The sequence below is a fragment of the Neobacillus sp. PVCKKU3 genome (assembly GCF_058323225.1).
In genome coordinates, this window is the sequence record NZ_JBLVQN010000005.1 from 1 (window position 1) to 56,730 (window position 56,730).

58 protein-coding genes, 4 tRNA genes, 1 riboswitch and 1 other annotated feature (1 of these 64 only partly in view) are annotated in these 56,730 nt (G+C 41.3%); of the genes, 42 read left to right on the forward strand and 20 right to left on the reverse strand.

Annotated features, from left to right (window positions below):
• The 9 genes from ACNQGS_RS04675 to ACNQGS_RS04715 all read left to right on the forward strand — a co-directional run bounded on the left by ACNQGS_RS04675 (position 1) and on the right by ACNQGS_RS04715 (position 8,708).
• Positions 1-77, forward strand: a tRNA-Ile gene (locus ACNQGS_RS04675).
• Between the two features lie 9 nt (positions 78-86).
• Positions 87-161, forward strand: a tRNA-Asn gene (locus ACNQGS_RS04680).
• A 3-nt stretch (positions 162-164) separates the two neighbouring features.
• A tRNA-Ser gene (locus ACNQGS_RS04685) sits at positions 165-255 on the forward strand.
• Between the two features lie 3 nt (positions 256-258).
• A tRNA-Glu gene (locus ACNQGS_RS04690) sits at positions 259-330 on the forward strand.
• Positions 331-732: 402 nt separating this feature from the next.
• The gene (glgB, locus tag ACNQGS_RS04695; protein ID WP_491486340.1) at positions 733-2,682 is read left to right on the forward strand and encodes a 1,4-alpha-glucan branching protein GlgB; all 1,950 of its coding nucleotides are present in this window, start codon (positions 733-735) and stop codon (positions 2,680-2,682) included.
• Entirely contained in the window at positions 2,624-3,769 is a 1,146-nt protein-coding gene (locus ACNQGS_RS04700) for a glucose-1-phosphate adenylyltransferase (protein WP_491486341.1), read from the forward strand. The genes glgB and ACNQGS_RS04700 overlap by 59 nt, the downstream gene beginning before the upstream one ends.
• 73 nt (positions 3,770-3,842) lie before the next feature.
• Positions 3,843-4,874, forward strand: a complete 1,032-nt coding sequence (locus ACNQGS_RS04705) for a GlgC family sugar phosphate nucleotidyltransferase (RefSeq protein ID WP_491486342.1) — start codon at positions 3,843-3,845, stop codon at positions 4,872-4,874.
• Entirely contained in the window at positions 4,871-6,322 is a 1,452-nt protein-coding gene (glgA, locus tag ACNQGS_RS04710) for a glycogen synthase GlgA (RefSeq protein WP_491486343.1), read from the forward strand. Before ACNQGS_RS04705 ends, glgA begins: the two co-directional genes overlap by 4 nt.
• On the forward strand, positions 6,312-8,708 hold the full coding sequence (locus ACNQGS_RS04715) for a glycogen/starch/alpha-glucan phosphorylase (protein ID WP_491486344.1): 2,397 nt from the start codon (positions 6,312-6,314) through the stop codon (positions 8,706-8,708). The genes glgA and ACNQGS_RS04715 overlap by 11 nt, the downstream gene beginning before the upstream one ends.
• A 45-nt stretch (positions 8,709-8,753) precedes the next feature.
• On the opposite strand, the gene ACNQGS_RS04720 is transcribed toward ACNQGS_RS04715, so the two are convergent.
• Positions 8,754-9,692: a 1,4-dihydroxy-2-naphthoate polyprenyltransferase gene (locus tag ACNQGS_RS04720; RefSeq protein WP_491486345.1), complete on the reverse strand. Its 939-nt coding sequence runs from the start codon at positions 9,690-9,692 to the stop codon at positions 8,754-8,756.
• A 348-nt stretch (positions 9,693-10,040) separates the two neighbouring features.
• Here ACNQGS_RS04720 and ACNQGS_RS04725 point away from each other — a divergent pair, with 348 nt between their 5' ends.
• The 5 genes from ACNQGS_RS04725 to ACNQGS_RS04745 all read left to right on the forward strand — a co-directional run bounded on the left by ACNQGS_RS04725 (position 10,041) and on the right by ACNQGS_RS04745 (position 16,389).
• Positions 10,041-11,441, forward strand: coding sequence for an isochorismate synthase (locus ACNQGS_RS04725; protein WP_491486346.1), 1,401 nt, complete (start codon positions 10,041-10,043; stop codon positions 11,439-11,441).
• 1 nt (position 11,442) lies between these two features.
• Entirely contained in the window at positions 11,443-13,194 is a 1,752-nt protein-coding gene (gene menD, locus ACNQGS_RS04730; RefSeq protein WP_491486347.1) for a 2-succinyl-5-enolpyruvyl-6-hydroxy-3-cyclohexene-1-carboxylic-acid synthase, read from the forward strand.
• On the forward strand, positions 13,191-14,027 hold the full coding sequence (gene menH / locus ACNQGS_RS04735; protein ID WP_491486348.1) for a 2-succinyl-6-hydroxy-2,4-cyclohexadiene-1-carboxylate synthase: 837 nt from the start codon (positions 13,191-13,193) through the stop codon (positions 14,025-14,027). Before menD ends, menH begins: the two co-directional genes overlap by 4 nt.
• Entirely contained in the window at positions 14,017-14,835 is an 819-nt protein-coding gene (gene menB, locus ACNQGS_RS04740) for a 1,4-dihydroxy-2-naphthoyl-CoA synthase (protein WP_213144523.1), read from the forward strand. Before menH ends, menB begins: the two co-directional genes overlap by 11 nt.
• 63 nt (positions 14,836-14,898) lie before the next feature.
• On the forward strand, positions 14,899-16,389 hold the full coding sequence (locus ACNQGS_RS04745; RefSeq protein ID WP_491486349.1) for an o-succinylbenzoate--CoA ligase: 1,491 nt from the start codon (positions 14,899-14,901) through the stop codon (positions 16,387-16,389).
• 30 nt (positions 16,390-16,419) lie between these two features.
• Here ACNQGS_RS04745 and ACNQGS_RS04750 read toward each other — a convergent pair whose 3' ends face one another.
• Both ACNQGS_RS04750 and ACNQGS_RS04755 read right to left on the reverse strand, forming a co-directional pair.
• Positions 16,420-16,578 (reverse strand): DUF1540 domain-containing protein, encoded by a 159-nt coding sequence (locus ACNQGS_RS04750; protein WP_491486350.1) that lies wholly within the window; start codon positions 16,576-16,578, stop codon positions 16,420-16,422.
• A 121-nt stretch (positions 16,579-16,699) separates the two neighbouring features.
• Entirely contained in the window at positions 16,700-17,635 is a 936-nt protein-coding gene (locus ACNQGS_RS04755) for a metal ABC transporter solute-binding protein, Zn/Mn family (RefSeq protein WP_491486351.1), read from the reverse strand.
• Between the two features lie 196 nt (positions 17,636-17,831).
• Between ACNQGS_RS04755 and ACNQGS_RS04760 the strand changes: the two genes are divergently transcribed.
• Positions 17,832-18,404 carry a beta-class carbonic anhydrase gene (locus ACNQGS_RS04760; protein ID WP_491486352.1) on the forward strand — a complete coding sequence of 191 codons (573 nt, stop codon included), beginning with the start codon at positions 17,832-17,834 and terminating at the stop codon, positions 18,402-18,404.
• Here the strand turns inward: ACNQGS_RS04760 and yidD are convergent.
• Positions 18,401-18,640, reverse strand: coding sequence for a membrane protein insertion efficiency factor YidD (yidD, locus tag ACNQGS_RS04765; RefSeq protein ID WP_213119822.1), 240 nt, complete (start codon positions 18,638-18,640; stop codon positions 18,401-18,403). The two genes, ACNQGS_RS04760 and yidD, sit on opposite strands and share 4 nt — an antisense overlap.
• 140 nt (positions 18,641-18,780) lie before the next feature.
• On the opposite strand from yidD, the gene ACNQGS_RS04770 reads away from it, so the two are divergent.
• On the forward strand, positions 18,781-19,254 hold the full coding sequence (locus ACNQGS_RS04770; RefSeq protein WP_491486353.1) for an S-ribosylhomocysteine lyase: 474 nt from the start codon (positions 18,781-18,783) through the stop codon (positions 19,252-19,254).
• 37 nt (positions 19,255-19,291) lie between these two features.
• On the opposite strand, the gene ytzI is transcribed toward ACNQGS_RS04770, so the two are convergent.
• Both ytzI and ACNQGS_RS04780 read right to left on the reverse strand, forming a co-directional pair.
• Positions 19,292-19,459: a YtzI protein gene (gene ytzI, locus ACNQGS_RS04775; protein ID WP_423799368.1), complete on the reverse strand. Its 168-nt coding sequence runs from the start codon at positions 19,457-19,459 to the stop codon at positions 19,292-19,294.
• A gap of 107 nt (positions 19,460-19,566) precedes the next feature.
• Positions 19,567-19,824, reverse strand: a complete 258-nt coding sequence (locus ACNQGS_RS04780) for a DUF6154 family protein (protein WP_213119825.1) — start codon at positions 19,822-19,824, stop codon at positions 19,567-19,569.
• A 224-nt stretch (positions 19,825-20,048) separates the two neighbouring features.
• On the opposite strand from ACNQGS_RS04780, the gene ACNQGS_RS04785 reads away from it, so the two are divergent.
• Entirely contained in the window at positions 20,049-20,369 is a 321-nt protein-coding gene (locus ACNQGS_RS04785; RefSeq protein WP_491486354.1) for a hydrolase, read from the forward strand.
• An 81-nt stretch (positions 20,370-20,450) separates the two neighbouring features.
• Positions 20,451-20,930 carry an RNA deprotection pyrophosphohydrolase gene (ytkD, locus tag ACNQGS_RS04790; protein ID WP_491486355.1) on the forward strand — a complete coding sequence of 160 codons (480 nt, stop codon included), beginning with the start codon at positions 20,451-20,453 and terminating at the stop codon, positions 20,928-20,930.
• A 22-nt stretch (positions 20,931-20,952) separates the two neighbouring features.
• Here the strand turns inward: ytkD and ACNQGS_RS04795 are convergent, their stop codons facing one another.
• From ACNQGS_RS04795 to ACNQGS_RS04805, 3 genes are read right to left on the reverse strand one after another with little or no spacing between them, the layout of a single operon-like run.
• On the reverse strand, positions 20,953-21,759 hold the full coding sequence (locus ACNQGS_RS04795; RefSeq protein ID WP_378584374.1) for an ABC transporter permease: 807 nt from the start codon (positions 21,757-21,759) through the stop codon (positions 20,953-20,955).
• Positions 21,740-22,516, reverse strand: coding sequence for an ABC transporter ATP-binding protein (locus ACNQGS_RS04800; protein WP_491486356.1), 777 nt, complete (start codon positions 22,514-22,516; stop codon positions 21,740-21,742). The genes ACNQGS_RS04795 and ACNQGS_RS04800 overlap by 20 nt, the downstream gene beginning before the upstream one ends.
• A gap of 21 nt (positions 22,517-22,537) precedes the next feature.
• Positions 22,538-23,554 (reverse strand): ABC transporter substrate-binding protein, encoded by a 1,017-nt coding sequence (locus tag ACNQGS_RS04805; protein WP_491486357.1) that lies wholly within the window; start codon positions 23,552-23,554, stop codon positions 22,538-22,540.
• 105 nt (positions 23,555-23,659) lie between these two features.
• Between ACNQGS_RS04805 and ACNQGS_RS04810 the strand changes: the two genes are divergently transcribed.
• From ACNQGS_RS04810 to ACNQGS_RS04825, 4 genes are all read left to right on the forward strand, one after another.
• Positions 23,660-24,448 carry an alpha/beta hydrolase family protein gene (locus ACNQGS_RS04810; protein ID WP_491486358.1) on the forward strand — a complete coding sequence of 263 codons (789 nt, stop codon included), beginning with the start codon at positions 23,660-23,662 and terminating at the stop codon, positions 24,446-24,448.
• Between the two features lie 41 nt (positions 24,449-24,489).
• The gene (locus ACNQGS_RS04815; RefSeq protein WP_213144537.1) at positions 24,490-24,732 is read left to right on the forward strand and encodes a DUF2584 domain-containing protein; all 243 of its coding nucleotides are present in this window, start codon (positions 24,490-24,492) and stop codon (positions 24,730-24,732) included.
• 97 nt (positions 24,733-24,829) lie between these two features.
• Positions 24,830-25,354 carry an RNA polymerase sigma factor gene (locus tag ACNQGS_RS04820; protein WP_491486359.1) on the forward strand — a complete coding sequence of 175 codons (525 nt, stop codon included), beginning with the start codon at positions 24,830-24,832 and terminating at the stop codon, positions 25,352-25,354.
• Complete coding sequence (locus tag ACNQGS_RS04825; protein WP_491486360.1) at positions 25,335-26,285, forward strand: hypothetical protein; 951 nt, start codon at positions 25,335-25,337, stop codon at positions 26,283-26,285. The genes ACNQGS_RS04820 and ACNQGS_RS04825 overlap by 20 nt, the downstream gene beginning before the upstream one ends.
• 48 nt (positions 26,286-26,333) lie before the next feature.
• Here ACNQGS_RS04825 and pckA read toward each other — a convergent pair whose 3' ends face one another.
• Positions 26,334-27,920: a phosphoenolpyruvate carboxykinase (ATP) gene (gene pckA / locus ACNQGS_RS04830; protein WP_491486361.1), complete on the reverse strand. Its 1,587-nt coding sequence runs from the start codon at positions 27,918-27,920 to the stop codon at positions 26,334-26,336.
• 263 nt (positions 27,921-28,183) lie between these two features.
• A riboswitch (SAM riboswitch) is annotated at positions 28,184-28,317 on the forward strand.
• 264 nt (positions 28,318-28,581) lie between these two features.
• Here pckA and metK point away from each other — a divergent pair.
• Together metK and asnB are read left to right on the forward strand one after the other, a co-directional pair.
• Positions 28,582-29,784, forward strand: a complete 1,203-nt coding sequence (gene metK / locus ACNQGS_RS04835) for a methionine adenosyltransferase (RefSeq protein ID WP_491486362.1) — start codon at positions 28,582-28,584, stop codon at positions 29,782-29,784.
• Positions 29,785-30,016: 232 nt separating this feature from the next.
• Complete coding sequence (asnB, locus tag ACNQGS_RS04840) at positions 30,017-31,915, forward strand: asparagine synthase (glutamine-hydrolyzing) (protein WP_491486363.1); 1,899 nt, start codon at positions 30,017-30,019, stop codon at positions 31,913-31,915.
• Positions 31,916-31,939: 24 nt separating this feature from the next.
• Here asnB and ACNQGS_RS04845 read toward each other — a convergent pair whose 3' ends face one another.
• On the reverse strand, positions 31,940-32,464 hold the full coding sequence (locus ACNQGS_RS04845) for a gamma carbonic anhydrase (protein ID WP_491486364.1): 525 nt from the start codon (positions 32,462-32,464) through the stop codon (positions 31,940-31,942).
• 153 nt (positions 32,465-32,617) lie between these two features.
• On the opposite strand from ACNQGS_RS04845, the gene ACNQGS_RS04850 reads away from it, so the two are divergent.
• Both ACNQGS_RS04850 and ACNQGS_RS04855 read left to right on the forward strand, forming a co-directional pair.
• Positions 32,618-33,421: an alpha/beta hydrolase gene (locus ACNQGS_RS04850; protein WP_464491296.1), complete on the forward strand. Its 804-nt coding sequence runs from the start codon at positions 32,618-32,620 to the stop codon at positions 33,419-33,421.
• Positions 33,422-33,438: 17 nt separating this feature from the next.
• On the forward strand, positions 33,439-34,524 hold the full coding sequence (locus tag ACNQGS_RS04855) for a tetraprenyl-beta-curcumene synthase family protein (RefSeq protein ID WP_491486365.1): 1,086 nt from the start codon (positions 33,439-33,441) through the stop codon (positions 34,522-34,524).
• 32 nt (positions 34,525-34,556) lie between these two features.
• On the opposite strand, the gene mnmM is transcribed toward ACNQGS_RS04855, so the two are convergent.
• A complete protein-coding gene (gene mnmM / locus ACNQGS_RS04860) occupies positions 34,557-35,129 on the reverse strand; it encodes a tRNA 5-(aminomethyl)-2-thiouridylate-methyltransferase MnmM (RefSeq protein ID WP_491486366.1) in 573 nt (190 codons plus the stop codon).
• Complete coding sequence (mnmL, locus tag ACNQGS_RS04865; protein WP_491486367.1) at positions 35,126-36,088, reverse strand: tRNA modification radical SAM protein MnmL/YtqA; 963 nt, start codon at positions 36,086-36,088, stop codon at positions 35,126-35,128. The genes mnmM and mnmL overlap by 4 nt, the downstream gene beginning before the upstream one ends.
• Before the next feature lie 200 nt (positions 36,089-36,288).
• On the opposite strand from mnmL, the gene ACNQGS_RS04870 reads away from it, so the two are divergent.
• From ACNQGS_RS04870 to ACNQGS_RS04905, 8 genes are all read left to right on the forward strand, one after another.
• Positions 36,289-36,570: a YtzC family protein gene (locus tag ACNQGS_RS04870; protein WP_491486368.1), complete on the forward strand. Its 282-nt coding sequence runs from the start codon at positions 36,289-36,291 to the stop codon at positions 36,568-36,570.
• Positions 36,567-36,737, forward strand: a complete 171-nt coding sequence (locus tag ACNQGS_RS04875) for a glycogen biosynthesis protein GlgD (protein WP_491486369.1) — start codon at positions 36,567-36,569, stop codon at positions 36,735-36,737. Before ACNQGS_RS04870 ends, ACNQGS_RS04875 begins: the two co-directional genes overlap by 4 nt.
• A gap of 329 nt (positions 36,738-37,066) precedes the next feature.
• Positions 37,067-37,870, forward strand: coding sequence for a hypothetical protein (locus ACNQGS_RS04880; RefSeq protein WP_491486370.1), 804 nt, complete (start codon positions 37,067-37,069; stop codon positions 37,868-37,870).
• Between the two features lie 69 nt (positions 37,871-37,939).
• Positions 37,940-38,452, forward strand: a complete 513-nt coding sequence (locus ACNQGS_RS04885; protein ID WP_213144550.1) for a cytochrome c3 family protein — start codon at positions 37,940-37,942, stop codon at positions 38,450-38,452.
• Between the two features lie 3 nt (positions 38,453-38,455).
• On the forward strand, positions 38,456-39,907 hold the full coding sequence (locus ACNQGS_RS04890) for an ammonia-forming cytochrome c nitrite reductase subunit c552 (protein ID WP_491486371.1): 1,452 nt from the start codon (positions 38,456-38,458) through the stop codon (positions 39,905-39,907).
• Positions 39,908-40,344: 437 nt separating this feature from the next.
• Positions 40,345-41,532, forward strand: a complete 1,188-nt coding sequence (locus ACNQGS_RS04895; RefSeq protein ID WP_491486372.1) for an MDR family MFS transporter — start codon at positions 40,345-40,347, stop codon at positions 41,530-41,532.
• A 141-nt stretch (positions 41,533-41,673) separates the two neighbouring features.
• Positions 41,674-41,894 (forward strand) — a binding site (T-box leader).
• 41 nt (positions 41,895-41,935) lie between these two features.
• Entirely contained in the window at positions 41,936-44,353 is a 2,418-nt protein-coding gene (gene leuS / locus ACNQGS_RS04900; protein WP_491486373.1) for a leucine--tRNA ligase, read from the forward strand.
• A gap of 50 nt (positions 44,354-44,403) precedes the next feature.
• The gene (locus ACNQGS_RS04905) at positions 44,404-44,709 is read left to right on the forward strand and encodes a rhodanese-like domain-containing protein (RefSeq protein ID WP_491486374.1); all 306 of its coding nucleotides are present in this window, start codon (positions 44,404-44,406) and stop codon (positions 44,707-44,709) included.
• Between the two features lie 27 nt (positions 44,710-44,736).
• Here ACNQGS_RS04905 and ACNQGS_RS04910 read toward each other — a convergent pair whose 3' ends face one another.
• From ACNQGS_RS04910 to ACNQGS_RS04920, 3 genes are read right to left on the reverse strand one after another with little or no spacing between them, the layout of a single operon-like run.
• Positions 44,737-45,261: a ferric reductase-like transmembrane domain-containing protein gene (locus tag ACNQGS_RS04910; RefSeq protein ID WP_491486468.1), complete on the reverse strand. Its 525-nt coding sequence runs from the start codon at positions 45,259-45,261 to the stop codon at positions 44,737-44,739.
• A complete protein-coding gene (locus ACNQGS_RS04915; RefSeq protein WP_491486375.1) occupies positions 45,254-46,141 on the reverse strand; it encodes an FAD:protein FMN transferase in 888 nt (295 codons plus the stop codon). Before ACNQGS_RS04915 ends, ACNQGS_RS04910 begins: the two co-directional genes overlap by 8 nt.
• A complete protein-coding gene (locus ACNQGS_RS04920; protein WP_491486376.1) occupies positions 46,141-46,557 on the reverse strand; it encodes a hypothetical protein in 417 nt (138 codons plus the stop codon). The genes ACNQGS_RS04915 and ACNQGS_RS04920 overlap by 1 nt, the downstream gene beginning before the upstream one ends.
• 145 nt (positions 46,558-46,702) lie before the next feature.
• On the opposite strand from ACNQGS_RS04920, the gene ACNQGS_RS04925 reads away from it, so the two are divergent.
• Positions 46,703-46,888, forward strand: coding sequence for a sporulation protein Cse60 (locus ACNQGS_RS04925; RefSeq protein ID WP_213144558.1), 186 nt, complete (start codon positions 46,703-46,705; stop codon positions 46,886-46,888).
• Positions 46,889-46,897: 9 nt separating this feature from the next.
• Here ACNQGS_RS04925 and ACNQGS_RS04930 read toward each other — a convergent pair whose 3' ends face one another.
• Positions 46,898-48,172, reverse strand: coding sequence for a BaiN/RdsA family NAD(P)/FAD-dependent oxidoreductase (locus ACNQGS_RS04930; protein WP_491486377.1), 1,275 nt, complete (start codon positions 48,170-48,172; stop codon positions 46,898-46,900).
• A 194-nt stretch (positions 48,173-48,366) separates the two neighbouring features.
• Between ACNQGS_RS04930 and ACNQGS_RS04935 the strand changes: the two genes are divergently transcribed.
• The 5 genes from ACNQGS_RS04935 to ACNQGS_RS04955 all read left to right on the forward strand — a co-directional run bounded on the left by ACNQGS_RS04935 (position 48,367) and on the right by ACNQGS_RS04955 (position 52,620).
• The gene (locus ACNQGS_RS04935) at positions 48,367-49,998 is read left to right on the forward strand and encodes a putative polysaccharide biosynthesis protein (RefSeq protein WP_491486378.1); all 1,632 of its coding nucleotides are present in this window, start codon (positions 48,367-48,369) and stop codon (positions 49,996-49,998) included.
• A complete protein-coding gene (locus tag ACNQGS_RS04940; RefSeq protein ID WP_491486379.1) occupies positions 49,988-50,707 on the forward strand; it encodes a pseudouridine synthase in 720 nt (239 codons plus the stop codon). The genes ACNQGS_RS04935 and ACNQGS_RS04940 overlap by 11 nt, the downstream gene beginning before the upstream one ends.
• Before the next feature lie 110 nt (positions 50,708-50,817).
• Entirely contained in the window at positions 50,818-51,300 is a 483-nt protein-coding gene (locus tag ACNQGS_RS04945) for a sigma-70 family RNA polymerase sigma factor (RefSeq protein ID WP_491486380.1), read from the forward strand.
• Between the two features lie 4 nt (positions 51,301-51,304).
• Entirely contained in the window at positions 51,305-52,327 is a 1,023-nt protein-coding gene (locus tag ACNQGS_RS04950; protein WP_491486381.1) for an anti-sigma factor, read from the forward strand.
• Entirely contained in the window at positions 52,312-52,620 is a 309-nt protein-coding gene (locus ACNQGS_RS04955) for a hypothetical protein (protein ID WP_491486382.1), read from the forward strand. The genes ACNQGS_RS04950 and ACNQGS_RS04955 overlap by 16 nt, the downstream gene beginning before the upstream one ends.
• A 41-nt stretch (positions 52,621-52,661) precedes the next feature.
• On the opposite strand, the gene ACNQGS_RS04960 is transcribed toward ACNQGS_RS04955, so the two are convergent.
• Both ACNQGS_RS04960 and ACNQGS_RS04965 read right to left on the reverse strand, forming a co-directional pair.
• Positions 52,662-53,096 carry a Dps family protein gene (locus ACNQGS_RS04960; protein ID WP_491486383.1) on the reverse strand — a complete coding sequence of 145 codons (435 nt, stop codon included), beginning with the start codon at positions 53,094-53,096 and terminating at the stop codon, positions 52,662-52,664.
• Positions 53,097-53,188: 92 nt separating this feature from the next.
• A complete protein-coding gene (locus ACNQGS_RS04965; RefSeq protein WP_491486384.1) occupies positions 53,189-54,400 on the reverse strand; it encodes a TolB family protein in 1,212 nt (403 codons plus the stop codon).
• Between the two features lie 232 nt (positions 54,401-54,632).
• Between ACNQGS_RS04965 and speD the strand changes: the two genes are divergently transcribed.
• Complete coding sequence (speD, locus tag ACNQGS_RS04970; protein WP_491486385.1) at positions 54,633-55,439, forward strand: adenosylmethionine decarboxylase; 807 nt, start codon at positions 54,633-54,635, stop codon at positions 55,437-55,439.
• A 23-nt stretch (positions 55,440-55,462) separates the two neighbouring features.
• Here speD and ACNQGS_RS04975 read toward each other — a convergent pair whose 3' ends face one another.
• Entirely contained in the window at positions 55,463-56,215 is a 753-nt protein-coding gene (locus ACNQGS_RS04975; RefSeq protein WP_491486386.1) for an AAA family ATPase, read from the reverse strand.
• A gap of 105 nt (positions 56,216-56,320) precedes the next feature.
• Between ACNQGS_RS04975 and ACNQGS_RS04980 the strand changes: the two genes are divergently transcribed.
• On the forward strand, positions 56,321-56,730 hold the 5' portion of the coding sequence (locus ACNQGS_RS04980; RefSeq protein ID WP_491486387.1) for a DUF2935 domain-containing protein. Its footprint extends 28 nt past the window's final position; 410 of the gene's 438 nt are visible here — the first part of the coding sequence; the start codon lies at positions 56,321-56,323; its stop codon lies beyond the right edge, outside the window.

The window sequence follows — 56,730 nt, forward strand, 5'->3', positions numbered from 1 at the left end:
GGGCCTATAGCTCAGCTGGTTAGAGCGCACGCCTGATAAGCGTGAGGTCGATGGTTCAAGTCCATTTAGGCCCACCATAGTATTATTCCGCAGTAGCTCAGTGGTAGAGCTATCGGCTGTTAACCGATCGGTCGTAGGTTCGAGTCCTACCTGCGGAGCCATATAGAGAAGTACCCAAGTGGCTCAAGGGGCTCCCCTGCTAAGGGAGTAGGTCGCGTAAGCGGCGCGAGGGTTCGAATCCCTTCTTCTCTGCCATTTGGCCCCTTGGTCAAGCGGTTAAGACACCGCCCTTTCACGGCGGTAACACGGGTTCGAATCCCGTAGGGGTCATACGAAAAAGCTGATGACATATAGTCATCAGCTTTTTTGTTGTTTTTGAACATGTAAATCATTATATTAATATAACCTCTTTGCTATTCCTGCAATGCAATAAAATGTTGAAATCGCTTGCAAATCTCCATTTCTTCGCAAATGAAGTTATCTAATTTTTCAAAAATTGAATAACTTTTCAAACTACTTTAACAAAAAAAATACAGAAAAAACTTAATAGATTCCTGTCGGAACACGAGGGATTTTTTGTCGTATTCTGGTGACGGCTGTCAAAAAACATCTAATAGTGGAGCCATTCCTCGCTTACTGTCAGAAAAGATAAAAAAGTTTTACAAGGAATATTTGTTATTTGCACTTATAATTGGTTTTTGAAATACATATTTTGTGAGGATGAGGAGAGCCATGGCAGTGAATACAATTTTTCCGACTGATTACCAGCTTCACTTATTTCACGAGGGAAATCTTTTTCAAAGTCATCAGCTTTTTGGCGCTCATATCTTTAAGGATTCCGCAGAGACTTATACACGATTTTGCGTTTGGGCTCCGAATGCCCTCCAGGTAAGGCTCGTGGGGGATTTTAATCACTGGAATGGTGATGGATATGAATTACAAAAAGTAAATGGTGAGGGTGTATGGATTATTGTCATCAAGCAAAATTTAGATGGCTGCAATTATAAATATGAAATCACCACAAAATCAAAAAAAAGACTGTTAAAAGCAGATCCTTATGCTTTTTACTCAGAATTAAGGCCAAATACAGCCTCTGTCGTTTATTCGCTGGGGGACTATAAATGGCAGGACACTCAATGGATGAATCGCAAAGCACAATCGAACTTCCTGGCGGAACCAGCCGTCATTTATGAGGTTCATGCGGGTTCATGGAAGACCAAGGATAATGGTGATTTTTTATCCTATCGAGAACTGGCGGAAGAACTTGTCCCTTATGTATTGGAGCATGGCTTTACGCATATTGAACTGCTGCCGCTGGTTGAACATCCACTTGACGCTTCTTGGGGGTACCAAGGGACTGGGTATTTCTCCGTAACTTCGCGGTACGGGTCTCCGGATGATTTCCGCTATTTCGTCGAACAGTGCCATCAGCATGGCATAGGGGTCATCCTTGACTGGGTACCCGGGCATTTCTGCAAGGACGCACATGGGTTATACAATTTTGACGGTACACATCTTTATTCCTATTCCCATTTAAATGATAGGGAAAACCATATCTGGGGCACTGCCAATTTTGACCTTGGAAAAGGAGAGGTGCAAAGTTTCCTCATTTCAAACGCCCTATTTTGGATGGAAAATTACCATATCGATGGCTTCAGAATGGATGCTGTTGCCAATATCATTTATTGGCCGAATGCCTCAAATAGAAAAAGCGAAAACCCCTTCGGTATTGCTTTCTTAAAAAAACTTAATCAAGCAATAAACGACTATAATCCATATTTTTTAATGATAGGGGAAGACTCCACCGATTTTCCAAAGGTAACGACCCCAGTCCGTTATGGCGGTCTTGGATTTGATTACAAATGGAATATGGGTTGGATGAATGACATGCTTGAATACATGGAAACGCCGCCGTTTGCAAGGTCACAGGCCCATTCAAAGGTCACTTTTTCACTTTTATATGCGTTTTCAGAAAACTTTATGCTCCCGTTTTCACATGACGAGGTTGTCCACGGGAAAAAATCATTATTGGATAAGATGCCCGGTGATTATTGGGAAAAATTTGCCCAGCTAAGGCTTTTACTGGGCTATATGTTTGCCCATCCCGGGAAGAAGCTGCTATTTATGGGATTTGAACTGGGGCAGTTCGCGGAATGGAAAGATAAAGAACAGCTAGATTGGCATCTCTTGGACTACGAGCTGCACCGAAAACTGAATGACTATGTGAAAGTCTTAACGAAAGTTTACAAACGCACGAAAGCCCTCTACGAGCTTGATCATCTGTGGGATGGATTTGAGTGGATGGATGTTAATAACAACGAGCAGTCGATGTTTTCCTTTATTCGAAAAGGGAAGAAGGAAGAGGATTCGATAATTATCATTTGCAATTTTACGGGAATTAGCTATCAGGACTATCAGATAGGTGTGCCAAACCCTGGTGAATACCGAGAAATTCTTAATAATGACGACTTAGAATTTGGTGGTGCCGGCCACATTAATAAGCACACCATTCCGGCTTCAGATGAGCCGTTCCACGGAAGACCGTATTCTATCAAGCTCACAATTGCCCCGTATGGGTTTCAAATGATAAGACAGGTGAAAAAACGGAAGGAGAGAAAAGGCAATGGAAAAGAAAAGGTGCGTAGCCATGCTGCTGGCAGGAGGGAAAGGGAGCAGGCTTAATGCTCTTACAAAGGACCTCGCAAAACCGGCAGTGCCATTCGGAGGGAAGTATCGGATCATAGATTTTCCCTTAAGCAATTGTGCAAATTCCGGAATTGATACTGTCGGCGTCTTAACGCAATATCAGCCGCTCTTGTTAAATTCATATATTGGAATAGGCAGTGCATGGGATCTTGACAGTAAAAATGGCGGGGTTACCGTTTTACCCCCTTACAGTGAATCCTCAGAGGTGAAGTGGTACACCGGTACGGCAAGCGCGATTTATCAAAACCTTAATTACTTAAGGCAGTACCAGCCGGACTACGTTTTAATCCTTTCTGGTGACCATATTTATAAAATGAATTACGAATCCATGCTTGAATACCATATTGAAAAACGAGCAGATGTAACGATCTCCCTGATCGAGGTACCTTGGGCGGAAGCCAGCCGGTTTGGGATTATGAATACAAACGATGAACTAAGAATCCTGGAATTTGAGGAAAAGCCTAGTGAGCCCAAAAATAATCTTGCATCGATGGGCATATATATTTTTAGTTGGAATATATTGAAAGAATATCTGGAAATGGATGCACGCAATCCGGACTCCAGTCACGATTTTGGGAAAGATGTCATTCCAAGGCTTCTTGAAGAAAATAAAAAATTATATGCCTATCCGTTCAAAGGCTATTGGAAGGACGTTGGCACTGTAAGAAGCCTTTGGGAGGCAAATATGGATTTATTGGAGGAAGATTGCGAATTAGATTTATTTGACCATGACTGGAGAATTTATTCTGTTAATCCTAATCGACCTCCGCAATTTATTTCCCCGGATGCCATAGTAATGGAATCACTCATTAATGAAGGATGTACAATTGAAGGGGAAATTGAGAAATCAGTACTCTTCCAGGGTGTAACAGTAGGGAAGGATTCCACTGTTAAGGAGTCCGTGATCATGCCGGATGCAACAATTGGCAGCAATTGTTTTATTGAAAAAGCGATTGTGCCGTGTGACGTGAAAATACCGGACGGAACGGTCATTCGATCCTTCGATGATGAAATCATCCTAGTCATAGAGGAAATGTTAAAAGCATTGTACTCTGCCTATTAAAAATAGAATGAAAAGCCCAGTCGGACTGGGTGCTACAGATATTAGGTGATAAGAAACTGGAGGGAACTTTGGCGTGAAAAGAAAGCTTTTAGGTATTATTGATGCAACTACCTATCATGAGGATTTGGATGACCTATTAACACATCGTTCTTTGGCGGCGCTGCCTTATGCTGGCCGTTATCGTATTATTGACTTTGTCCTTTCAAATATGGTGAATTCCGGCATTCGCAGTGTCGCAATTTTTCCAAAAATGCAGTACCGTTCCTTGATGGACCACTTAGGGTCAGGGAAGAATTGGGATCTAAATCGGAAAAGGGATGGACTTTTCTTTTTTCCTTCTCCAGTCGTAGGCAGCAATCCTAAAGGGATAGGTTCCTTTGATCTTTTCGCGGCAAATATGGATTATTTTTATCGCAGCACTCAGGAATATGCGATTATCTCAAATTGTTACACTATTTTAAATATGAATTTTAAACCCATGCTAGAATGGCATATGCATGCAAACTGCGATATTACGGAAATCCATCATACGGATGGAAGATCATTAGATATGTATTTAATCAAAACCTCTCTGTTGATGAAGCTGATTGAAACTAGATTTGAGACTGGGTACAGCTGTATGAAAGATGTCGTCAGCGATATTCATAATGATTACACTGTTTGCCAATATGATTATGATGGATATGCCGTTAAGATAGATTCAATTGAGAATTATTACTCGACCAGCATGAATTTGCTAAAGCCTAACGTTTGGAAAAATCTTTTTAATAATGACCAGCCTATTTTGACAAAGGTTAAGGATGAGCCGCCTGCTAAGTATTTAAAAGGATCATCCGTAAAAAATTCAATGATTGCAAACGGCTGTTTAATTAACGGCACTGTTGAAAACAGTATTGTCTCGCGCGGAGTAAAAATCGGAAAAGGTACAGTTATTAAGAACTGTGTCATCATGCAAAAATGCCAAATTGAGGACAATTGTTACTTGGATTCGGTTATTTTGGATAAAGATGTCCGGGTTGAATCAGGGACACATTTAACAGGCACAGCGGGGGCACCGTTTGTAATCAGAAAAGGTACAAAGCAAGGAGCGTTGATGAATTCGTGAAAGTATTATTTGCAGTGTCAGAGTGTGGACCATTCGCAAAGTCGGGAGGCCTTGCTGATGTAGCCGGATCTCTGCCAAAAGAATTAAAAAGTCTAGGTACGGATGTAAGGGTCATTCTTCCCAAATATGGAACCATTTCGGACGAATATAAAAAAAGAATGAAGAAGATAAAGGAATTTTCCGTTTCTGTCGGCTGGAGAAAGCAGTATTGCGGGATTGAGGAACTAGTCCATCAAGGTGTTACGTTTTATTTTGTTGATAACGAATATTATTTTAAACGAGAAGGATTTTACGGTTATTACGATGATGGAGAAAGATTTGCCTTTTTTAACCTGGCGGTGCTAGAGGTCATAGAAGAGTTGAACTTTTATCCCGACGTACTGCATTGCCATGATTGGCATACGGCCATGATTCCCTACATGCTTCGAAAAGAATATTACAAGAGGACAGGTTATGGTCAGATAAAAACGGTATTTACCATTCATAATCTGCAATTTCAAGGGGTTTTTTCAAAAGAGGTCTTGAGAGACCTGTTCGATCTTGATGAACAATCCTTCCATTCTGGACATTTAGAGTTTTTCGGAAATGTCAATTTCATGAAGGGTGCGCTTGTTGCAGCGGACACCATCACAACCGTGAGTCCAACCTATCGAAATGAAATTCAAACAGCGAACTACGGAGAAAAGCTTGACGGCTTGTTGAAGGCAAGAGATGAAGATCTTTTGGGAATTTTAAACGGAATTGATGATGACTTTTATAACCCTGAACATGACCCATTTCTTTTACAAAACTATTCAAGCCAAGACATTAAGAAGAAATCCGTTAATAAAAAGGAGATTCAAAAGCAATTTGGCCTAAAGCAAACCGCTGCTGTACCGTTAATGGTGATGATTTCGAGGCTGACTAGACAAAAGGGACTCGATCTCATCAAATGTGTCCTTCGGGAGATTTTACAGGAGGATATCCAAGTTATTATCCTTGGAACCGGGGATTATGAATATGAAGAATATTTACGGCAGGCAGCCCGGATTTATCCGGAAAAATTGAAGGTTCATACCGGCTTTGATGAGGGACTTGCGCACAGATTATACGCAGCGGCAGACCTATTCTTGATGCCATCTCTGTTTGAACCATGCGGCCTTTCCCAGTTGATAGCCATGAAATACGGAGCCATCCCAATTGTTCGGGAAACGGGCGGTTTAAATGATACGGTGAAGGCATGGAATGAGTTCACAAAAGAGGGAAATGGGTTTTCCTTCCGTAACTTCAATGCACACGATATGCTTTATACGATTCAGCGGGCAATTAACTTCTATCATGATAAAAAAACATGGGGATCAATTGTAAAACAGGCAATGGAAATGGATTATAGCTGGGCTCAATCAGCTTTCCGCTATAACCAGCTGTATGCTGAACTAACCACAAGGAGTGAAACCCATGTTTTCTAATAAAGAACGGTTTAAGGAAGACTTTCTAAAAAGGCTTGAGATGCTCTGCGGGAAAAGCTTTTCAGAAAGCACTCCAAGAGATCATTACCAGACCCTTGGCAACATGATCAGAGAATTTGTTAGTAATGATTGGATTGCCACCAATGAACGCTACATGGCAGTTAGAGAGAAACAGGTATATTATTTATCGATTGAATATTTGCTAGGCAAGCTCCTCCGGCAGAATCTGCTTAATCTGGGCGTTGAGGAAACCGTTTCGGAAGGCCTAAGTGATTTAGGAATTGAATTGGCGGACCTTGAAGACCTGGAACCGGATGCAGGCTTAGGTAATGGCGGCTTAGGCAGACTAGCCGCCTGCTTTTTGGACTCACTTGCCTCCACTGACCTCCCGGGACATGGCCATGGAATCCGCTATAAACATGGGTTATTTGAACAGAAGATAGTCGACGGTTATCAGGTTGAACTGCCGGAGCAATGGTTAAGAAGCGGCAATGTTTGGGAAATACGCAAGGCCGATTTGGCGGTTAGTATTCCATTTTGGGGAAAAGTTGAAACCCGACAGGAAAATGGAAGGCTTGTTTTTCAACATATAAACACGGAAGTAGTTACTGCTGTTCCATACGATATGCCTGTTGTCGGCTTTCAGACAAAGACAGTAAATACCTTAAGGCTTTGGAGTTCAGAGCCCGCGCAGTTTCCAGTTCATAAAGATATTTTACAATATAAGCGGAGGACAGAAGCCATTTCCGAATTCCTTTATCCGGACGATACCCATGATGAAGGCAAGACGCTAAGGCTAAAGCAGCAATACTTTTTAGTGTCGGCAAGCCTCCAGTCAATTTTAAGGTCCTATAAAAAACAGCATGGCAGCCTTGAAGAGCTGAATCATCATGTTTGTATTCATATTAATGATACCCATCCTGTTCTAGCCATTCCGGAACTGATGAGGATTCTGATGGATGAGGAAGGCTTTTCTTGGGAACAAGCTTGGGAGATTACTACTAATACAATCTCTTATACCAATCATACCACCTTATCAGAAGCCTTGGAGAAATGGCCGATTCATATCTTCCAGCCGCTCCTGCCGAGAATTTACATGATTGTTGAGGAAATAAATGAAAGATTCTGCAAGGAACGTTGGGAAGAGACCCCAGGCGATTGGGAGCGAATTGCGGGACTAGCCATAATAGCCGATGGCTATGTCAAAATGGCCCATTTAGCGATTGTTGGCAGCTTTAGTGTAAACGGTGTGGCAAGATTACATACCGAAATCTTAAAGGAACGTGAGATGCGGCCCTTCTTTCAGCTTTTTCCAGAGAAATTCAACAATAAGACGAACGGCATTGCCCACCGCCGCTGGCTGTTAAAAGCAAACCCCAAATTGTCTTCGCTCCTAAGCGAAACAATCGGGGATGGGTGGACTCACTCCGCACATGAACTGATGCAGTTCCTTAAATATCAAGACGATCACTCGATTTTAGGGAAATTAGCGGCAATCAAGCAGGAGAATAAGCAAAATATGGCTGAGGTGATTTATAAGCACAATGGTATTTCCGTCAATCCTGATGCCATCTTTGATGTCCAGGTGAAGAGGCTGCACGCTTATAAAAGACAGCTTCTAAATGTTCTGCATATCATGCACCTATATAATCGAATTTTGGAAGATTCCAGTTTTTCCATGGTGCCGAGGGTATTTATTTTTGGAGCAAAAGCATCTCCTGGATATTATTACGCGAAGAAGATTATTAAATTAATCAATACAGTAGCTGAGAAAGTTAACCATGACCCAAAAGTCGGCGATAAGATGAAGGTTGTGTTTTTGGAGAACTACCGTGTTTCATTGGCGGAGAAAATATTTCCTGCTGCAGATATAAGCGAGCAGATCTCAACGGCCAGCAAGGAAGCATCAGGTACGGGGAATATGAAGTTTATGATTAATGGGGCATTGACGTTAGGGACTTTGGACGGGGCAAATGTAGAAATTCATGAAAGGGTAGGGGACGATAATATTTTTATCTTCGGTCTAACGGCCGAGGAGGTTCTTCATTATTATCGGCACGGCGGATATGAATCCGTAGAATACTATCATCATGATAACCGGATTCAACAGGCTGTTAATCAGCTGGTGAACGGATTTTTCCCGGGCGTCCATAACGAATTTGAACCAATCTTTGACTCGCTGCTTGAAGAAAACGATCAATATTTTGTCTTAAAGGATTTCGCTTCCTATGCAGATACCCAGCGGAGGGTAGGAGAAGCCTATGCGGATTCACTAAAATGGCAGAAAATGTGCCTGTCTAACATCGCCCATGCAGGCTACTTCTCGAGCGACCGAACGATAAAAGAATACGCCAAAGATATATGGGGAATCCATCCAGTAAAATAATATTTAAAAAGCTTCTGCTCTAGGCAGAAGCTTTTTAAATATTATTTAAGAAAAAAAGTAACCGGCGAAAATCCCAATAGCCAGTAAGAAGCCGAAGATGGTGTTTGTTTGGGCCGTAGCTTTCATCGCTGGTGCCATTTGAATTGGCACTGTACCCTTAATAAAGCCTTTAACTGATTTAATCGGTTTCGGTGTGCTTATTAATACGAGCGCCGTCCAAATTGGGGCAATATCCGCAATTATCAGCCCCAAAATCCAGACATACGAAAAAGCAAACATCCCGGCCAATAGGAAGATGGCCTTTTCTTTGCCTAGAAGAATGGCCAATGTTTTCCGGCCAAATTCTTTGTCGCCGTCAAGGTCGCGGATGTTATTGGACAAAAGAATTCCGCCGACCAAAATAAAACTTGGCACTGATACAAGAATACTTGTGCTGTCCACTGTCCCGGTTTGGATAAAGAATGAGATTAAAATAATCATCATCCCCATAAAGAAACCGGCAAACAATTCTCCGAAAGGTGTGTAGGCGATTGGCAGCGGCCCGCCTGTATATAAATACCCAATCAACATACATACCAAGCCCACTAAAGCTAACCACCAACTGCTGTTTGCACATATATAAACTCCCAATAATAAAGCAATTCCATAGAGTCCTAATGCCAGCTGCATCACAGTCTTTGGCTTAATACCGTCCCGGACAATACTTCCGCCAATCCCGACAGAGTCCTCTGTATCGAGTCCTCGTTTAAAATCATAATATTCATTAAACATATTTGTAGCGGCTTGGATTAACAGGCTTGCAATCAGCATGGCGAAGAAAAGACCGAAATGAATTTTCCCGTGCCGAAGTGCCAGTGCAGTGCCTAGCAATACAGGAACAAACGCTGCTGTTAAAGTATGGGGGCGGGTCATCCGCCACCAAACCTGGAAGCCGCGGTTTGAGTCAACAACAGGTTTAGAACCTTCCCGTAAATTTGGCTGCATATTTTTTTCTCCTCCCTTTTAAATGCATTATCTATCTGTACAAAACGAAATTATAAAGAATGGTTATTACCCAAACCTAAGTGTAGGAAATATCAAGTGGAGTGTCAATTAAATTTTACTTTCAAAACTAGAAGATAATCCCTTCTCGAGTAATATCCATATTTAGTGGAAAAATGAGTGTATCGAAGCCTTTTGCAACCGATTTTCGGAAATTTGACATATAATAAGGAAATGAAGCAGGAGAAGTAGTGACAACCATTATTGACTTCTTTACAATGGGAGTAGTATCTTTAAAAAGGCTTAAAATGAATGGAGACAGCCCTATTTGGCTGTTTTGGAGGGATTTGCTTGATTACCATTCAGGAAATCGAAACGAAGGAAAGAAGTCTTTTGGCGATGAAGCGCGCAAAAGAACTTGGCCGTCCCATTTTAATGAGTGAAGTTGAAAAAATGAATCATATCGACCCCCTTTTATTCTTTTCTAGTGGGAATGAAGACTATTCAGGCGAACGGTTTTTTTGGAAGGATCCAAAGGACGAATTTATTTTCGCGGGACTGGGAATTTCTAAGCAATTTCAAATAGATCAGTCAGATGACCGTTTTGGCCTTATTGAAAGAGAATGGAAGGAATTTTTAAAGGACAGCCTTATTTCTAATCCATTTTCCGAAATTGGAATAGGCCCGCTGATATTTGGAGGATTTTCTTTTGATCCATACAAAGAGAAGACAGTGCTTTGGTCTAAATTTGATGATTCTTTATTTTATCTGCCAAAATATCTTTTGAGTGTTATTAAGGGACAAGTCTTTTTGACAACTAATTTTATCTATACACCGAACGATGATGAATTGTTATATAAACATATAATCGATGAACGGAATAAATTTTTTCAGTCTCTTCAGAAACACCACCACACAGCTCTGCCTGCCCTTCTGGAAACAAAGGAAATTTCACCTGAGAAGTGGAAAAATACAGTTGATACAATGGTAATGGAATTAAACAGAGGCCCGCTTAAAAAAGTAGTTCTTGCCAGGGAACTTCGGTTGAATTTTAATGACATTGTTGCTTCAGAGGCAGTCCTGCAACATTTAAATGAACAACAGCATGAAAGCTTTATCTTTGCTCTTGAATCGAATGGCGATTGTTTTCTTGGAGCATCTCCAGAGAGACTGGTGAAAAAGAATGGCACCGAACTTTTCTCTACCTGCCTTGCTGGTTCCATCTCACGAGGACATAACCCGGAGGAGGATCGATTACTGGGAGAAAAATTGCTTTCTGACCAGAAAAACTTGCTTGAGCATCAATATGTGGTGGAAATGATAAAAGAAGCACTAGAGGAATCATGTGAAGAAATCATCCTCCCTGATAAACCTCAGCTAATGAAAATCAGGGACATACAGCATTTGTATACGCCGGTCATCGGAAAATGCAGTGGTGACAGTTCACTATTGCATTTGGTCGAAAGATTGCATCCAACTCCTGCTCTTGGAGGACTTCCGAAGAAAGAAGCGGTTGAAAAAATCCGTCAAGTTGAGGAGCTTGACCGCGGCTTTTATGCTGCACCTGTAGGTTGGCTGGATTATGAAGGAAATGGGGAATTTGCAGTAGCCATTCGCTCGGGTCTCTTACAAGGCAAGGAAGCATCCTTATTTGCCGGATGCGGGGTTGTCGCTGATTCTGATTCCGAAAGTGAATATTTAGAGACAAGCTTGAAGTTTAGGCCAATGCTTCGAGCACTTGGGGGAAAATAGTATGAATCATCAAGAATCGTTAACTGCTTATATCGCGGCATTTGTCGGGGAGCTGGTTCTTTCCGGGATTACCGATGTGGTGGTCAGTCCCGGGTCAAGATCCACCCCAATGGCATTGGTAATGGCAGAACATCCGGATTTAAACGTCCATATCCATGTGGATGAGCGCTCTGCCGCCTTTTTTGCATTGGGAATCGCCAAGGCGACAAATCGAACTGTTGCTATTCTTTGCACTTCAGGTACCGCCGCTGCCAATTACTTTCCAGCTATTGTCGAAGCGCGTTATTCACGAGTCCCATTGCTGGTTTTGACAGCAGACCGGCCTCATGAGTTGCGAGAGGTAGGGGCACCGCAGGCGATTGACCAAATTCATTTGTACGGTAAACACGTCAAGTGGTTTGCAGAAATGGCATTGCCTGAGAAAAATGATGAGATGATCCGCTACGCGCGGACAGTCTGCTCCCGTGCTGCCTCATATGCAGCCAGCGCTCCAGCTGGTCCGGTTCATTTGAACTTTCCATTTAGAGAACCACTTATTCCTAAAATGGATGAGGAACTCTTTGCAGTGAGTGACCGACCGGAAGGATATGTGCAGGTACATAATGGTGAACTAAACATAAACGAAATGGAGTATCAAGAAATCGCCGGGCGGTTGGCTGGCAAAGCGAAGGGGATTATTGTTTGCGGAAATGTTGCCGATGAACGTTTCGCAATGGCTGTAACAAAGCTCGCTAATCAATTAAAGTATCCAATTTTAGCAGACCCGCTATCACAGCTTAGAAGTGGGCAGCATGCAAATGATCAAATTATTGATACTTACGACACATTCTTACGAAATGAAGATGCGAAATCTTACCTTAAACCGGACGTGATTATCCGCATTGGTTCGATGCCGGTGTCTAAAGCGTTAACCATTTTTATCAAAGGAAATCCGAATGCAGATCAATTTGTGGTCGATGGCGGAGGCGGCTGGCGGGATCCTGTTATCTTGTCGACCGATATGATTTTTTGTAATGAAGCAATTTTTTGTGAAAAACTTTCTGCGTATTCCAAACCTCGGGAGGAGACGGGATATTTAGACGCTTGGAAAAAAGTAAATGACCTTACAAAAGAAAATATGTCTCCAATCAGGGATATTTCAGAATTAAGTGAAGGAAAGCTATTTTATCAGCTTGCTGAGATGCTGCCGGATGGTGCCGCATTATTTGTTGGAAACAGTATGCCAATTCGTGATTTGGACAGCTTTTTCTTAACAAATGGCAAGTCAATTAAGATTATGGCTAACAGGGGTGCGAACGGCATAGACGGGACCGTATCCACAGCCTTGGGTGCGGCGATGTACTCTAAGCCGTTATATTTGGTCCTTGGAGACTTAACCTTTTTCCATGATTTAAATGGACTTTGGGCAGCTATGAAGCATCAAATTAATATAAACATTATCCTTATAAATAATAATGGCGGCGGGATTTTCTCCTTCCTTTCGCAATCGGAACATCCGAAGCATTTCGAGCTTCTTTTCGGTACACCATTAAACATTGAATTTGAACATGCGGTCAAAATGTTTAACGGACAATTTACGAAAATTAAGAATTGGGATCATTTCCAAATTGAAATGGAAAAATCAAGAGATGCGGCAGGCATAAATGTCTATGAAATTGCCACAAACAGAGACAAAAATCGAGACGAGCACCGCGAATTTTGGCATGATGTTTCCGAGGAAATATCAAATTTTGTCAAAGGGGAGCAAAAATGAGGATAGTTACCGGCGGAATCCGCTATCATGTCGAGATATGCGGGAAGGGATTCCCCCTTGTTATGCTTCATGGATTTACGGGAGATTCATCAACGTGGACTACTTTTTGCGAACGACTGGGAAAACACTCGCGGTTGATTATTCCTGATATCATCGGGCATGGAAAAACAGAATCTCCTGAGGCTGCGGGCCGATACCGGATGGAGGAGGCAGCTCAAGATTTAATTTCTATTCTTGATGAACTCCAGATTGAGCAAATTGATTTATTAGGTTATTCAATGGGGGGCAGGCTTGCCCTTTCATTTGCCTGTCTATATCCCGAAAGGGTTCGAAAATTGATTTTGGAAAGCGCTTCGCCTGGTCTTGAATCAGAGGACGAAAGAAAACAGCGCCGTATGAAAGATGCCGAATTAGCCCATTTTATTAAGGATAAAGAAATAAAGGAGTTTGTTGAATACTGGGAGAATATCCCCTTATTTTCAACCATGAAGAGGTTGCCGGAGAAAGTACAAGGAAAAGTAAGGGAACAGCGTTTAAACAATTCTCCTATTGGTCTTGCCAATAGCTTGCTAGGTATGGGGACGGGTTCTCAGCCCTCTTGGTGGGGGCAATTAAATATGCTAGACTGTGAAGTTTTGCTGCTCACCGGTGAGGAAGATTTGAAGTTCTGCGGGATTGCTGAAAAAATCCACAAGGAGCTGAAAAATAGTTCTTTGGTAACGATCGCACAATGCGGTCATGCAATTCATGTGGAAGAACCCGAAAAGTTTGGTACAATAGTAAGTGACTTTTTGTCAAATACAAACAAAGGAGGAATTTATAGTGGCAGTTGAATGGATTCCAGTTCGTAAATACGATGAAATTATTTATGAAACGTATAACGGAATAGCCAAAATCACGATTAACCGTCCCCATGTACATAATGCTTTCACACCAAAAACAGTGATGGAATTAATCGATGCTTTTGCCTATGCCCGTGATGATTCCGAAGTTGGCGTCATTGTTTTAACAGGTGCAGGAGACAAGGCATTCTGTTCCGGCGGCGACCAAAGCGTCCGAGGACATGGCGGCTATGTTGGTGAGGACCAAATTCCGCGCTTAAACGTACTTGATCTGCAGCGTCTGATTCGTGTTATTCCAAAACCGGTTGTGGCAATGGTTAAAGGCTATGCAATCGGCGGAGGTCATGTTCTGCATGTAGTCTGTGATTTAACGATTGCAGCTGACAATGCTGTTTTTGGACAAACAGGTCCAAAGGTAGGCAGCTTTGATGCCGGCTACGGTTCAGGTTATCTTGCCCGTATTATCGGTCATAAAAAGGCACGTGAAATCTGGTATTTATGCCGCCAATACAATGCTCAAGAGGCGCTTGATATGGGCTTAGTCAATACCGTTGTTCCGCTTGAACAGGTAGAAGAAGAAACAATTAAATGGTGCGAGGAAATGCTTGAAAAGAGCCCAACCGCACTTCGTTTCATCAAAGCTGCCATGAATGCAGATACCGATGGATTGGCTGGACTTCAGCAATTTGCTGGGGACGCAACGCTGTTGTATTATACAACCGACGAAGCGAAAGAAGGACGCGATGCCTTTAAAGAAAAGCGCAAGCCAGACTTCGGCCAATTCCCTCGTTTCCCTTGATGAAAAAACGTTACAACAGCTTGATGGTCTCCATCAGGCTGTTTTTTATAAAGGATGATAAATATGAATAACGAGACAATGCCAAATTTTTTGATGAAAAGAGCCTTTCTAACACCGGATCGGACTGCCGTTTATTTTCAGGATAAAGCTTTAACATTTAAAGAGCTTTATAGTTATTCACTTAATGTAGCAGGGCAACTTCAAGGGCTTGGAGTTCGAAAGGATGATTTTGTAGGTGTTCTGTTGAAAAATCATCTAGATACTGTCATTATATTTTTTGCTCTTCAACTTTTGGGAGTCAGATCAGTCATTTTAAATAATCGCTTAACACCATCGGAGCTTGTTTGGCAACTAGAGGACTCGACATCCTCTTTATTGATACTAGAGGATTCTTTTACTGATATCAAAATGGTCATTAATCAACAGCTTGCATCTCTTGCCACAATTACAAAGAGTGAATTGTTTGCAGAAAAAGAAAATGAATACACTGATATTCAAGAAGAAATCAACCTATCAGATATCTGCACGATCATGTATACCTCAGGAACTACCGGTCATCCAAAGGGTGTCTTGCAAACCTATGGCAACCACTGGTGGAGCGCAACTGGCTCGGCGTTAAATTTAGGCTTTGTAGAAAGTGACTGCTGGCTTTGTTCAGTGCCGCTGTTCCATATCAGCGGATTCTCTATTTTAATGCGGAGCGTCATTTATGGAATGCCGATTGTCCTTCATGAAAAATTTGATGTGCAGAAGACGATTGAAGATATTAGTGATAAAAAGGTTACGATTATGTCAGTTGTGGGAACGATGCTTACAAGTATTGTTGATGCTTTGACAGTTAGCGGACTGCCGGAACATTTTCGCTGTTTTCTGTTAGGCGGCGGCCCAGCCCCGCTGCCATTGCTAGAGGCGTGTGTTAAAAAGAATTTGCCTGTGTTCCAAAGTTATGGAATGACGGAAACTTCATCGCAAATTGTTACCCTTTCTCCGGAATATAGCCTAAGCAAGCTTGGTTCAGCAGGAAAACCGTTATTTCCATCCCAGCTTAGAATTGAACTGGATGACCACACGGCCGCATCGCCCCAACATGCGGGAGAAATTGTAGTGAAGGGACCAAATGTAACTGAAGGATACTTGAACAGGCCGGACGCAACCAAAGAGAAGATCCGTGAAGGATGGCTCCATACAGGTGATATCGGGTACGTTGATGAAGAAGGTTTTTTATATGTATTGGACCGACGCTCCGATTTAATTATTTCAGGCGGTGAGAATATTTATCCTGCAGAAATTGAATCCGTTTTGCTCTCACACCCGGATGTAGTAGATGCCGGGGTTATTGGAGTGGATGATGCTAAATGGGGACAAGTGCCGATTGCTTTTATAGTGAAAAGGGAAAGTGCGGCATTGCCACAGAAGGAACTCCAACGATTTTGCCAAACACGGCTTGCCAAATATAAAGTGCCGAAACAATTCTATTTTACAGAACAGCTGCCGAGAAATGCAGCAAAGAAACTTCTAAGAAGAAACCTACGTGAAATGATAAACGAAAAATAAAGAACCAGCCATCGACTGGTTCTTTATTTTTTATAAATCACTAGCTTCAAATGTTTGACAATCAGTTTCTTTGCTTGTATCAGCCTTTTTCCCAGTGTGGCTGACAACGTAAATTTGGTCTGCACTGCACTTGTTTCCGTTTGCCCAAAATGTACAGTTATTGACCTCGCATAAAACATCCTGTGCCATGTGTATCACTCCTTACGTATTTGGTAATACAGGTATAGCATTTGATGATTGTGTGATATGCATGTCAGTAAGTAATTGGGTGAAAACGTAAATCATTGGCCGGAAATCCAAATTGTTTCAATTAATTATTTAATGCTGTTTCCAATGTTTTCAAGTTTTTATTCATTAATGAAAAATAGGTTTCCTTATTTTTGATGTCGTCCTTTGTCAAAATCGCCAAGTTATGAATTGGCAGCGCACGTGCGCCAATTTCTTTTTGCACGACCTTGCCAAGCTTGGATTTGACATTTTGTTCAAACAGCATATAGTGAAGGCCTTCATGGTCAGCCATGGAAATGATTTTCTCTAATTCTTTTTGGCTTGGTTCGTTGGTTGTGGATAGTCCAGAAATGCTGATCTGTTCTATTCCATAGCGGGTTTCCCAATAGCTGAAGGCCGCATGGGTGACAATGATTTTTTTATGCTTTGCCTGCGAAATCGTATTGGCAAAATTTGCGTCTAACTCGTTAAGCTCGTCAGCAAGCTTCTGGTAGTTTTCATCAAAGTAAGCCTTTCGCTGTGGGAGTTTTTTCGCTAATTGGTCGCGAATTACTGCTGCCATTTCCTTTGAATAAACAGGGTCAAGCCAAACGTGAGGATTAACCACAGCATGATCTTCATGATCTTCCTCTTCAGATGAATGGTGATCTTTTGGCAGTTTCAGCCCTTCCGCAGCAGGTACTAAGGTAACATTTTCATCTTTTAAGGTACCTTTGGCTTTTTCCACAAATCCCTCAAGGCCAAGGCCGATATAGAAAAATAAGTCTGAATCAGCCAAATTCATCATATCCTTTTGCGAAGGCTCAAAGGTATGTTCATCTGCGCCTGGCGGGTAGATTGTAGCCACCTTTACATAATTTCCGCCAATTCGTTCCGTAAAATATTGCAGTGGAAAAACGGTCGTATATATCGTCAATAGATTTTTCTTTTTTGGAGTTTGTTCGGTATTATTTCCACATGCTGATAAAACCAAGCTTAACGGCAGTAGAAAAGAAAGAAAAAGAATTAGTTTTTTCATAAAAGCTCCTTTTTAAATCGTATTTATTCCGATTTAACAACTAAAAAATTTTAAATATTATGAAACTAATACGTAACAATTCCGATTTACTTATGTATCTTACAAAAAATTTGCCGTTTCTGCAAGTGAAAAAATTGTATATTCGAATGAATTTTATGTATCCTTAAAAAAGAGATATCTAAAGGGGAGTGAATAAATGGATAGTTCATCATTATTAAATGATATTCTTGACTTCAATAAAAAATTTGTGGAAGAGCGCGAGTATGAAAAGTATGAGACAACTAAATATCCGAATAAAAAAGCGGTAATCCTGACTTGTATGGACACAAGACTGCTGGAACTTTTGCCAAAGGCCTTGAATTTAGGGAATGGGGACGTAAAACTGATTAAAAATGCCGGGGCGATTGTGTCTCATCCGTTTGGAAGTATAATGCGGAGCATTTTAATTGCCCTTTATCAGCTTCAGGCAAAAGAGGTTTTTGTGATTGCACATCATGATTGCGGGATGAGTGGATTGAAAGCAGAACCAGTCGTGGCAGAGATGAAGGAACGGGGTGTCAGTCAGGAAACACTTGATACACTAGCCTATTCCGGAGTTGATTTTAATCAATGGCTGCATGGCTTTGATAGTGTAACTGACAGTGTAAAGCATAGTGTCGAGATGATTAAAAAGCACCCGCTTATGCCGGGGGGTGTGCCTGTTCACGGACTCGTGATTGATCCAAGGACAGGAAAGCTCGACTTAGTGGTTGACGGTAATCAGGATTAATGTTTTTTGTGGTCCTGCCATTTTTCAGGAACAGGATCGACTCCGCCTGGGTGAAAGGGATGGCATTTCAAAATCCTTTTAATAGCCAAATATCCGCCTTTAATAGCCCCGAAACGCTGAACAGCCTCAAGACCATAATGAGAACAGGTTGGATAAAAGCGGCAGGAAGGCGGTTTTAAAGGCGAGATAGCTATTTGATAAAACCGGATAAGAGCAATGAATAATTTCTTTAACATATAGAGCTGCTCCTTTAATATAATTTCCTTCAAGATATCACAAATCCAATAAAACGTCTAAATTGGTAATTAATATGTTGCAGAAAAAACACAGAATTTATAGTATGATAGAGAATAGATTTATAGAGGAGATGATTAGGATGCCTTCAGTTGAGAGCTTTGATTTAGATCATAATGCCGTGAAAGCTCCTTATGTCAGACACTGTGGTGTCCATAAGGTAGGTTCTGACGGTGTTGTTAATAAATATGATATCCGCTTCTGCCAGCCAAATAAAGAGGCGATGAAGCCGGATGCTATTCATAGTCTTGAACACATGCTTGCCTACACTATCCGCAAGCATGCAGAGAAGTATGACCACTTTGATATAATTGATATTTCTCCAATGGGCTGCCAAACGGGTTTTTATCTAGTCGTCAGCGGAGAGCCGACAGTGGAGGAAGTCATTGACCTTCTTGAGGATACCATGAAGGATGCTTTGGAACTTACCGAGGTTCCTGCGGGAAATGATAGGCAGTGCGGTCAGGCAAAGTTGCATACTTTAGAAGGGGCAAAGCGCCTAATGCGCTATTGGCTCGAGCAGGACAAGAAAGAGCTAAAGCAGATATTTGCATAAAAGAAAAAATTCCTATTCAGCAAGAATAGGAATTTTTTTATGCGTTCTTTGGCTCATCATCTTTTTCATTTGCATCGTTTAAATGTGGATTGTTTTCCAACGGGTCAACCGTATGCTTGTAGGTGTATGCTTTTGATGTTGTAATGACTGCTAAGAAAAGAACGACAAAAACAATAATGATTGATACGATCATCACAATAGACAAAGATTTCTCCCCCTTTTTCCCCTCTATTGTAACATGTTTTTTATTTTTTAGTTGTAAATAAAAAGGAAACTGATGAAATCAGCTTCCTTTTTGCCATTATGTAGAAATCAATGAATATTTCGAGGATAGTAAGTATGAGTCCGCTGTCCGCCGTATTGTTCCTGAGCAAACTTCCCCTTTAAGCTTTCAATGAGGTAAAGCCCCATCAAATCGTATAGTTCCTGCTTATCCATGTCATGAATTAAAGCAATCAAGTCCTCGTGTGACATTTCTTCTAAAAAAGCAAAGGCAAGCATATCAATGTCCTCTTCATCGCCGGTCAGTTTGTTCCGGTACATTTCATACAATTCATCGACAAGTTTCATTTCCAGCACCTCCTATGTGCATTCAAAAATTTTCTTCTTACTTAATCCATTCCCATTCAAAGCTAAAAAAATCCATATTTCCAATTGTTTAAATTAACAGAAAACTCTGTCATTTTTTATTAGGATTATTATAACGTATTCATTAATAAAAAATAAATCGAATTTTGTAATCGAATAAATTTTTTATTTTTGTGGATTACTAAAGATTAAAAGGGGATGAAATTATGAGTGAACAAAAGAAAACCTATTATATAGATATTGGAACAGGTGAGATTTCACAAAGTGCCACTTCGTCAACTTGGAGCTATCAAATTCAAGCGAATGATGAAGAAATTACTCAGCTGCGTGAGTTATTCGATCAAAATTATTCGACAGAGTGGAAAAACTTTTTTCGAGCACATACACCATATGTTCAGTATCATTATGACCGTGAGAATGATGATTATGACAACACCATGCAGCAAATTTACGGAATGATTCATAAGCTTGGTGACGATGAAGCAAAAAAGCATATTGAAAGCATGAACATCTTACCCAACTCATAAACAATGAAAGGAAAATCCCTGCCTTTAGGATTTTCCTTTTTTCATTTATACTTAAATCAAAACATAAAGCGGGGAAGAGGTATGATTCAGTTTTTGGATGATCATGGAAATACCGTGGAAATGGCTTTTAAGAAAGACGCCTTTTCAGATGAAGTAAAACATGTTCTTGTCATAAGTCAGTTTGGTGATGAGTGGATTTTAACGAACCATAAAAAAAGAGGACTCGAATTTCCAGGCGGCAAAAGGGAACCGGGCGAAACTTTGGAGGAAGCAGCTAAACGTGAAGCATATGAAGAAGCCGGAATATTTTTTTCAGATTTAATGTATCTGGCTGAGTATAAGGTGTATGAGGAAGATGGTTCATTTGTTAAAGCTGTTTTCTGGGGGAAAGTCAAAAGGATGGAAGAGACTGGCAGCTATCACGAGACATACGGACCTGTCAGGATCATAGGAGACCTCCTTAAGAAGCGGAATGGTAAGGAATACAGCTTTATCATGAAGGACCGAGTTGTAGAGGAATGCCTGAAATTCATTAAGGCATATAAAAACGAAAAAGAATAGAAGAATGCCTTGATGCAATCCCCTATTCTTTGATAAGTTTTTTTTCAAGAAAATCAACAAGCTGATACATAATCGTGGCGAATACAGCAATAACCAATAGCGATAAAAAGACAAGGGTAAAATTAAAGACCTGGAAACCGTAAATAATCATATAGCCAAGCCCTTTAGAGGAAACGAGGAATTCCCCTACAATGACGCCAACCCATGAAAGTCCGACATTGACCTTTAAGGTAGAAATGATAGTTGGAAAGCAGGCGGGAATAATGGCTTCCTTAAAGCATTGAAATCTGGTTGCTCCAAAGGTTTGCAGCACCTTTAAATAATTGGGATCTACTTCTTTAAAGGCTGTGTATACAACGATGGTTGTGATAATGACAGAAATAATTGCACCCATCGCGATGATGGACGGGTACCCCGGGCTCAAAGCAACGATCAGAACGGGCCCAAGCGCCACTTTTGGCATCGCATTTAGGATAACTAGATAGGGGTCAAGGATTTTGGAAACCATCGGTGACCACCACAGGATTGCGGCCAGCAGCACACCTAGAAAGGTTCCCAAGATAAAACCAAATACCGTTTCAGTTAAGGTCACACCCAAATTCGTTAACAGTGAACCATCCTGTAATTTATTAATAAACAGAATCCAAATTTTCGATGGAGAGCTGAAAATGAGCGGGTCAATCCACTGTTTTGCGCTAAAAAGCTCCCAGCTTGAGAAAAAGACCAGGAAAATGATGGCTTGGTAAAACCGTATCCACCTTTTTTCAACCTTTAATGAGCGAATATAATTTTTATGGAGGAGTTCCACCTTATCCGTTTCCTTGTTCAAGAGACTCCAACTCCTTCCATATCGTTTGAAATAAACTTGGATATGCTTCATGATTTCTGGCATTAAATGGGGATAATGTTTTCAGTTCTTCAGGTATTTCAAACGTTTTGTGAATTCTTCCGGGGCGGGATGACAGTAAGTAAACACGGTCACTCATGGCAATTGCTTCTCCAATATCATGTGTGACCAAAATAGCTGTCTTTCCAAACTCATCCAATGTTTGCGAAACAAGATCCTCAAGCTTAAGCTTCGTTTGATAATCGAGTGCGGAAAAAGGCTCATCAAGCATCAAAAGCTTTGGCTCAGTTGCCAGTGTCCTTACAAGGGCAACTCGCTGCCTCATGCCGCCGGACAGTTGTTTTGGCAGTTGCTTTTCGACATCGCCCAAGCCCATTTGCTGAAGCAGGCTTAAGGCGGCTGACTTGTTTTTTTCAGTCAGCTGTTTTGATAATTTAAGGCCTAAAAGGATATTTTCTTCGATTGTTTTCCAAGGAAATAGATAGTCCTGTTGAAGCATGTAGCCAATATCGTTATTTGCGGTGGATACCGGCTTATTTTCCAGCAAAACAGTCCCCTGAGTTGGTTTAATCAAGCTTGAAATAATGGAGAGCAAAGTCGTCTTTCCACAGCCGCTAGGGCCGAGGATGGAGACAAATTCTCCCTCCTCAACCGTAAGCGAAATATCGGAGAGGGCCGTGGTTTTAGAGTCTTTGGTAAAATACGTGTGTTGTATATTTTGAACCTTTAAGAAGCTCATGTGCCGGCCTCCCTTTCGGAGTTATTTTTTCATGACTTGTTCGGCAATTTCTGTATTGACGAGCGTGTCATGTTTTACTTCTTTTGGAAGCTCCCCGGCTTCCTTCATGATGTTTTGCAGATTATTCCATTCTTCTTCATCAAGAATTGGATTAGTGGCAAAGGATCCCTGGCTCTTATAACGGTCGACAACAGTTTTCATAATTTCAGGGTTTGTATCAGGGAAGAATGGTTCTACGGCTTTAGCAATTTCCTCAGCACTGTGGGACTGGACCCATTGCTGAGCTTTATAGACTGCTCTTGTGAATTTTTCGATAACGTCCTTGTTATCTTTTATATAGCTCTGTTTAGCCATGAAGGTTGTATACGGAACATGCCCAGATTCCTTTCCGAAGGAGGCAACAATATAACCTTTACCCTCTTTTTCAAAAATGCTGGCAGTTGGTTCAAATAATTGAACAAATTCTCCATTTCCTGAGGCAAAAGCATTGGCGATGTTTGCGAAGTCAATATTTTGGATAAGGTTTAAATCCTTATGCGGGTCAATTCCATGCTTCTTTAACACGAATTCGCCAACCATTTGCGGCATGCCGCCTTTACGCTGGCCAAGGAAGGTCGTACCCTTTAATTGATCCCATGAGAAATTGTCAATTTTTTCTCTTGAAACAAGAAAGGTGCCGTCAGTTTGGGTGAGCTGCGCAAAATTGATGACCGGATCGTTTGCCCCTTGAGCATATACGTAAATGGAAGTTTCCGAGCCGACCAGAGCCACATCTGCACCGCCCGAGATGAGGGCAGTCATTGTCTTGTCACCGCCTGGTGTGGTCGTTAATGTGACATCAAGACCTTCATCCTTGAAGAATCCCTTTGATAAAGCAACATATTGAGGGGCATAGAAGATTGACCGGGTAACTTCTGCAATACGGACTTTTTCCAGTTTCTTCGGTTCTTTAGCGGTATCTTTATTACAAGCAATTAGGGAAAACATAAGTATACTGATGAGGAGAAAGGAGAAACTGATTTTTGACCATTTTTTCATAAAATTAACCTCCTTATCTGGGCTGATTGCCTAGAATATCGTATGAAAAAGAAAAAAATGTGTGAATGCCCAGTTCGGGAATTTTTTTAAAAGGATTAGATACAAATGAACGAATTTAACGGAAAGATTATTGAAATGAAGCGGTTTCCATCCCCAAATCCAAACGTTGATTTGAAGGAGATTACCTATCTTTCAAATGGATTAAGCGTGAAGGGGATGCTGGCAGAACCGATAAATCAACAGGTACATGACGGATTTCTTTATTTGCGGGGAGGAATCAAAAGTGTCGGAAAGGTGAGGCCGGCGCGGATTGCCCAGTTTGCTCAGGAAGGTTTTATCGTTTTCGCTCCTTACTATCGTGGAAACCAAGGTGGGGAGGGGAATGAAGATTTTGCTGGGGAGGACCGGGAAGATGCTTACTCCGCCTATCTATTGTTAAAATCATTGCCCAAAGTGAAACAAATACATATCTTTGGTTTTTCCCGCGGTGGAGTAATGGCGCTTTTGACGGGAATTGAATTCCCAGATGCATCTTCCTTAGTCACCTGGGGCGGTGTCAGTGACATGAGCTTGACCTACTATGAGCGGAAGGATTTACGAAGGATGATGAAACGGGTTATCGGCGGGACACCGGAGAAATTCCCGGACCGATATCAAGAAAGAACACCTTTATTCCAGCTTGAAAGGCTGGCTGCCCCCGTCCTGATTATTCACGGAGTAAACGACCAAAATGTATCTGTCGAACACGCCTATCGTCTTGAAAGAAGGCTGCGAAGTCTGGACAAGCCAGTCGAACGCTGGTATTTTGATCATTTCACACATTATTTTCCGCCAGCAATTAACCGAAAAGTAGTGGAAGATTTGACGAAGTGGATGAAAATGCAAAACAAATAATGGTAATATAAAGATATAAATAGCAGAGGAGCGGATATGTGATGGGTATGCCTCTTGAATTAAATACATTAATCGTCACAAAAGGGAATGAAAAAAGGATTGGAGAAAATCTGTTTGTACTTGTGAAAGAAGGATACAGATTATACCCGATTGAAATCCCTGTGGATGTCAGAAAAACACTGGACACAAACTCAAATGGTACAGCTTTAATAAAAAAAGTTGAATGGGAAAACAGCCGTACAACACTAACATATCAATTAATATCCTTAAACTCAACGAACTAGCAGGTGTTAACACCTGCTTTTTCTTTTGGAAAAGTGTAAGATTTGCCAAACAATAGCGTCTTATATATAGATTAACAAATAGAGAGGGGGGCTAAGGTTGGAAGGGATTCAGCAAATAGAGAAATGGTTTATTCAATATGAGAAGGACGTTACCAATTTTCTTGTTTACTATACCGGAACGACAGATGTTGAGGATTTGGTACAGGAAACTTTTCTCCGTGCACTTCAAGCCTTTTCCCGGTTTAAAAATGAAGCAAGTCCCAAAACCTGGCTTATTTCCATTGCAAGAAATACAGCCATTGATTTATATCGAAAAAAATCAGTATGGCAAAAGCTGAAGGAACGATTAAATCAAGAATCACCTGATCAAAAAGAACTTCAAACAGAAGAGAAAATCTTAAAAAAGCAGGAGTATGCCCGATTATATGAAGCGATTAACGAATTAAAGCCAAATTATCGGGATGTAATTTTGCTTAAGGGCATTGCCGAGCTTTCTTCACAGGAAACTGGCCACATTCTTGGCTGGTCGGAAAATAAAGTGAATGTTACCTTTTTTCGGGCCATGAAAAAACTAAATGAGCAATTAAAGGAGGGTGAATATTTTGAGCAATTTATCGGATAAAGAGCTGCTGGAAATGATGGCGGATTTTCCGAAACATGAGCTTTCTACAAAACAGAGAACGGACATGTTAAAAAGGATTAGTGAAGCAGGCACAGTTAAGCCAAGAAAGCCGTTTAACATCCAAAGACTGGGGGCTGTGGCAGCATTGTTCATTCTTGCTCTTATTGCCCCGATTTTCTATTTTACGAATACAGCAGAGGAAAAGCATCCCCGCAGCGGTAGTTCCGTTTTTACCAAAGCCCAAGAGGGTGAATATTTTGCATTAAAGGATGAAAAGGGAGAAGCAATTTATGTGGACAGTAATTTTGGAATTCCGAACAAGGTGAGTTTACTTGCACCTCAGGACTGGATTGCAAAAGATAAAGGCACCGTTGCTAAGATGATGATTTTTTTATGGGGAAACTATGATTATTCGAAATCTCTCAAGGTCGATGCGGTCCACGTTAAAACAGGAGTGGAAGAGCACCTTGCTGAAACTCCATTATCTGGAGGAATGTACGATACGGATGCCCATGCTGTAACAAGCTTTGAACCATTTCCCTTTCCAGGAGTTTGGAATCTACAATTCACAGTTGGCGGCAAGCAGGTCGGTGAATTTTCCATATATGTAAAGGAGCCATATATCTCAATTGGGAAATCGACACTAATGATTTCTGCGGAGGACCTTTATGCCGGCTTTTATGAACACGAGGTTATCGAAGTCGAAGGCACCGATCTTCCTGACGAAATAGAATTGGAGATATTTCAACTAGAAACTGCCGAGGCAACGACATTTACTTTTAAGAAGGCTGCAGACTATACAACCACTGATGGAAAGCATATTACTGATTATGGCGGCGGGTTTACAATTAAAAAGAGCGGCAAATATCGATTTACTGTTCTCCAACAATCACAGGCTGTTGAAGTGAGGAAACCAACTGATGGAAAATAAAGAAAGAGGCTGACCGAATTACGGTACAGCCTCTTTTTCCTTAGGCATTTATGCGATTGGTCCGCCTTTTTCTTCAATCTCGACGGCAACGTTAGCGAATTTCTTAAAGTTCTCACGGAATTGCTCTGCCAATTCTTTTGCCTTTTTTTCATAAGCATTAGGATCCGCCCATGTTTTAATCGGCTGAAGCACTTCATCAGGGACCCCAGCAATATGGAGCGGGATATTTAGGCCAAAGAATGTATCCTTAACAGTTTCTACGTGATTTAGTTCTCCTTCAAGAGCTGCCTGCACCATTGCTCTTGTATATGAGAGTTTCATACGATTGCCGACGCCGTATTCTCCGCCAGTCCAGCCTGTATTAACCAAAAACACATTAACGTTATGCTCAAGTATTTTTTCTCCTAGCATTTCGGCATAGCGTGTAGCCGGCAGCGGCAGGAATGGTGCACCAAAACAGGTTGAGAAGGTTGCCTGCGGTGAAGTAATGCCACGCTCTGTTCCAGCAAGCTTTGATGTAAATCCGCTTAAGAAATGGTACATGGCTTGTTCCCTTGTTAATTTAGCGATTGGCGGAAGAACACCAAATGCATCTGCAGTTAAAAACACAATGGTATTCGGGTGCCCGGCAATGCTAGGCTGGACAATATTATCAATGGCCTCCATTGGATATGCGGCCCGAGTGTTTTCTGTTAATGTTCCATCATCGTAATCCGGAATTCTCGATTCCTGGTTAATCACAACATTTTCAAGAACGGTCCCGAAACGGATGGCATCAAAGATTTGCGGTTCTTTTTCACGGGATAGATTAATACATTTTGCATAGCAGCCGCCTTCAATATTAAAGACGCCATTTGATGACCAGCCGTGCTCATCATCGCCGATTAGACGGCGATTAGGGTCTGCGGAAAGAGTTGTTTTTCCAGTTCCGGATAAACCGAAGAATAATGCTACATCCCCTTCAATGCCGACATTCGCTGAACAGTGCATAGAGAAAATATTGTTTTCAGGCAGTAAATAGTTCATGACAGAGAAAATTGATTTTTTCATTTCCCCCGCATATTCAGTTCCTCCAATTAGAACTACGCGGCGTTCAAATGATATAATAATGAAGGTTTCAGAATTCGTACCGTCGACTGCCGGGTTTGCTTTGAAATTAGGGGCAGAAATTACTGTAAATTCAGCTTCATGAGTCAGAAGTTCATCTTCCGAAGGCCGAATGAACAACTGGTGGGCAAAAAGATTATGCCAAGCAAATTCATTTATGACTTGAATCGGCAGTTGTGATTTCTTATCAGCACCAGCAAAGCCTTTAAATACATATACTTCTTCTTGCTGTTTTAAGTATTCTAATACCTTATTATAAAGATGATCGAAAGTCTCTTGTGAGATTGGCTGATTTAAAGAACCCCAGGCAATTTTATCTTTGGTTGACTCCTCCAAAACAGTGAATTTGTCTTCTGGAGACCGCCCAGTATATTTTCCTGTTGAAACACGAACCGCTCCGGTGGAAGTGAGTGTCCCTTCTTTTCTGCTGAGGATTTTTTCAACTAGCTGCGGCACAGATAATTGGACTTGGACATTACTTTCATTAAGTAATTCCTTTAATTCATTTGGGATATGAACAGAATTCATTTAATGAACCTTCCTTTTTATGGTTTTTTTAATTTGATATATTAATATTGAATAGTATAACACAATTAAAATAATAGTCTATACTAATTAGCGAAATTATGCTGTATTTTATACCTTATTCTAAAGGTGATTAAAAAGTCATGAAAAAAACAGTTTAAGCATATTTTGTATCATACTCCATTGTATATTTTGGTTAATGTTGCTAAAAAATACATTGACATACTTTAAGAATCTGGGGTATGATTTAACCTTGAACGGATACTCTCTTATCCCGAGCTGGTGGAGGGACAGGCCCTATGAAACCCAGCAACCTGCAACTAGGAAAATGTCTATTTTTAGTCGTTTTTCGGGCAAAGGTGCTCAACCTGATGCAAGGCTAGTCCTTGAACGATAAGAGTGAAAGGCACGCAAAATGTTTGCATTCAACCTTTCCTCATGGAAAGGTTTTTTTGTCTATTTGGCAAACACACGTGCTGTTTGAATCGCTTTACTAATCTTCTAAAGAATCTCGGTTGGGTTTTTTCGGTAGTATTTCATAAAAACCTGATGTTTATTTCATACTATTAGGGATGAGTTCCGTATCAAAATGGAGGTTATTTGGAAAGGGTGTTAACCTTTGAAAAGTGAGCCTCATTATTTCATTATTATAGGAGGAATTCAGATGTCACTAAAACGCCATTTGTTCACTTCTGAATCAGTAACTGAAGGTCATCCTGATAAGATTTGTGACCAGATTTCTGATTCTATTTTAGACGCCATTCTAGCAAAGGATGCAAATGCCCGCGTAGCTGCTGAAACATCAGTAACGACCGGCTTAGTTCTAGTTGCCGGCGAAATCACTACCTCTACATATGTAGATATCCCAAAAATTGTTCGTGAGACGATCAAAGAAATTGGCTATGTTCGTGCGAAATATGGCTTTGATTCGGAAACATGTGCGGTGTTAACCTCTATTGATGAACAGTCTCCTGACATTGCTATGGGTGTCAATCAAGCACTTGAAGCTCGTGAAGGTCAAATGTCAGATAAAGAAATTGAAGCAATTGGTGCAGGTGACCAAGGTTTAATGTTCGGCTTCGCCTGTAACGAAACGAAAGAGCTGATGCCTCTTCCGATATCTTTAGCCCATAAGCTTGCCCGCCGGTTGACGGAGGTTCGTAAAGAGGATATCCTTCCATACCTTCGTCCGGACGGAAAAACACAAGTAACGGTCGAATACGATGAGAACAACAAACCGGTTCGGATTGATACAATTGTTATTTCCACCCAGCACCATCCGGAAATTGGACTAGAGCAAATCCAGCGCAATGTTAAGGAACATGTTATTAATCCGGTTGTACCAAAAGAATTAATCGATGAAAATACAAAATATTTTATAAACCCAACCGGCCGCTTCGTAATCGGCGGACCGCAGGGGGATGCAGGACTGACTGGCCGTAAAATTATCGTGGATACTTACGGAGGCTATGCCCGTCACGGCGGCGGCGCTTTTTCCGGTAAGGACCCGACAAAGGTTGACCGTTCTGCCGCTTATGCTGCACGTTATGTTGCTAAAAATATTGTCGCAGCAGGTTTAGCTGAAAAATGTGAAGTCCAGCTTGCCTATGCGATTGGTGTAGCAAGACCGGTATCGATTTCCATCGATACTTTTGGCACAGGCAAAGTCAGCGAACAGGTATTGGTTGACTTAGTAAGTAAAAACTTCGACCTGCGCCCTGCAGGAATCATTAAAATGCTGGATTTACGCCGCCCCATTTATAAGCAAACAGCAGCTTACGGACATTTTGGCCGTACGGATGTTGATCTTCCTTGGGAACGCACTGATAAGGCAGATGCATTACGTGAGCAGGCAGAAGGAAAATAATATGGAGTGGGAGTTGCATTAAGGTGTAACTCCCATTTTTCATTAAACGTCTATTTTCTTGTTCAGTGTTTTAAAAATTGGAATAAAATGTTTAAGTAGGACTATTGAAGTGAAAAATGATGATACATGATTTTCCTTTTGTTCACAGTGCCATTTTTGAAAAAAAAGTGGTAGTATTAGAGAGTATGTTTTTACAAAAGGATATTTTGAAATAGAGTAGGTGAGGTACATAATGTGCGGTTTTATCGGTTGTGTACATGACAAAACGCAAAATTATCGTGACGAAGAAAAGCAGCTTTTTAAAAATATGAACGATATTATAACCCATCGTGGACCAGATGATGATGGTTATTATGATGATGATCATATTCAATTTGGTTTCCGCCGGTTAAGTATCATTGATATTGAATCCGGGCACCAGCCGCTAACGTATGAAAACGAAAGATACTGGATTATTTTTAACGGTGAAATTTATAACTATGTCGAGCTTCGTGAAGAGTTGCTCAAAGAAGGACTAACTTTTTCCACAAGCTCTGATACAGAGGTTATCATTGCTCTCTACAGCCATCTAAAGGAAAAAGCAGTTGAACGCTTGCGCGGGATGTTTGCTTTTGTTATCTGGGATAAGCAGGAACAAACACTTTATGGGGCTCGAGATCCGTTTGGAATTAAACCATTCTTTTATATGGAGGATGGTGACAGAACCTTCTTTGCTTCTGAGAAAAAGAGCATTTTGCTGGCTCTTAAAAATGATGTGCTGGATTATGATTCCTTGCAGCATTATCTAACCTATCAGTTTGTTCCAGAACCTGATACCCTATCTGAAGGAATTAAAAAGCTTGAACCAGGCCATTATTTTACAAAAAAAATCGGCTCGAAGATGGAAATGAACCGCTACTGGAAGGCACATTTTCACCCAGTACTAAAATCGGAAGATGACTTCGTAAAGGAAATCCGTGATATTCTGTTTGATTCGGTTGAAAAGCATATGCGCAGTGATGTTCCGGTTGGTTCATTCTTATCAGGTGGGATTGACTCTTCCATCATTGCCTCGATTGCAAAGCAATTCCATCCGGCTATTAAAACGTTTTCCGTCGGATTTGAGCACAATGGCTTCAGCGAAATTGATGTTGCCAAGGAAACAGCTGAAAAGCTTGGCGTAGAAAACATCAGCTATATCATTACGCCTGAGGAATATATGAAAGAAGTTCCGAAAATTATTTGGCATATGGATGACCCGCTTGCCGACCCAGCCTGTGTTCCATTATATTTTGTCGCCCGTGAAGCGAGAAAGCATGTTACGGTTGTTCTTTCAGGCGAAGGCGCTGATGAATTGTTTGGCGGCTATAATATTTACCGCGAACCTGGCGATTTGGAGATTTTTAATAAAATTCCTAGAGTCGGAAAGGTCCTTCTAAAAGGAATTGCCGATATGCTTCCGGAAGGGATGAAAGGAAAGAGCTTTATTGAACGCGGGGTAACACCGATGGAGCAGCGCTACATTGGTAATGCCAAGATGTTCGACGAAGCGGAAAAACGTGAGCTTTTGAGTGTCTATCGTGAAGGCTTGAACTATACCGATATCACCAAACCTCTTTATGAGGAATCAAGAGGCTATGATCCGGTTGACCGGATGCAATATATCGATATCCATACTTGGATGCGCGGTGATATTTTACTAAAGGCTGATAAAATGACGATGGCTCATTCATTGGAACTGCGCGTGCCGTTCTTAGATAAGGCAGTATTTGAAGTGGCCTCGAAAATCCCAACTAGCTTGAAAACAGCTAACGGCACTACTAAGTACGTTTTGCGTAAGGCCGCCGAAGGGGTCGTTCCTGATCATGTTCTAAACCGGAAGAAGCTTGGCTTCCCTGTTCCTATCCGCCACTGGCTAAAGGCGGAGATGAATGATTGGGCAAAAAATATCATTCGTGAAAGCCAGACAGACCATTTAATCAATAAGACGTACCTGTTAAAGCTTCTTGATGACCATTGTCAGGATAAAGCTGACAACAGCCGAAAGATTTGGACTGTTCTTATGTTTATGGTTTGGCATCAGGTGTATGTTGAAGGAGTGTACTCCTTTCAAAGCGAGTATAAAAAAGATATAGTATTAGCGAGTAGATAAATGGAAAAGTAAAGGCACCCATCGTTAAGATTGGGTGCCTTTTTGTAGGGATTTATAGAATTGCCCTTTTTCTGCATATTCTCTTGTGATTCTTTCCATTTCCTTAATGTCTTCAGTAGTGATTTCTCTAATAACTTTAGCTGGTCTTCCAAATGCTAATGTATTAGGAGGGATTTTTTTGCCTTGCGGAACAAGACTGCCAGCACCAATAAAGGCACCTTCGCCAATTTCCGCCTGGTCCAAAATAATCGATCCCATTCCAATAAGTGCTCCTTTTCGGATGATGCAGCTATGTAATATGACCTGATGGCCAACGGTCACTTCATCCTCTAAAATAAGTGGGTTATTTGGGCTTTGATGCAGGACGGAATTGTCCTGGATGTTTACTTTGTTACCGATTCTTGTCGGCGCTACATCGCCTCTGATAACGGAATTAAACCAGACGCTGGATTCATCGCCGATTTCAACATCTCCTGTAATGGTTACATAATCTGCTATATAGGCAGTGTCGGAAATAACAGGGTATTTATCTTTAAAAGGGTAAATCATCATGCTCGCTCCTTTTTGAATGATAATTCTATTTTAACGAATCAAGCCAAGGAATGACAAAAAATATCGCAATTAAAAAATTCATTTAGATTCTTATTAGTCTTTCCTATATGGTAAAATACAAAAAATGATAACGTTTTAGGGGGATCAGTTATGTGGAAGTGGGAAGCAGAAGGGGAAGCGAAGGCTGTTATTGTCATGGTTCACGGCGCCATGGAGCACCATCGCCGCTACGGATGGCTGATTGAGATGTGGCGCACGTCCGGCTTTCATGTCATTATGGCCGACCTTCCCGGGCAGGGAATGACAACGCGATCGCGCCGCGGACATATCGATTCCTTTGATGAATACATATTTGAAGTAAAGGATTGGGTTCAAGCAGCTTATCGATATGAATTGCCTGTTTTTTTGCTGGGCCATAGTATGGGCGGATTGATTACTATTCGACTCCTTCAAGAAGAAAGAGTAAACATTGCTGGCGTGATTTTGTCCTCTCCATGTTTAGGCTTGATCAAGCCGCCATCCAAATTGTTAAACTTTCTTTCCTATGCCTTAAATGTGGTTTTTCCGTCCTTTAGAATGAATTCAGGGCTGACAGTACAAATGGCAACGAGGAATGAGGATGTCAGGGAAGCTGATTCGAATGATACTCTTTACGTGACAAAGGTTTCGGTAAGATGGTATCGTGAACTTGCGGATGCTATTAAACAAGCTTTCCTTAACCTCGGAAAAACACGTGATGTCCCTATGCTGGTAATGCAGGGCGGGGATGACAAAATTGTGAATAAAGGCAGCGTGAAAGAATGGTTTAATCATGCGCCATTATCGGAAAAAAGATTTAAAGAATGGCCTAAATGTTACCACGAAATTTTTAATGAACCTGAACGGGAAGAAGTATTTGAATATGCTAAGGATTTTGTTTACAGCCAGTTAAAAGCCATCGGGTATATCGTATAGAATGGGGGGACTTTTCCATGAAGCCAATCACCCTTATGTCGAGGGTTTATCGCAAAATCATTCCGACTGTCCATCAAGAATTGGCGTATTGGAAAAATCGCGCTGAAAAAATTCCTAATCCGGAACTCAGGAAGCAGGCACTTGCCAGCATCGAGCATAAGACATTTCATTGTGAAGGCGGTGCCATAATGGCATTGACTGCTCAGGAGCACTATAAAAAAGCGGTCAAGTTTATTGTCGCCTACCAAACAATTAGCGATTACTTGGACAATCTTTGTGACCGGAGCACATCACTTGATCCAAATGATTTTGCGGCTCTTCATGAATCGATGTCGGATGCCCTAGTATTACATGCGGATCGGAAAAACTATTACCGTCTTCGCGAGGATCAGGATGACGGCGGTTATTTAAATGATTTGTCAGAGACATGCCGCAGTGTTTTAAGGGAATTGAAACATTATGAATTTATAAAAGAATTTCTGCTTGAACTTTGCGAATACTATTGTGATTTGCAAATTCACAAGCATGTAAAAAAGGAAGAACGGGTGCCCAGGCTTGAAAATTGGTTTCAACGCCATCAAAACCACTTGCCGAAAATGGAATGGTACGAGTTCTCAGCCTGCTCGGGTTCGACATTGGGAATATTTTGTCTAGTGTCTTACGCGATGCGGGATGATTTTACAGCCAGCGATGCTGAAAATATCCGTAATGGCTATTTCCCTTACATACAAGGCCTGCATATTCTTTTGGATTATTTTATTGACCAAGAGGAGGATATGGCCGGAGGCGACCTAAATTTCTGCTTTTATTACGAAAACCAGGAAACCCTATTTAATCGCTTAAAGCATTTTGTCGTGGAAGCGGACAGGCATACCGAGTTTCTTCCTCACAAAGGATTTCATCAGCTTATTAATCGCGGCTTGCTTGGCATCTATTTATCCGACTCGAAGGTCCGTAAGCAGAGGGATGTCAGGAAACTTGCCAAAAAAGTCATCAAGGCAGGGGGCTGGATCAGCTATTTCTTTTATTTTAATGGACTAATGTACCGTTCTTTGCAAAAAGCGATGCCATCATTTGTGACTCGGCTGCTTTTGAAAATGTAATAATAAAAAACCAGGCACCCGCCTGGTTTTTGCTATTTTTTTTCAATCGCCACAATAAATGGCGGATTGTTTTTTTGATTGATGAATTGATGTTGCAGGACATGGGCTATATTTTGGTCCAGGCTGCGGCAGTATTCCAAAAGGGCATCGCGCTCAATCGCGCCTCCTTCATGGCCATGGTAAATAACAAGAACAATGATTCCTTCAGGAGCCATCAGTTCAAGCAATTGTTCAATCGCGGTGACGGTTGTTTCGGGCCGAGTGACAATCATTTTGTCGCTGCCAGGCAAGTAGCCAAGGTTAAAAACAGCACCCGTAATCTTACTGTGATAAGCCGCTGGAATAAGCTCGGCGGATTTTTCATGACCGGCGTGAAAAAGAGTGGCCCTTTCTGACAGCCCTTGCTTTTTTAATCGTTCTTGAGCAGCCTGCACTGCCTGTTCCTGAACATCGAAACCGAAAACATGGCCACTTTCCCCAACCAGGTCAGCGAGAAATACAGTATCATGCCCATTCCCTAATGTCGCATCCACAACTATATCACCTTCGCTAACTGATTTTTGAAGTAGTTCTCTGGCATACGGAAGAATTCTTTCCATTTTCATCGGTCAACAAACTCCTCTTGAAAAAACTTACCTTGCCAGCTTTCCCTTCTTTTTAATTCTGCATCAATACTGTTTAAAACTTCCCACTTATTAACGCTCCACATCGGTCCAACCATTAAATCAATCGGTCCGTCACCGGTAATTCGGTGAACAATCATTTCCGGCGGTAAAATTTCCAATTGGTCGCATACTAAGTTTACATAGTCTTCCTTTGATAAAAACTCGAGCATTCCTTTTTCGTATTGCTTTACCATTGGCGTTCCTTTTAACAGATGTAGAAGGTGGATTTTAATGCCCTGCACATCCAACTTTGCGACCTCTCGCGCAGTTTCCATCATCATGTCATAGGTTTCAAGCGGGAGTCCGTTAATAATATGGGTGCAAATTCTAATACCATGCTTTCTTAATTTGGCCACACCATTGACATAACACTGAAAATCATGGGCACGATTGATGAGCCCAGCGGTTCGTTCATGAACAGTCTGCAAGCCAAGCTCAACCCACAGATAAGTTCTTTCATTTAGTTCGGCCAAGTATTCCACAACATCATCTGGAAGGCAGTCAGGCCGTGTTGCAATCGACAAACCTACCACTCCTTCCTGCTTAAGAACCGTTTCGTATTTTTCACGAAGAACCTCGACAGGAGCATGGGTGTTGGTGAATGCTTGGAAGTAGGCCATATATTTGCCGTCTTTCCATTTCGTGTGCATTTTTGTCTTTATATCGTTGAATTGTTTCTCCAAGCTTTCGACCCGGTTTCCGGCAAAATCGCCTGAACCTGCGGCGCTGCAAAACGTACAGCCGCCGTGGGCAACGGTACCGTCACGATTCGGGCAGTCAAAGCCGCCGTCTAAGGCTACTTTAAATACCTTGTGCCCAAATTGCTGGCGCAGGTGATAGTTCCATGTATGGTAGAGCTTATCATCAGTTGCATATAGAAAAGGTTTTGTCTGAAGCATTCAGGAAAACTCCTTTATATTTTTTAGCATAAAGTAAATTTTATCATGAAGATAATGCTTATCCAACTGTATTTATCACTGCCAGGATTTATCAATTCAATCGTGTAATAGGAAAAAGATTGAGGAACAAAATAAGAAATGAAGCAGTGCGCTTCAATTAGTGATTTTAAGTCGCGCCATATCAAGAAGGGGGTTCTTACATGGCTACTCGCGATTCAATGGAAAACCTAACACAGCAGGTGGAGGATTGTCTTCGCTACGCCGAGCAGCAGTATAAGCAAAGCAGTCTTCAGGAACATTACAATGATAATGATTATACGACGGCGCTGCAAAATCTTGAGCAGACGTATCAGGATATCTGTACGATGGCTCATAGCGCAAATGGGCAGCAGCGGGAACAGCTGCACAGAATGAGACTGCAGGTTCAGCAGCTGCAAAATAGTTTGATTTTACAAGGGACCCGAGGAGGAGAACAGTTTTGAAAAAACGTTCAAAACAGCAAAACCCAGAACAAAAAACGCGAAACGGAATTAACAATCAGGACATTGAGTTTGGACAAGATGCAGACATCATTAAACAAGCTAAAAAGAAGTATGAACAAACTGGCGGTCAGCCTGTAAAATCGAAATTTCACCAGGAATATAATTAATCTTCATAAATTTGTCAAAATCTCTCAACGTATTGTTGAGAGATTTTTTTCTGGAAAAATAAAAAAACATTATTGCAAAATCAATTTTACCCTAGAAACATCATGAGAATAGAGACAATTTATGTTCACATTTTAGAAATAACTCTATATTTCAGTGTGATTTCCGTCACGGATGAAGCCAGCTCACAAATGGTTTAAATAGGGTAGGAAAACAAATCTTCCATGTAATACCTCCATTCCCAGTTAGGCAAATCTTTTAGTCTAGCCTCTTATTTCAGTTGTTTTGTGAATCAATTCACATTTTATCCATTTTTAAGGAGTTCAAGTTAATGAAAAAAATTATGCTAATCATTGGGATACTTTTCATTATTGTAAGCCCCTCCATTTTCTATGCCGAAGAGGAGCAAAATATTTTTAGTTTAGAGGAATTAACCATTCAGGTCATGCCGGAGTTTGCGTTCCATCCAAATGACGAGGAGAAAGACTATCCACCGTTGTTAATTGGCTATCATGGAACAATGGTTAACGATTCTGACCAGGCTCAAATTGGACAAATTGAAATTCCTCTTCCAATGAATGAGAGAGGCTTCCGAATCGGATATGTTGCAGATTACTCAGCAGATTTAAAGCAGGTGTATGAAATGGAATACAGGATTAACCGTGAAAGAGGAACCATTTCCTGGACAACAAGCCAGGAAATTGGTCCGCATGAACGCTATAAGTTTGTGATTGAATTTTATACCAATAGTTTAAATGTAAATAATGATAAGAAATTTTTATCCTATCGCTTTAAAAGCTTTGTTGATATTGGGCTGGTGAATGTGAATTTTACAAAACCGTCTAAAGCAAAAAAGATGAAACTGACCCCAGCGCCAAAGGAACAGAGTCATGCTGATGGAGAAGAAACATTTGCTTATCACTTTCAGGATGTGAAGGCTGGAGATGAAAAAAGCTTTAACCTACAATATGAACGCAGCGAAACGAAATCGGTCATGGAATTATCGAAAACCGATGGAAGGATGGAAGAAAAGACTTCTAATAATCTTGCGCTAGGGGCATTCGGCGGTATCAGCCTGTTGTCGGCAGCAGCATTGACCGTTCTCATTCGAAAAAGAATAAGGTTTCCTAATTAAATGATTAAGGTACTACGTACTTTAATTTATAAAAAAAGAGAGAAAAAAGGAGTATGGGAGGTGAAGAAAATGTTTAAAAAGCTTTTAAAAATCGACAAACGGTTTTTAATCGTATTGGCTCTCCTTGTGGGTGTTTTCTTGTCCTTTTCTACGGTGAAAACAATGGCCTACTTGGATTCCCCGGGTTTTTGCCAAAACTGTCATACCATGAAATCGCAGTATGCCTCATTCATGGACTCTACGCACGCTGAATTACAGTGTAACGATTGTCATTTGCCTCATGAAAGTGAAACTGGAAAGTTATTTTTTAAAGCGCGCGCGGGGATGACGCATATTTACTTCAACACGCTGGGAACAGAGGATATTCCGGATGTCATTCATGCGACAGATCGTACAAAAAATATCATGAATGAAAACTGCATCTCCTGCCATCAGAGTACACTGACCAATGTCTCGCATGATGCGAAAGACAGCTGTATTTCATGCCACAAAACCGTACCGCATGGCAAAGGCTTTAAAGATGACCATTTTAATAAGCCGCCAAAATCAGGAGAGCTATTAGAAAATAAGGGAGGATTTTAAGAAATGAACAGGTTGAGATATGGGGCATATCTTCTCGTCCTGGCGTTTGTACTGATTGTCACCGGATGCAGCAAAGATTCCGGCGAAAAAACGGCAAATGCCGCTGGACAGAAAACAACAGGCCTTTCAGAAAATGAAATAAGTAATGAAGCTTTCAAGGACTTATTTCCGCTACAATACAACAGTTATATGAAAAATAAGAAAATGGAAGATACCAAATACAATGGCTCTGTCAAACGGAGCAAATATGATCCGGATAAAGAACCATTACTTCCAATCCTTTTTAACGGTTACGGATTCGCGACCGAATACAATGAAGACAGAGGCCACGTCTATGCGTTAGAGGATATTCGCAATGTTAAACGTATTACCGATAAATCAGTAGGTTCTTGTTATACCTGTAAATCAACCGCTGTGCCGGGGATGATTAAAGAAATGGGCGACAGCTATTGGGGCGCTAATTTTAACCAGGCTATCTGGCCTAAAGGGGAAGCGATGGGGCACTCGCCAATCGGCTGCTCCGACTGTCATGACCCAAAAACGATGGATTTACGCGTCACCCGTCCGAGTTTCTATAAAGCTTTAAATGCACAAGGAATTGATACGTCGAAGCCAACGAAAAATGAAATGCGCAGCTATGTGTGCGGCCAGTGTCACGTAGAGTACCATTTTGCAGCCAGCAACAGTGAAGTTATTTTCCCTTGGAACAACGGCTTTAAGCCGGAAGATATGTATGAATACTATAACACTATTGCTAAACAAAATGGCTTTGAAAAAGACTGGGTTAGCAGCATTTCCGGTACGCCGATGCTAAAAGCCCAGCACCCTGAATTTGAAACTAATGCATCGGGTCCACATGGCAAAGCCAGTGTATCCTGTGCCGACTGCCATATGCCATATGAACGTGTCGATGGAAAAAGAAAGATTTCGTCCCACTGGTGGACATCACCGCTTAAAACGATGCAGACTTCCTGCGGCCAATGCCATGGTGACCGTGATTTGGATAAGCTAAAAGACCGCGTCTATGAAATTCAGGAAGCTAACGTTAGTGCTCTACACGAAGCACAGGATATTTCTACAACTGCCCATTATTATATAAATAAGATGATTACATCAGGTGTGGGCCAAGAAAAAATTAAGGAAGCACAAGAATATGTTCGTAAAGGTCAATGGTACTGGGATATCATCGCCGCGGAAAACTCGTCAGGCTTCCACAATCCGCAAGGCTCAATGGATTCATTGCGCATTTCTATTGAAGCGTCCAATAAAGCGATTCGCGTTGCCACCGAAGAGCTTATCAAAAAGGGTGTCAATTTGGATGAGGTAAATGCAGAAATTGAAAAAGTGAAAAAGGCTGTTGCTGATGAGAAGGTAAATGAGAAGAAGAAGGATCAAGCTGTAAACAGCTACTTCCCGGCGCAGGCACCTGTAGTACCGGCAACGCCAAAAAAATAGACCCTTTCCGTTATCAGGTTTTCTATTCGTCCGGCCAAGAAGGAATAGGAACCTATTGGAAAGAGCCTGAATGAGGAGATTAATCCATTGAAAACACTGTTTCTTTTATAGGGACAGTGTTTTCCTATACGTATATAGTGACAAACCTGTGACACTGTGTCAATTTTTGTGGCTTTTTTGATGGGGAGTTAAGTGAGAATTAGTGTTTTGGCGGATATTTGTCAGGTTCGGCGGATCGGTCAATGAGTTTAGCGGATACTACTTGGAATTCGGCGGATAAATCTTCAATCTTGGCGGATAAAGATGAGGAACCACTGTCTCTATTTTTTGAAAATTTCCTTCGCGAAAAATGGTAATCAAAAAGGATTGCGCTTCTACTAAAAAAGGGCTAAAATACCATGGATATCGAAATATTTTTTATCAAAGGAGCGTTTTTCATGCCACGTGCCTTATGGCTTTTAATCATTGGGATGGCAGTGAATGTAATAGGCTCTTCTTTTTTATGGCCTTTAAATACGATTTATATTCACGATTATCTAGGTAAGTCCCTTTCGGTTGCCGGAATCGTCCTGATGTTAAATGCAGGAGCCACCGTAATCGGAAATCTGTTTGGCGGAAATTTATATGATAAACTAGGCGGTTATAAATCGATTCTGCTGGGAATTGGAATTTCACTTCTAGCCTTGGTTGGATTAACCATCTGGCATAGCTGGCCATCCTACGTTGTCTTTTTAACTATTGTTGGTTTTGGAACAGGTATTATTTTTCCTTCGATGTATGCCATGGCAGGATCGGTTTGGCGAGAAGGCGGCCGGAAATCCTTTAATGCCCTCTATGTTGCACAAAACCTCGGGGTCGCTGTTGGTACTGCTTTAGGCGGCATTGTTGCCGACTATTCCTTCCAACTAATCTTCCTAGCTAATACCATCATGTATGTGATCTTTTTATTTATCGCAGTTTTCGGATATAAAGGAATTGTGATTGACTCAGCTAAGCGTGAAACAAACACCAAAACTGCTCCAACCATAAAAAGCAAAGCCAACCTGCAAGCTTTACTTATTATTAGTACGGGATATTTACTATGCTGGGTTGCGTATGTCCAGTGGACTACAACAATTGCTTCCTATACGCAGGAAATCAACATCACCCTCACACAATATAGCTTGTTATGGACGATAAATGGGGCATTAATCGTATTGGGGCAGCCTGTTTTAAATGGTATTTTAAAACATCTTAGTGCTTCCCTTAAGGTGCAAATTCTGATTGGAATCGCCATCTTTATCATTTCATTTATAGTTGCTGGAAATGCGGGGGCTTTTACCGGCTTCCTAGCCGCAATGATTATTTTAACAATTGGGGAAATGTTCGTTTGGCCGGCGGTGCCAACCTTAGCCTTTGCCCTTGCTCCTAAGGGCCGCGAAGGATTTTATCAAGGAATTGTTAACAGTACAGCAACCGGCGGAAGAATGATTGGACCGCTCCTTGGCGGCGTCATTGTTGATTTGTACAGCATGTCTGCTTTATTCACAATCTTAATCGGATTATTTATCATCGCGATTATTACCACGCTAATATATGACCGTCATTTGAAAACGCAAGAGCAGGTAACGGCAAAAGCGTTATAAATACTTTCCGCAACCAAAACCACAGCTGATTGACTGTGGTTTTGATGTTTAAAATCAAGTATCCCTGTCAACCATGAAAATAGGCTCAAGTTTACTTGCATACTGTTAGAAAATTTAATACAATTACGTTATATTTATATTTTAATAACAGTGAGTAGGAGTAGTAGTGATTTAAGTCCCGTATTTAGAGAGTTGACGGCTGGTGCAAGTCAACCGGGAGGGTCATGAACTCGCCTAGGAGTTGCAGGCATGAATGAAAAGTAATGTTTGCCGTTTTCCGCGTTAAGGATTAATGAAGCGAGTGCATTGCACTAATGTGGGTGGTACCGCGGGAAGATACATACAGTCCTCTCGTCCCTGTTGGGGATGAGAGGTTTTTTATTTTTTAAGGAGGATTACAGATATGAGTTTCGATCATCAACAAATCGAAAAGAAGTGGCAAAAGAAATGGGAAGAAGAAAAAACATTTAAAACAAGCGAAGATCCGGGCAAACGGAAATTCTACGCTTTAGATATGTTCCCATATCCGTCAGGGGCCGGACTGCATGTGGGGCATCCGGAAGGTTATACTGCAACGGATATCCTTTCACGGATGAAACGGATGCAGGGCTATAATGTCCTTCACCCAATGGGCTGGGATGCATTCGGGCTGCCAGCTGAACAATACGCTCTAGATACAGGCAATGACCCTGCTGAATTTACTGCGAAAAACATTGACACATTCCGCAGACAAATTAAATCTCTTGGTTTTTCCTATGACTGGGATCGCGAAGTCAATACGACTGACCCTGAGTACTACAAATGGACACAATGGATTTTCTTGAAGCTATGGGAAAAAGGTCTCGCCTATGTTGATGAAGTACCGGTCAACTGGTGTCCAGCGCTTGGAACGGTTTTAGCCAACGAAGAAGTCATTGATGGAAAAAGTGAACGCGGAGGCCATCCGGTTGAACGCCGTCCAATGAGACAGTGGATTTTAAAAATTACAGCTTATGCCGACCGTCTACTTGAAGATCTAGAAGAACTGGACTGGCCGGAAAGCTTGAAGGAAATGCAGCGGAACTGGATTGGCCGTTCCGAGGGTGCGGAAGTGACCTTCCAAATCGATGGTCACAATGAAACCTTCACGGTATTTACGACCCGCCCTGATACACTATTTGGTGCCACTTATGCTGTGCTTGCTCCAGAGCATGCTTTGGTGGATAAAATTACAACAGCGGAGCAGCGGGAGGCGGTTGACTCTTATTTAGATAAAGTAAAATCAAAGAGTGACCTCGAGCGTACCGACCTTGCAAAGGAAAAAACAGGGGTATTCACGGGCGCCTACGCCATCAATCCTACTAACGGCGAGAAAATGCCAATCTGGATTGCCGACTATGTATTAGTCAGCTATGGTACTGGAGCAATTATGGCCGTTCCGGCACACGATGAGCGCGACTATGAATTTGCGAGAAAATTTGAACTGCCGATTAAGGAAGTTGTTGCCGGCGGCGATGTAGAGAAAGAAGCTTATACCGGCGATGGCGAACACGTCAATTCCGATTTCTTAAATGGTCTAAACAAAGTAGATGCAATTAAAAAAATGATTTCCTGGCTTGAGGAAAAGGGTATTGGTACGAAGAAGGTAACCTTCCGTCTCCGCGACTGGCTGTTTAGCCGCCAGCGTTATTGGGGTGAACCGATTCCAATTATTCAATGGGAAGACGGCACCATGACAGCCGTACCGGAAGAAGAGCTTCCATTAATGCTGCCAAAAACAACCGAAATCAGACCGTCCGGGACAGGTGAATCACCGCTAGCCAATATTAAGGATTGGGTAAATGTGGTTGACCCTGTTACAGGCAAAAAGGGCCGCCGTGAAACCAACACGATGCCGCAGTGGGCAGGAAGCTGCTGGTACTTCTTGCGCTATATTGATCCGAACAATAAGGAAGCTTTAGCTTCACCGGAAAAATTAAAGCAATGGCTTCCAGTTGATATTTATGTTGGCGGTGCCGAGCATGCCGTGCTTCATTTGTTATATTCACGTTTCTGGCATAAATTCTTGTATGATATCGGCGTTGTGTCTACCAAGGAACCATTCCAAAAGCTGTTTAACCAAGGAATGATTCTTGGTGAAAACAATGAGAAAATGAGTAAATCAAAAGGCAACGTCGTCAATCCAGACGACATCGTCAATACCCACGGTGCCGATACGCTGCGCCTATACGAAATGTTTATGGGACCGCTTGATGCTTCAATCGCTTGGTCCACAAACGGCTTAGATGGATCCCGCCGCTTCCTCGACCGTATCTGGCGTTTGCTGGTGGAGGAAAACGGTGAATTGAATCCAAAAATTCAGCCGAACGAAGAAGCTTCCAATCTGGAAAAAGCCTACCATCAAACTGTAAAGAAAGTAACTGAGGATTACGAAGGAATGCGCTTCAACACTGCCATTTCTCAGATGATGGTATTCATTAATGAAGCTTATAAAGCAACTGTTCTTCCAAAGCATTTCATCGAAGGCTTTGTTAAGCTTCTTTCACCAGTGGCACCGCATATTGCTGAGGAACTTTGGGAAAAACTAGGGCATAATGATACAATTTCCTATGAAGCTTGGCCTGCATATGATGAAGCAAAGCTAGTGGATAACGAAGTTGAAATCGTGATTCAAGTCAACGGCAAAGTAAAAGCGAAGCTATTGGTTCCGACTGATGCAAGTAAAGAAGCACTTGAAGGAATTGCAATGGATGATGACCGGGTTAAGGAACAAATCGAAGGGAAAACTGTTCGCAAAGTGATCACTGTTCCAGGAAAACTTGTAAACATTGTAGCTAACTAATATTATAGGGGCTGTCCTTGGGGCAGCCTCTTTTGAAGGGGATGGATAAAATGGAAGAAATCAAAACAATCACTACTGAGGAATTGAAAAAGAAGCTTGAAGCAGGAGAAAAGCCTGAAATGGTGGATGTCAGGGAAGACCACGAGGTTGCTATGGGCATGATTCCAGGTGCCAAGCATATCCGAATGGGGGATATCCCGGCACAGCTTGATTATTTTGACAAAGATAAAGAATATATTTTCATCTGTAGATCTAGCGGTCGCAGCGGCAATGTCTGTCACTACCTGCAGGAGCAAGGCTACAAGGTCCGCAACATGGTGGGCGGCATGCTTGAGTGGACGGGTGAAACAGAATAACCGATTCCTTTTTGGAATCGGTTTTTTTTATGAATATGGAGCGTCAAGTTCCTTTTTATCTTTTAATAGCAAAATCCCAAAAACCAAAAATGGAAGAAGGTTTACAGCTGCAACAATAATCCCTTGAAAATCTGAACCCATCATGAGTCCATGCATGGTTGTAAAAATATATAGAATTGGGTTTAAAGAATGTACTTTTCGGAAAGCCTGATAGCCGATTGCTTTCCGGGCCTTTGATGTTACTATGGTTAAAATCAAGAAGTAGAGGGCAAGTATGCCTAGTGCCATTGGGATTGGCTGATAGTCTGTTTGAAATGGAATCAGCACTTCGAACCACTGAAATGACATATACTGATCAATAAGTGTAGTGACGACATGTCCTAAAGTAAGGATAAAAGCCCAGTTCGACAACGACTCATGCCAGATTAAAGGTACAGCAATTTTTTGCTTCCGTTTTTTCTGTACTTGTGTGTAAAGACCGATCATGACAGATAAGTAAAGCAATACATAGGCAATTGTTCCTGTCGTACGTATTAGGTACCACTCAAACATTTCCAAATAAATTTCCTCCTTTCCAGATGCCGTAGTTTTGATTGATTAAAACGGCTCCAAGTCCTTTTTCCAAAACCTTTCCCGGTCCGTCCCTCTCTCCAATTAAAAGAATAATTTTAGACCAAACATCCGCTTCTGTAGCAGTCGGGGCTGTGACGGTGGCGGAGATAACGGAACTCTCAGATGAATCACCTGTTCTTGGATCAATTAAATGGTGCTTTAATTCTCCATTTACAAACCACTTTCGCTTTGCCGAAGTGGAAGTGGCGATGGCCCCTTCTTGAACCTGAACTGATGAAATCATATTCGATAGATTCATTGGATGTTCAATCCCGATGTTAAGCGGTCGGGGCAGTGTTCCAAAAATTCGCATGTCACCGCCAACATTGATGAATCCATAGCCGTATTTTTCGAGCATTTCAGCGGCACGGTCAATCACCCATCCCTTGGCAATGCCGCCAAGGTCGATTCTTGTGTGCAGCGTAACCGCCTGTCGGTCCCGGTTTAACTTAAATGGCTGGGATGTTACCCCGATAGCATCTAGATGCAGGTCCATATTTTGACCTCTGACAAATTCAATAGATTGATTATATCCATTTGTTTCAAGAGCAGATAAAATCCCTGGATTGAAGATTCCGTTTGACTCCCAGTAAAATTTATCCGCTTCCGTTAAAATCGAAAACATTTCAAAGGAGACAATGGCCTCCTTTGAAATTTGCCTGTTTAAAAGGGACAACTCACTGTCGCTTCTAAAGCGGCTGCAGGTTTTTTCAATTAATTCAAATAGCTGATAGATTAAGCTCAAATCATGGTTAGAAAGCTCATAGCTAATGGCAATTTTAACTGTAGTACTCATCGAGTTAAATTGATAGTTAAACATCAGGTGCCACCTGTCGTTGTGTCAAAGCTCCCATGATGCCCAAATCCAGAGTCGCTATTTGAAAATTGATTTTGCCCGTTGTCATCTTGAGAGGACCCGCTGCTGGAGTCAAAGGAGCCATTATCTCCGTTTGTTTTTCCGGAATAATCCCCGCCAAAACGGTCATGGCCATGCCGGAATCCAAAGCTTCCTTGCCCATCTTGGGATTGGGATGCAAAGCTGTCCTCTCCCTGCCCAGATTGGGTTCCAAATTGCTGTGGCTGGTTTCCAGACCCATCCTGCTGCTGCGCGGCAGCCCCCTGATTCGCGGTAAATGGATTGCCGCCGTTGGAAAATCCTAGATATGACATCATTCCTGCTACTAATGCTAAACTCCCAAAGCTAACTTCCCAGGAGATCTTTTGTTTTTTATTCAAGTGAATCTCTCCTTTCTGAACTAACAACCTACAAAAAGAAGTGTATAGGCTTAACCTTAACTTCATCTTAATTTTTAGCGGAAGTTAATTTTTAAAATTTTGAAAAAATGGTCATAATGATAGAAAAAAAGAAAGGGAGAGCCCGATGATTCAGGTAAAGCTGTTTGACCGTGAGCATGAGAAGGATTTGGAGAAAGAAATGAATAGTTTTTTAAGAGGTTTGGATGATAAGAGTCTCTTGGATATTAAATATAACGTAGCTGCATTTCAGGAAGATGAGGAAGAAGATCAGATTTATTGTTTTTCGGCGATGATTATTTACCGGGCCTGATATAAAGAATCAGGCCCATTGTTTTTTTGCAGAGAGGGCAGCGTTGGTCCCTGCAAGTCTCCCGGTCACAAGTGCAGAGGTAATATTATATCCACCTGTATATCCGTGGATATCAAGGATTTCTCCGCAAAAATATAAACCATCCATAAGTTTCGATCCCATTGTTTTTGGGTCTATTTCTTTGACAGAGACACCCCCGCCGGTGACAAATGCCTTTTCGATTGAGAGCGTTCCATTCACTTTAAATTCGAACTGCTTGCAGTTCTTAGCGAAACTGCGGATTTTTTCATGCGCAATCGTTCCGCCCTGTGCCGAAGTATCAATCTCGTTTTGTTCGAGCAGAAATAGCAGGTAACGTTCAGGCAATAATCCTTTTAACGTATTTTTGATGCTTTTTTTCGGTTCGGCTTTTACAAGCTTCATCATCTCTTGAAAAATCTCTTCCTCGTTGCGGTCAGGGAGAGCATCAAGACTCATTGTTACCTGTGTTAAATTCCACTTTTTCATCGCCTTGACAATAAACTGGCTGCAGCGCAGAACGGCCGGCCCGCTGATTCCGAAATGGGTAAAAATCATGTCCATACGGTGCGAAATCAAGGGTTTCCCTTTTGGGTTCAATACACTTAATTCAATATCCCGGAGTGACAAACCTTGGAGGGTTTTATTTTTAATAAAAGACTCAGCGGAAGTTACTGGCACTTCGGTAGGGAACAAATCTGTAATATTATGGCCAGCTTTCTCTGCCCAGGCATAGCCATCCCCGGTTGACCCTGTATGCGGAACGGATTTGCCCCCGACTGCAATTACAACCGATTTCGCGGCAATCGTTTGTCCGTCCCTTAACAGGACTCCTGCGGTTTGTCCGTTTTCATATAAGACCTCGGCGACAGCGCAATTTTTAAAAATTTTGACCTGTAATTTTTCTAATTGAGATAACAGTGCATCGACGACTGATTGGGCTTTGTCTGTTACCGGAAACATCCGCCCATGGTCTTCTTCCTTTAAGGTAATTCCCAACCCTTCAAAGAAACGAATGATATCTTCATTATTAAATATCGAAAAAGCGCTATATAAAAACTTGCCGTTTCCCGGGATATGCTTAATAATTTCTTCAACAGGCAGACGGTTTGTGACATTGCAGCGCCCGCCGCCGGAAATGGCCAGCTTTCGGCCAAGCTTGTCCCCTTTATCAATTAACAGCACCTTAGCGCCTTTTTCCCCTGCGGCGATGGCTGCCATTAGTCCTGATGGCCCGCCGCCTATGACTATACAATCAAATTCCATATTTACACCAACTTAAAATATATTCACTTCATTATAAGCATAACATAAGGAAAATAAACGACTTTTCATAAATTTGCTTTGGTTGTGAGTAGCATCGAGGGAGAAGAAGTTGTAAACTATCAATAGTGTGCAAAAAAAGTCGAATTTTTTTCTAAACGAATGCGCACGTATTTCTGCAAGCAGGAAGGGATTCTATGCAATCTAAGCTATTAAGAGGAACCTTTATATTAACAGTTGGAACGATTCTTTCAAAAATTCTCGGACTTATTTATGTCATTCCATTCTTTCAAATAGTTGGCCGGGAAGGGACAGTTCTTTACCAATTTTCGTATGTCCCATATACCATTTTTATCAGTATTGCAACAGCCGGAGTTCCGCTGGCTGTTTCTAAATTTATTTCCAAATATAATGCACTCGAAGAGTATGCGGTTGGCAGGAAGCTGTTTAAATCTGGCTTAGTGATCATGCTGGCAACTGGTTTTGCCGCCTTCTTGGTAATGTATATTGCTGCACCCGTTTTAGCGGAAATGAGTATAGGTGATGAAAAAGCAAACATAGGAAATGTTACCACTGTCATGCGAGCAGTCAGCTTTGCCTTAATAGTGGTTCCATTTATGAGTCTCATTAGAGGCTATTTTCAGGGCCATCAATCAATGGGGCCTTCGGCTCTTTCTCAGGTAATCGAACAAATCGTCAGGATTACCTTTACGCTTTTGGGAGCCTATATCGTCCTTCAAGTTTTTCATGGAAAAATGGTTACCGCCGTCAGTGTTGCAACCTTTGCCGCCTTTACCGGGGCTATTGGGGGCTTGCTTGTTTTATTTTGGTATTGGTATAAACGAAAGCCACATTTGGACGAACTTCTAACCCATGACAAAGGCACAATAGATATATCACTAAAGGAAATTTACAAGGAAATCTTTATTTCTGCATTCCCGTTTGTGCTGGTTGGAATTGCTAATCCATTGTTTCAAGCAATTGATCAATTTACCTTTACGAAGGCCATGGCTGCCATCGGAAAGGCAAAAGTGGCGGAAGATTATTTTTCTATTTTGAATTTTGAATCGCATAAAATCGTCATTATCCCTGTTTCGTTGGCTATAGGCTTTTCTTTAGCGCTTGTCCCAAGCATCACAAAGGCGTTTGTGGAGGGGAATCGAAAAAGTTTAAATCACCAGTTGAACCAAACCTTTCAAGTGCTTTTGTTTTTGACGTTGCCGGCAGCAATCGGGCTTTCTTTGCTGGCTGAGCCTGTCTATACGGCGTTTTATGAACATAATTTATTGGGCGCGGGAGTCTTAAGCACATATGCTCCTGTTGCGATATTGTTTTCGCTTTACTCTGTAACAGCCGCAATCCTGCAGGGAATCAATGAACAGCGTTTTACGATATTGAGTTTGCTTGTTGGCTTATTAATCAAATTAACCTTAAATATACCCCTGATTGAGCTGATGGAAATAAAAGGGGCGGTGTTGGCAACGACACTTGGCTACACAGCCGCCATAATCATTAATATCATTATCATTAAGAAATTTGCCAAATATCCGTTCCGGCTGGTTTGGCGGAGAAGCTTATTGATTGCCATTTTTGCCGGACTGATGTGGGTTGGCACCGAGGTTGTTTATCGATTTTTATTGTTATTTTTATCACCGGAATCAAAGCTTCAATCTGTGGCCATTATTTTAATAAGTGCAGGGGTTGGCGCTGGTATTTATTTTTACCTTGGAGTAAAATCGGGTCTGGCCCGGCGCTTATTTGGAAATAGAGTAGACCGTTTACTATCCAAATTAAAATTATTTGGAAGGAGAAAAGCTGTTGAGAATTGATAAAATGCTTGCCAATCTTGGCTTTGGCAGCCGTAAGGAAGTCAAACAGCTTCTGAAAAATGGTGCTGTTAAAGTAGATGATGTTGTCATCAAGGATGCCAAGCAGCATGTGGATCCAAATACACAAACCGTGACATTAAACGGGGAAGTGATTGAATACAAAGAATTTATCTATTTAATGATGAACAAGCCTCCAGGAGTAATTTCTGCAACAGAGGATAACGTAGATGAAACAGTCATTGATTTACTAGAGATGGAGGATCAGGTGTATGAACCGTTTCCTGTCGGCCGCCTCGACAAGGACACTGAGGGCTTGCTGTTGATTACGAATGATGGTCAATTGGCGCATCGGCTTCTTTCACCGAAAAAGCATGTTCCGAAAACCTATTTTGCTGTTATTGATCGTGAAGTAACAGAGGATGATGTGAAAGCCTTCGCAAAAGGTGTTGTCCTAGATGATGGCTATTTGACCAAGCCTGGTGAGCTGAAAATCATAAAATCCGGTATCCGCTCAGATATCGAGCTGACAATTACCGAAGGGAAATTTCATCAAGTGAAAAGAATGTTCGAAGCTGTGGGCAAAAGAGTCGTCTATTTACAGCGGATATCGATGGGACCATTGCAGCTGGATGAAACGCTCGAACTCGGAGAATATCGGGAATTGACGGATGAAGAAGTAGAATTATTAAAAGATTATCAGGTGACATGAAGCAGCTCAATTTGGGCTGCTTTTATTTTTTGTTTGGAAATTAAAAAATTTTCCAAAACTGCAACCTTTTGCTATCGTTAAACGTGGTTATGGTGAAAGGGGGAACAAAAGTGGAGTTAGATCAAGTATACCGCGACAATGTAAATGATTTATACCGATATCTGTACTCCCTTTCAAAGGATCATTTTGTCGCTGAGGATTTGGTTCAGGAATCCTTTTACCGAGCCTATTTGCATCTAGAGGACTATGAAATCTCAAATATACGCGCATGGTTGTTTAAGGTCGCCTACCACTCCTTCATTGATTTGCAAAGGAAAAATAAACGGATCATCATTCAGGAACCTAAGGAGGAGCGGCATTCATCTAAAGAAACGCCGGAAAAAAGATTGCTGGAAAAAGAGAGTTTTCAATTATTGATTAAAGATATTCACTCATTAAAGGAACAGGAAAAGCATGTTCTGCTGCTATGCGATTTACACCGGCTTTCTTACAGTGAGACGGCAGAAATTTTGGAAATAAACTTAAATAAACTGAAAAGCCATTTACATAGGGGACGGAAAAAAGTTATCGAAAAAGTAAAGGAAAGGAAGTAGTTAGATGAGCGAGGATAAGAATCAATTTGAAGATGATTATCAAAAACTTCTAAACGAAACACTGAATGAAGTAAGTGAAATACAACCTTATTCAAAAAAAAGTCAAACTGAAATAGTGACAATCGGAAAAAATATGGCACGAAGAACAAATATCATGATTAGCCTTGCTATTATCTTATTAATCGTTCCCGTCATGACTTTAACTACCTCTTTGTATTACGCTATCGGCGGGCGTGCGGACCATCTGATAGACGTAGTTACAAAAACAATCTATGTAACGGAACCCAATATGGGCTTGGAAAAAATAAAGCTGGAAGATGAAATTGGCTTTTTTTCTATGAATATTAGCTTTGATGTTTTTAAAAGAATCGGGAAAGAGGATTATCGGGCGGGAAACTATGAAATTGATTTTTTTCTAGACCATCCTAATTTTCCAAAGAAGAATATGCTTTTAGACCGTCCACTGCCTGAAATTCCTGACAAGGAAACCGAAGTGTTGTTTCACCCGAAGGCCTCCATTCCATTTAATCAAACAAATCAATGGGATATCTTAAATAAGCTGCCGGACGGAACAGTTGCTGAAGTTTATGTTTCATTAAACGAATTAATGGAGCCGGACGTGTTACAGAAGCATTTGCCCAAAAATATGGAACTTCGTTGGCTGGCTGTTGATACGGGAATGGAAGCTGCCCAGGTGGATAAAGATGGAGTACCAATTACTGCGCTAGGCTACCCGGCACAATATGATCCGACGATTTGGTCTCCATTTCGAACAGACGAGAAAACAAATGAAGAAGTGTTTGTGGACATTTTAACTTTGCTGGAAAGAAATGAACCAGTTGCGGAAAAGGTGGCTCGTGCCAAATCATTAGCCTTAAAAAGCAGACTTACCTATATTAAAAAGCATGGCATAAATGTTTATGGGGCGGTCATAACCGGACCGACAGAGGAATTAAGAAAATTGCAAGACTTAAAGGTCATTCGTGCCGTGAAAGTGGGGGAAGTGAAACTATGGAACTGGGAGTAAAGAAAAAAGGGGGGGATAGACGCCTCCCCACCATATCAGGATTTCTTTCTTTCCTTGTTGCGCTTATATCATTGGCCGGTTTAAATGTGGCTCTGTTAATAAAAGAAAAAGTATTCCCTGGAGTCTTTATTATTCAGCTTCCGATTGTGGGATTTTTCCTTGGAGTCATTGGTCTATTTGCATTAAAAAGATCGAGACTATATGCCATCTGGGGTCTTTCCCTTAACATCTTTCTGCTCATTTTCACATTTTTGATGATCATTTCATCGCTGGGAATAAATTATAAACCTTAAAAAAATAGGACAAAGCAGCAATTATGCCTTGTCCTATTTTTTTATGCACCTAAAAATGCTTTTAACATCCAGTTATGTTTCTCAAGTTTGCCTTTCAGTCCCAAAAACATGTCGCTGGTTACTTCGTCATTGTTTTGTTCAGCTGTTTCCATTCCAGCTTGTAATTCAGCGATAATTTGTGTGAAGTCGTTTACAATGGTCTGGACCATTTCCTCAGCCTTCAAAGTGTCTGTTGTTTCCCTGATTGTTGCGATTTCCAAATATTCCTTCAAGGTTGAGACTGGGCTGCCGCCGATTGTAAGTAATTGCTCAGCAAATTCATCAATGGTTGCTGCGGCTTCCTCATATAATTCCTCAAATTTAGCATGTAATGTAAAGAAGTGAGGTCCCTTTACATACCAGTGAAAACGATGAAGCTTTGTATATAAGACATTCCAGTTTGCAATTTGTTGGTTAAGAACTTTTTCTAGTGTCATTTAGCATTCCTCCTATTTTTCTATCTGTTTTAATTATAACATATATAATATTATAATCAATATTAAATTATAATAATTATAAATAGGGTTTTTTACTCGTAAAAATCATAGCCCCCGACGTTTTTAATCCATACCTTGGCGTTTTTACCATCAGGGTCTGCAATCCATAAGTCTCTGGTTGTCATGGCTATATCCTGATAACGCAGCCAGGTTAGTTTACCAGCGGTCGAAAGATATATTGGATCGTAATCGCCATAGTCCTTTGGCGGATAGGTAATTTGTTTCTGTGATGAATCACCGATTTTTATAAAAAATAACGATGGGTCAGGCCGCTGTTTTGGGTTATTTGACCATTCACTTTCTTTTACCCTTGAGACATAAAGAGACCGGTCATCCTTCCAAGAGAAGCCTAATTCTGCAAAATGGGCTGGTGTCAGGCTGATGGTTTGAAAGGCAGGCAGGTCCGTGACCTTCATATCTTTGTTCTTAAAGCCGGAGACAATTCTCCCGCCTCCCGCGATATATCCAATCCGATTTTGCTGAAACGCCCATTTGGGCGCCCCCACTTCCCAAATAATTTCGTCTAAAACTTCGAACGTTTGCCCATCAGACGAGATAACACAAACTAAATTGCTGTCCATTGACCAAGAGGCAGTAGGACTGACCATAAAGGAAATCCATTTACCATCAGGAGAAAATTTGAAATCGGTCGCATCAATTGCTAACAAACTGACGTCCCCTTTTTTCAACTCACTGGGAATGGTATAAAACTTGTTCACATTCTTAGTGAGGCTAGTGATTTTGTCTAAATTCCTTTCAAGCCCAATCTTGTAGAGAATAGGATTGGTCCATCCATCAGGCCTTAGGGAAGCCCCCGAGCTTGTGATGAAAGACCGTCCATCCGGAAACCAATTGTAGTCTCCCACACCAAGGGCAATATTATAAAAAGTTTCAAGATTCGAGACATTTAAGACACCGCCGCTTTTAAAAGCAACAAGGTTTTCCACTGGGGACCATTTCGGATTAGTTCCATCTAGAGTTATTCTCTTATGTTTTTTCGTTTCTAGATTGTATACCCAAACCTCCGTCTGGAATTCTACATTGGGACTAAGCTTCTCTTTAGGTTCGACTTGATACATAATCCATTTGCCATCATAGGACCATTGGGGCGGATATGGATATTTTGCCGGCTCTTTTGTAATTCTTTCTTCCTTTCCATCTATCTTTGTCCAGAGGAATCCGTCCCTTACAAAGGCAACCATCACCTTGTTGTTTATTGGTTCTGCTCTCACAAGGTTCGGCATTAGTATTAGGAATATCAATACTATCAAAAACCTTTTTTTCATTTCTTCACCTCATTGTCAATCCTTCAATTATTTTCCTCCGAAATTTGAAAAAAATTATGGCTTTCTTCAAAAAAATAAAACAGAGGCAACACTCTGCACCTGTTTCTAAATGATATTTCCCATAAAAATGAGGATTAATGGGTAAATTAATATTATTTATAAGCGAAAATGGTCTTTAGGGGGAAGTGAAATGAAATTAACACATCAACAACGCATCGAATTACACGGCTTTAATAATTTGACAAAATCATTAAGTTTTAATATGTATGATATTTGTTATACGAGAACGAGAGAAGAGAGGGAAGCATACTTAAAATATATCGATGAGCAATACAGTGCCGAGCGGTTAACTAGGATATTAAAGGATGTAGCAGACATTATAGGAGCACATGTATTAAACATCGCGAGTCAGGATTTCGAGCCTGCGGGAGCAAGTGTCACGATCTTAGTATCGGAAGGCCCGGTTGAAAATGCGCCGTCTGAAATCTTTGAGGAATCACCGGGTCCGTTGATGGAATCTGTAGTCCTCCAATTAGATAAAAGCCATATTACCGTTCATACATATCCTGAATATCATCCTGACGAGGGAATCAGCACATTTCGAGCAGACATAGATGTTTCTACATGCGGAGAGATCTCGCCTCTTAAGGCGCTCCATTATTTAATCCGTTCATTTGAAACGGACGTGATGACAATTGATTACCGTGTTCGAGGCTTTACGCGTGATAAGGATGGATATAAGCTGTTCATCGATCATGAAATCAGCTCAATCCAAAATTACATTCCGGAGGACGTCGGTGAAATGTTTGATATGATTGACGTGAATGTCTATCAAGAGAACATTTTTCACACCAAATGTAAGCTGAGGGAATTTGACCTTAATCATTATTTATTTGGCTATACAAAAGATAAATTGTCACCTGATGAGGTTATTGAAATTACAGAGAGAATTAAGTTTGAAATGGACGAAATTTTTTATGGGAAAAATATTATCTAGAAAAGCTCAGGTTCTCCTGAGCTTTACTCATTTAATAAATGATGCAGCATCCTATTTTTATCCTCAAAAAACTGCTTCATGATACGGAAGTGGTTTGTGTCCTCCAACCGGCTTTCCCTAATACCATCTTCAGTGAACTCGAAAATTTTTGCTTCAGGGTAGGCCATGATGATTGGTGAATGGGTAGCAATGATAAATTGGGAATTCTCATTCACTAAATCATGAATCCGTGTCAGCATCGACATTTGCCGTAATGGAGATAAGGCAGCTTCCGGTTCATCTAAAATATAGATTCCATTGCCTCCAAATCGATGAAGGAACGTTGAGAAAAAGGCTTCACCATGGGATTGTTCGTGAAGGGAAACCCCTCCAAAAGAATCTATGACCGGACGACCTAAAATCTCACGATCCATCTCTTCAATATTAGAAGCCACATTATAAAAGCTTTCCGCTCTTAGGAAAAAACCATCCCGCGGTTTTTCGGCGCCTTTAATAACTTTAAGATATTCTCCAAATTCTGAATGGGAGTCATAGGTGGAAAAATTAAAATTGAAGGAACCGCCTTCCGGGTTAAAGCCAAGTGCGACCGCAACTGCCTCTAATAATGTCGATTTACCCATGCCGTTTTCCCCGACAAGAAAAGTAACCTTTGGATGAAAAAATAGTTCATGCCAATTTTTCATGCACGACAAATTAAAAGGGTACCGATTGGATGAAGGTAATTCCTCTTTCATTAATTGAACGCTTCTGAGATATTGACTACCAATTAAACTCATATTTATAACCTCAAAATGACTTTTTCTTATTTTACCATTTTGATACCAGGAATGTGCGAATAATTTAAAGGCCCATCCCATAGATTGTCAGGGGAGGGGATGTCAATGCAATTTTACTACGGACAGCAAATGCCGTTAAGAATTTTAGACGAGGCAGAATTTTGGAAACATCAAGAGGAAGAGCATACCGTTGTAATAAGGGAGTTAGTAAAAGAACTCGAACCGGAGTTTGTGGACGCGTTGAAAAAATGGGAAGCTGCATTAGCTGAAACTCATCAGCAGGTTGTCCGCTACATTGAAATAGTCATTCGATCCGGTGCCAATGTGACCAATGAATTGCACCAGCATGTCATCCAACTGATTTCATACTGCCTGCAGGAGAGCCTGTCCTTTATCAGGCTGTGTGAACAAATCAAAAACGAAAGTGCCGCCGTCAGTGACAATCCTACCGCGAAGGTGGTCCTAGTTCATATTATCAGAGAATCAGAATACTTTACCGGGATTGCCCAGGCTTT

What these genes read in the sequence shown, in the direction of transcription:
- glgB (WP_491486340.1), top strand. Translation starts at nt 733, where the DNA reads ATGGCAGTGAATACAATTTTTCCGACTGATTACCAGCTTCACTTATTT.
- ACNQGS_RS04700 (WP_491486341.1), top strand. Translation starts at nt 2,624, where the DNA reads ATGGAAAAGAAAAGGTGCGTAGCCATGCTGCTGGCAGGAGGGAAAGGG.
- ACNQGS_RS04715 (WP_491486344.1), top strand. Translation starts at nt 6,312, where the DNA reads ATGTTTTCTAATAAAGAACGGTTTAAGGAAGACTTTCTAAAAAGGCTT.
- ACNQGS_RS04720 (WP_491486345.1), bottom strand. Translation starts at nt 9,692, where the DNA reads ATGCAGCCAAATTTACGGGAAGGTTCTAAACCTGTTGTTGACTCAAAC.
- menD (WP_491486347.1), top strand. Translation starts at nt 11,443, where the DNA reads ATGAATCATCAAGAATCGTTAACTGCTTATATCGCGGCATTTGTCGGG.
- menH (WP_491486348.1), top strand. Translation starts at nt 13,191, where the DNA reads ATGAGGATAGTTACCGGCGGAATCCGCTATCATGTCGAGATATGCGGG.
- ACNQGS_RS04745 (WP_491486349.1), top strand. Translation starts at nt 14,899, where the DNA reads ATGAATAACGAGACAATGCCAAATTTTTTGATGAAAAGAGCCTTTCTA.
- ACNQGS_RS04750 (WP_491486350.1), bottom strand. Translation starts at nt 16,578, where the DNA reads ATGGCACAGGATGTTTTATGCGAGGTCAATAACTGTACATTTTGGGCA.
- ACNQGS_RS04755 (WP_491486351.1), bottom strand. Translation starts at nt 17,635, where the DNA reads ATGAAAAAACTAATTCTTTTTCTTTCTTTTCTACTGCCGTTAAGCTTG.
- ACNQGS_RS04760 (WP_491486352.1), top strand. Translation starts at nt 17,832, where the DNA reads ATGGATAGTTCATCATTATTAAATGATATTCTTGACTTCAATAAAAAA.
- yidD (WP_213119822.1), bottom strand. Translation starts at nt 18,640, where the DNA reads ATGTTAAAGAAATTATTCATTGCTCTTATCCGGTTTTATCAAATAGCT.
- ACNQGS_RS04770 (WP_491486353.1), top strand. Translation starts at nt 18,781, where the DNA reads ATGCCTTCAGTTGAGAGCTTTGATTTAGATCATAATGCCGTGAAAGCT.
- ACNQGS_RS04780 (WP_213119825.1), bottom strand. Translation starts at nt 19,824, where the DNA reads ATGAAACTTGTCGATGAATTGTATGAAATGTACCGGAACAAACTGACC.
- ACNQGS_RS04785 (WP_491486354.1), top strand. Translation starts at nt 20,049, where the DNA reads ATGAGTGAACAAAAGAAAACCTATTATATAGATATTGGAACAGGTGAG.
- ytkD (WP_491486355.1), top strand. Translation starts at nt 20,451, where the DNA reads ATGATTCAGTTTTTGGATGATCATGGAAATACCGTGGAAATGGCTTTT.
- ACNQGS_RS04800 (WP_491486356.1), bottom strand. Translation starts at nt 22,516, where the DNA reads ATGAGCTTCTTAAAGGTTCAAAATATACAACACACGTATTTTACCAAA.
- ACNQGS_RS04805 (WP_491486357.1), bottom strand. Translation starts at nt 23,554, where the DNA reads ATGAAAAAATGGTCAAAAATCAGTTTCTCCTTTCTCCTCATCAGTATA.
- ACNQGS_RS04810 (WP_491486358.1), top strand. Translation starts at nt 23,660, where the DNA reads ATGAACGAATTTAACGGAAAGATTATTGAAATGAAGCGGTTTCCATCC.
- ACNQGS_RS04815 (WP_213144537.1), top strand. Translation starts at nt 24,490, where the DNA reads ATGGGTATGCCTCTTGAATTAAATACATTAATCGTCACAAAAGGGAAT.
- pckA (WP_491486361.1), bottom strand. Translation starts at nt 27,920, where the DNA reads ATGAATTCTGTTCATATCCCAAATGAATTAAAGGAATTACTTAATGAA.
- metK (WP_491486362.1), top strand. Translation starts at nt 28,582, where the DNA reads ATGTCACTAAAACGCCATTTGTTCACTTCTGAATCAGTAACTGAAGGT.
- asnB (WP_491486363.1), top strand. Translation starts at nt 30,017, where the DNA reads ATGTGCGGTTTTATCGGTTGTGTACATGACAAAACGCAAAATTATCGT.
- ACNQGS_RS04845 (WP_491486364.1), bottom strand. Translation starts at nt 32,464, where the DNA reads ATGATTTACCCTTTTAAAGATAAATACCCTGTTATTTCCGACACTGCC.
- ACNQGS_RS04850 (WP_464491296.1), top strand. Translation starts at nt 32,618, where the DNA reads ATGTGGAAGTGGGAAGCAGAAGGGGAAGCGAAGGCTGTTATTGTCATG.
- ACNQGS_RS04855 (WP_491486365.1), top strand. Translation starts at nt 33,439, where the DNA reads ATGAAGCCAATCACCCTTATGTCGAGGGTTTATCGCAAAATCATTCCG.
- mnmM (WP_491486366.1), bottom strand. Translation starts at nt 35,129, where the DNA reads ATGAAAATGGAAAGAATTCTTCCGTATGCCAGAGAACTACTTCAAAAA.
- mnmL (WP_491486367.1), bottom strand. Translation starts at nt 36,088, where the DNA reads ATGCTTCAGACAAAACCTTTTCTATATGCAACTGATGATAAGCTCTAC.
- ACNQGS_RS04870 (WP_491486368.1), top strand. Translation starts at nt 36,289, where the DNA reads ATGGCTACTCGCGATTCAATGGAAAACCTAACACAGCAGGTGGAGGAT.
- ACNQGS_RS04880 (WP_491486370.1), top strand. Translation starts at nt 37,067, where the DNA reads ATGAAAAAAATTATGCTAATCATTGGGATACTTTTCATTATTGTAAGC.
- ACNQGS_RS04885 (WP_213144550.1), top strand. Translation starts at nt 37,940, where the DNA reads ATGTTTAAAAAGCTTTTAAAAATCGACAAACGGTTTTTAATCGTATTG.
- ACNQGS_RS04890 (WP_491486371.1), top strand. Translation starts at nt 38,456, where the DNA reads ATGAACAGGTTGAGATATGGGGCATATCTTCTCGTCCTGGCGTTTGTA.
- ACNQGS_RS04895 (WP_491486372.1), top strand. Translation starts at nt 40,345, where the DNA reads ATGCCACGTGCCTTATGGCTTTTAATCATTGGGATGGCAGTGAATGTA.
- leuS (WP_491486373.1), top strand. Translation starts at nt 41,936, where the DNA reads ATGAGTTTCGATCATCAACAAATCGAAAAGAAGTGGCAAAAGAAATGG.
- ACNQGS_RS04905 (WP_491486374.1), top strand. Translation starts at nt 44,404, where the DNA reads ATGGAAGAAATCAAAACAATCACTACTGAGGAATTGAAAAAGAAGCTT.
- ACNQGS_RS04910 (WP_491486468.1), bottom strand. Translation starts at nt 45,261, where the DNA reads ATGTTTGAGTGGTACCTAATACGTACGACAGGAACAATTGCCTATGTA.
- ACNQGS_RS04915 (WP_491486375.1), bottom strand. Translation starts at nt 46,141, where the DNA reads ATGTTTAACTATCAATTTAACTCGATGAGTACTACAGTTAAAATTGCC.
- ACNQGS_RS04925 (WP_213144558.1), top strand. Translation starts at nt 46,703, where the DNA reads ATGATTCAGGTAAAGCTGTTTGACCGTGAGCATGAGAAGGATTTGGAG.
- ACNQGS_RS04930 (WP_491486377.1), bottom strand. Translation starts at nt 48,172, where the DNA reads ATGGAATTTGATTGTATAGTCATAGGCGGCGGGCCATCAGGACTAATG.
- ACNQGS_RS04935 (WP_491486378.1), top strand. Translation starts at nt 48,367, where the DNA reads ATGCAATCTAAGCTATTAAGAGGAACCTTTATATTAACAGTTGGAACG.
- ACNQGS_RS04950 (WP_491486381.1), top strand. Translation starts at nt 51,305, where the DNA reads ATGAGCGAGGATAAGAATCAATTTGAAGATGATTATCAAAAACTTCTA.
- ACNQGS_RS04955 (WP_491486382.1), top strand. Translation starts at nt 52,312, where the DNA reads ATGGAACTGGGAGTAAAGAAAAAAGGGGGGGATAGACGCCTCCCCACC.
- ACNQGS_RS04960 (WP_491486383.1), bottom strand. Translation starts at nt 53,096, where the DNA reads ATGACACTAGAAAAAGTTCTTAACCAACAAATTGCAAACTGGAATGTC.
- ACNQGS_RS04965 (WP_491486384.1), bottom strand. Translation starts at nt 54,400, where the DNA reads ATGCCGAACCTTGTGAGAGCAGAACCAATAAACAACAAGGTGATGGTT.
- speD (WP_491486385.1), top strand. Translation starts at nt 54,633, where the DNA reads ATGAAATTAACACATCAACAACGCATCGAATTACACGGCTTTAATAAT.
- ACNQGS_RS04975 (WP_491486386.1), bottom strand. Translation starts at nt 56,215, where the DNA reads ATGAGTTTAATTGGTAGTCAATATCTCAGAAGCGTTCAATTAATGAAA.